Raw genomic sequence first — 57671 nt, 5'->3', positions numbered from 1 at the left:
ACATCGGACACGATATTGTGCTGACCACAGAAATCCAGCATCTCCTGCGTCTCTTTGATGCTGCCGATAGAGGTCCCGGAAATGCTCAGGCGTTTGAAAACGATAGGCGTAACGTCCGGCGACGTGTGCGGTGAGTCAGGAATACCGACCAGCACCAGATGACCATTGGTTTTCAGCGCGCTGAGGTACGGGTCAAGATCGTGCGGGGCGGCAACGCAGTCCAGGATCATATCCAGGCTGTTTTTCACCCCGGCCATTTGCTCCGCATCTTTCGAAACCACAACCTGGCTGGCGCCGAGGCGCAGTGCATCGGCCCCTTTGGCTGGGGAGGTGGTAAACAGCACCACTTCCGCGCCCAGCGCAGCAGCCAGTTTCACCGCCATATGGCCGAGGCCACCCAGGCCAATGACGCCGACGCGCTGGCCCGCCTGAATGTTCCAGTGCTTGAGCGGTGACCAGGTGGTGACGCCCGCGCACAGCAGGGGGGCCACGGCGCTGAGTTCCAGGTTTTCCGGCACGGCCACCACAAACTTGCTGTCGACCACGATGCTGTCGGAATAACCCCCAAAGGTTTTGCCGCCGATCACTTTCTCGTCGCTGTTGTAGGTCGCGGTGAAGCCTGCTTCACAGTACTGCTCTTCACCCTCGTGGCACTGGGCGCAGTGGCCGCAGGAGTCGACCATCACACCAACGCCGACCAGATCTCCGGCTTTAAAGGTGCTGACCGCGCTGCCGGTGCTGACCACGCGGCCAACGATTTCATGGCCTGGCACCAGCGGGAACTGGCTGACGCCCCATTCGTTACGCGCCATATGCAGGTCGGAATGGCAGACACCACAGTAGTGGATATCGATGTGGATATCGTTAGCCTGGAGTTCACGGCGGGTAAATTCGAAGGGTTCCAGCGGGGTGTTTGCTGCTTTGGCAGCGAATCCATAGGATTGCATGATGTCTCAACCTGGTTGGCGAAAACCGCACAGGGTAAGGAAATGGGGGGAGGAGGGCAAGGCGGAATTGTAAAGCGGGATGTCGACGAGCGAAAAATACGGCGGGTGCAAACTATCGGCACGGGGCGACCGGAAAAAATGGTCGCCCCTACGGTTCGGGGCAACCTGGATCCCGTAGGGGCGGACACCTGTTTCGGTCCGCCCGTAACAGCATCACATTACTGTAGCAGAGAGATATCCGCTACCTGCAGGAACAGCTCGCGCAGTTTCGCCAGCAGCGTCAGACGGTTGATACGCACTTCTTTCTCTTCGGCATTGACCATCACCTTGTCAAAGAAGTTGTCCACCGCTTCACGCAGCTGTGCCAGCTCAATCAGAGCATCCTGGTAGCGTCCTTCCGCGAAGAACGGCTGCAGTTTGCTGCTCAGCGCCGACACGTAGGTCGCCAGCTTGATCTCTTCATTCTCTTTCAGCAGTGACGCCTGCACGCTGTCGTTCAGCGGTTCAGTCGCTTTAGCGAGAATGTTGGAGACGCGCTTGTTGGCACCTGCCAGGCTGGCTGCCTGCTCCAGCGTACGGAAGTGCGATACTGCCTTCATACGCGCATCGAAGTCTGCAGGACGCGTTGGACGACGTGCCAGTACCGCCTGAATGGTATCGACGCTGTGGCCTTCTTCCTGGTACCAGGTACGGAAGCGACCCAGCATAAAGTCGATCACTTCATCCACTGCTTTAGCGTTAGACAGCTTGCTGCCATACAGGCGCACGGCTTCTTCTGTCAGGGTTTGCAGATCGAGCGGCAGGTTCTTCTCAACGATGATACGCAGCACGCCCAGCGCAGCACGACGCAGAGCAAACGGGTCTTTATCGCCTTTCGGATGCTGACCAATACCGAAGATACCCGCCAGGGTATCCATCTTGTCAGCGATAGCCAGCGCACAGGCAACCGGGTTGGACGGCAGCTGATCGCCGGCAAAGCGCGGCTGATACTGCTCGTTCAGCGCCACGGCCACGTCTTCGGCTTCGCCATCATGACGCGCGTAGTGCATCCCCATCACACCCTGGGTGTCGGTGAACTCAAACACCATATTGGTCATCAGGTCGCACTTGGACAGCAGGCCTGCACGGGTCGCGTGATTAACATCCGCACCGATCTGCGCAGCAATCCAGCCCGCCAGCGCCTGAATGCGGTCGGTTTTATCACGCAGCGATCCCAGCTCTTTCTGGAACAGCACGGTTTCCAGACGCGGCAGGTTATCTTCCAGGCGACGTTTACGGTCGCTGTTAAAGAAGAACTCGGCGTCAGCGAGACGTGGACGCACCACTTTCTCGTTACCGGAGATAATCTGCTGCGGATCTTTCGATTCGATATTGGTCACGAAGATAAAGTTCGGCAGCAGGTTGCCCGCGTTGTCGTAAACCGGGAAGTACTTCTGATCGCCCTTCATGGTGTAGACCAGCGCTTCGGCCGGTACCGCGAGGAACTTCTCTTCAAACTTCGCCGTCAACACCACCGGCCACTCGACCAGGGAGGTGACTTCTTCCAGCAGACTGTCGCTCAGATCGGCAACACCGCCAATTTTTGCCGCAGCGGCTTCAGCATCGGCTTTGATGGTGGCTTTACGTACAGCGTAATCCGCCTGCACCTTGCCGCGCTCCAGCAGGATCTGCGGATACTGGTCAGCGTTATCGATGGTGAATTCCGGCTCGCCCATAAAGCGGTGACCGCGAATGATACGTGCAGAGTCGATACCCAGAATTTTTGCCGGGATCAGCTCATCACCCAACAGCAGCGTGACGGTATGCACCGGGCGCACGAACTGCACCTCGGACGCGCCCCAGCGCATCAGTTTCGGGATCGGCAGCTTCGCCAGGGAGGTGGCGATCATCGCGGGCAGCAGGGCCTGGGCACTTTCGCCAGTGACCTGAGCGCGATACAGCAGCCATTCACCTTTATCGGTGCTCAGACGCTCGGCCTGATCAACGGTGATGCCGCAGCCCCGTGCCCAGCCCTCAGCGGCTTTGCTCGGGACGCCATTCGCATCAAAAGCGGCCTGAATGGCCGGGCCACGTTTTTCCACTTCGCGATCGGGCTGCGCAGCGGCCAGATTCGCCACTTTCAGTGCCAGACGGCGCGGCGCGGCAAACCAGCTGACTTCGCCGTGGGCCAGGCCAGCGGCATCCAGTTCAGCGGTAAAATTGGCGGCAAAGGATTCTGCCAGGCTGCGCAGTGCTTTTGGTGGCAGCTCTTCGGTGCCGATCTCCACCAGGAAGGTTTTATCAGTCATGGCTGCCTCTTAATCGTTGTTTAATTGTTCGGGCTTTTTGCACATCGGGAAGCCCAGTGCCTCGCGGGAGGCATAGTAAGCTTCAGCCACGGCTTTCGTCAGGGTGCGGATGCGCAGAATATAGCGTTGACGCTCGGTGACGGAGATCGCTTTACGCGCATCCAGCAGGTTAAAGCTGTGTGCGGCTTTCAGAATACGTTCGTAGGCAGGCAGCGGCAGGGGTTTTTCCAACGCCAGCAGGCTTTGCGCTTCCTTCTCGTACTGCTCGAAGCAGGTAAACAGGAAGTCGACGTCAGCGTATTCGAAGTTATAGGTGGACTGCTCCACTTCGTTCTGGTGGAACACATCGCCGTAGGTGGTTTTCCCCAACGGACCGTCGCTCCAGACCAGATCGTAAACGCTGTCCACGCCCTGGATGTACATCGCCAGGCGCTCAAGACCGTAGGTGATCTCACCGGTAACCGGTTTACATTCCAGACCGCCAACCTGCTGGAAGTAGGTGAACTGCGTCACTTCCATACCGTTCAGCCACACTTCCCAGCCCAGACCCCAGGCACCCAGCGTTGGGTTTTCCCAGTTATCTTCCACAAAGCGGATGTCGTGGATGGTCGGGTCCATGCCCAGCTCTTTCAGGGAGCCGAGGTACAGCTCCTGAATATTGTCGGGTGAAGGTTTGATGATCACCTGGAACTGGTAATAGTGCTGAAGTCGGTTCGGGTTCTCACCGTAGCGGCCATCGGTCGGGCGACGTGAAGGCTGCACATAGGCAACGGCCGTCGGCTCCGGACCCAGCGCACGCAGGCAGGTCATTGGGTGAGAAGTACCAGCGCCCACTTCCATATCCAGAGGTTGGATGATGGTGCAGCCCTGGCGTGCCCAGTAATCCTGTAAGGTCAGGATCAGCCCCTGAAAGGTCTTGGTATCAAACTTTTGCATTTGGATTCGCACGCGATACGAGTGGTGATAAAAAGTGGGCGTCAGTATACCCTTTGACCGTACCTATTACCAAAATGCCGTGAGGGGGGATTCAGGAATTTTTGTCGCCTCCACCACATAATCCCTTCATCCTGGTCCTATTTTTCCCCTCTCCGGTTGTTGAAGCGCAGCGACCTGGCTACCCTCTTTCTCGCATTAATGCAGATTTTGCCGGGAACAGAGGATGAAATGTCGCAAAAGATTGGATGGATAGAGAATTTACGCGCAGTTGCCTGCCTGATGGTGATTATGATCCACACCACCACCTGGTATGTGACCACCGGGATGTCGGTGGGTGAGCACAGCTGGGATCTCTCCAACCTGCTTAATTCGGCCTCACGCGTCTGCGTGCCGATCTTCTTTATGATTTCTGGTTACCTGTTCTTCGGAGAACGCAGCGCCCAGGGGCGGCATTTCCTGCGCATCGTGCTGTGCCTGCTGTTCTACAGCACGGTGGCGCTGATTTACATCACGCTGCTGACACCGATAAATGAAGCGATGTCGGTGAAGCATCTGCTGCAAAAGCCGGTGTTCTATCACCTCTGGTTCTTCTTCGCGATTATCGTCATTTATCTGCTGTCACCGTTGATCCAGGTGAAGCCGGTGCGGGCGGGTTACCTGGCCGTGGTGACGTTGGTAATCGCGCTGCTGGCTAACCCCAACACCGTCGACAGCTCTATTGCCCGCTTCCACTGGCTGCCGATCAATCTGTATATCAACGGTGATACTATTTATTACCTGCTGTACGCCCTGTTTGGCCGGGCGATTGGGATGATGGAAACGCAAAAACGCGGCGTCTCCTGGCTGGCGGGTGGGGTGTTTGTGGCCTGTGTGCTGATGATTGCCTTTGGCACCAAACGGCAGTTCGCGATCAATGGAGCTTTTGCCGATACCTGGTATCTTTACTGCGGCCCGGCGGTATTTTTCGCCGCCGTCAGCCTGTTGGTGCTGTTTAAAAACACCCTTAACGACCACGTTAACCCGTTCTTTGCCCTGATTTCCCGCTGTTCACTGCCGATTTACGGCTTCCATGCGCTGTTTATTCACTTTATGCGCACCCACGACCTGGATAACACCGACCATCCGCTGATCGATATCCCGCTGATATTCGGCATTACCCTGGCAGGCAGCCTGCTGCTGGCACTCGGCTTGCAGAAGCTGGATAAACGCCACCTGGTTAGCTGACGTTTTTCTCCTGCTCCGGGGCGTTTTTCAGCGGACGCAAACGGCGGATGCGTGGATTAAGGATCACTCCGGGCATGCGTACCAGCCTGCGGCGGTTAGGGTTAGGCAGCGGGCGCTCGTGCCACAGTTTGAGCAGAATCACCGTCAGCGCCAGCAGGGAGGTAATGCCGTTGGCGACCATCACCGGCACATCGTTCATCCGGTGGCCGTACCACGTCCAGCAGGAAACGCCAAAGAACAGCGCTGCCCACATCCCCAGTGACAGGCCGCTGGTATCCTTATTTTTCACGATATGCAGCACCTGCAGGCAGAACGAGCCGGTCGTCACCCAGGCCGCCAGCGTACCCAGCCAGACCGGCCACGGCGACAAAAAGTAAATCGACAGCAGTGCCAGCGCCACGGTAGCGGCAACAATTAACAGGTTCTTCATAATGATGTGCCTCGTATTTTGTTAAGCCGGAATCGCCTCTTATGGTAGCTAAATCGGTTTAGCTTTTAGGGCGAAAAAGGGCGAATGTTACGAGTAACACTAGCACAAACGTTGAGCGAATTGAAATCGGGTGGGGTGCTCACTGGTGAGAGTGAGCAGAACGGCCTTTTTTTTGACGACGATTATTTCAGGGTTTTATCACCCTCCTTTTTCACGCCTGCCAGCGCTGTAGCGCACGGCGCAGCTGGCGCGAGGAAGAGAACCCGGCCGACAGTGCTGCGCGTTCATTGCCTTCGCCCTGTTGCAGACGCTGTTGGGCAATCGTCAGCCGCAGCTGTTCGTGATAGTCACGTACGCTGATGCCCAGATGCTGGCGGAACAGACGCGTCAGATGGCGTGCGCTGACGTGCACTTTGGCGGCAATATCCTCCAACGGCCACTCCTGCTCCGGTTGCAGGGTCAGCAGATCCTGCGCACGGTGGATCGCCGGATGGATATGGTTGCGATAGCGCAGCCAGGGCGACAACTGCGGATCTTCCCCCGAACGCCGGAAATAGACCACCATTTCACGTGCCACATCCATCGCCGTCTGCGCGCCGCACAGGCGGTTAATCAGATGCAGTGACAGATCGATCCCGGCGGTAATCCCTGCGCTGGTCCAGATCCCGCGATCTTCAACGAAAATGCGGTTTTCTTTCACGATCGCTCCCGGTTCAGCCACTTTCAGTCGCTCGATCACCTCATGATGAGTCGTGCACTGCACGCCGTTCATCAGCCCGGCTTTTGCCGCCAGCAGTGACCCGGAACAGACGCAGACTAAGGTCACCTCGCGGGCATGAATGGCGGGCTGAATGCGCATCAGCCAGTTGCGGGCTGCCACCGCCTGCGGCGTGTCGAACCACACTTTTGAGTCACTGACGCCGGGGATCACCAGCAGGCTCCCGGCGGGCAATGCCTCCGGCAGCGGTTCAATGCGGCTGATAACCATCTCTGTGGAGGTGAGAACGCTCTCATCCGGGCCGATATAGCGCAGTGAAAACGCATTCCCCGCCAGCTTCAGCGTTTCCGCCGGACCTGTCAGGTCCAGCGTCATCACACCGGGCAGGGTTAAAAACCACACCGGGGTTGTCATGTTATGCAAGCTCCTTGAGGAGGCCCTCAACGGTACGGATATCGGCAAAACGATTGATCAGCACGCTTTCGGTACGGTGACGTAAATCGGCAATGCTCAGGGTAATCCCATCATGGGTGATTGGGAAGGTCAGCGTCGCTTCCGTCACATAGGTCACGTGGTAGCCGAAGTCCGACGCCACGCGGGCGGTGGTTTCACAGCACTGCTCAGAGCGCAGGCCGGTGATAATCACGTGCTTCACCGCGTTCTGCTCCAGCCACTGTTGCAGGCCCGATTCCGTCAGGGCGTTGTGCACTTTCTTACGGAAGCTGGCGACCGGTTCGTGATCCAGGAACGGCAGACGCACCACCAGACCGGATTCCGGCGCAAAGGCACCTTCACTTTCCACATGGAATACATCTACTACCGGAATGCCCTTCGCCTGGCAGCCCGCGACCAGCGTGCTTAACGCTTTTTCGAATGCCGGGGTTTCCGGGGCTTCATTGTAGCCACGCTCATAGAAGGATTGCTGCGCATCAATCACTAACAGTACGGTATCGGTCATTTCTGGACTCCTGCTGAATGGGATTAACGCTATGATGGACGGGATTAGGCAAGGAAAGAAGACCAAAAACGGACAGCTTGCTGTCGGTGGCGGACATCAGTGAAATAATGCTAAAAACCGGAGTTTATTTGTGGTCATTGGCGATGCTATACTCAGCGCCTCTGCAGTAAGGGAAGATCGTCGTCTCCGGTGAGGCGGCTGGACTTCAAATCCAGTTGGGGCCGCGAGCGGTCCCGGGCAGGTTCGACTCCTGTGATCTTCCGCCAAAATTCCTCCGCAGCTATCCGAGAACGTATAAAAATCCTTTATTTTCAATATATATATCAAATCACTCATCCGTAACCGTCCGACAAGTTCTCCCTGAATCCGTGAAAAATATGTATAGTGATGTGTATAGATCTCTTATACACATTTTTGACTTATACACATGCCACTCACAGACATTCAAATTAAACGAGCAAAGCCCCAAGACAAGCCCTACACATTGAACGATGGACAAGGCCTGTCATTACTCATCAATCCAGACGGCTCAAAGGGCTGGCGCTTCCGCTTTCGTTTTGCCGGTAAAGCACGGCTAATGTCATTTGGCAACTACGACCTTGTGAGTCTCGCAGAAGCACGTGAGAAACGCGATACAGCTCGTAAGCAGGTAGCAAATGGCACAGACCCAGTGGAAGAACGTAAAGCCCAAAAACTGGCACAGCAACTCTCAACAGAGAACTCATTCGAAGCCATATGTCGAGAATGGCACACTAACAAAGCAGGCCGCTGGACAGTGGCCTATCGCGAAGAAATTATTAAGACATTTGAGCAAGATGTGTTCCCGTTCATTGGTAAACGCCCTATCAGTGAAATCAAACCGTTAGAACTGCTTGAAGTATTGCGACGAATAGAGAAGCGTGGGGCACTAGAGAAAACCAGAAAAGTACGGCAAAGATGCGGTGAGGTCTATCGCTATGCGATCATAACTGGCCGCGCTGAATACAATCCAGCGCCTGATTTAGCTATCGCTCTGGCCGTTCCTAAGCAAAAGCACCATCCTTTTTTATCTGCTGAAGAGTTACCTCATTTTATTCGGGATTTGGAAGCGTATACCGGCAGCATCATCACTAAAAATGCGACTAAGATTGTTATGTTAACTGGTGTAAGAACGCAGGAAATGCGCTTTGCTACCTGGGATGAAGTTGATCTTGATAAAGGTATTTGGGAAATACCAGCACAGAGGATGAAAATGCGCAGGCCACATATTGTTCCTTTATCTACTCAAGTGGTCGATCTTTTCAAGCAGCTCAAACCAATTACCGGTCATTACCCATATATTTTTATTGGTCGGAATAACCGTAGCAAACCAATCTCGAAAGAAAGTGTGTCACAGGTAATTGAACTACTTGGTTATAAAGGGCGTGCTACCGGACATGGCTTCAGGCACACAATGTCGACAATTTTACACGAGCAGGGCTTTGTTAGTGCTTGGATAGAAATACAATTGGCGCATATTGATAAAAACACCATTCGAGGTACGTATAATCATGCTCAATATCTTGAAAAAAGAAGATCTATGATGCAATGGTACAGCGACAAAATCCTCGACATCTACAAAATATAGAATAGTTATAATTAATGTTATATACTGTATATTAAACCAATTAGTAAGAGGTAAGAATGAAAAAGACAGTACTAATAACCGATCTTGATAATACACTATTCGATTGGTTTAGTGTTTGGTATCATAGTTTTAACGCCATGTTAAATAAGGTTGTTGAAATTTCTGGATTCTCTAAAGAAGAACTTATTGAACAAATAAAACCGATTCACCAAAAATATGGCACTGCTGAATACTCTTTTATTTTAGAGAGCATTCCTTTGTTACAAGAAAAATATGGTGATAGAAATACCATTAATTCAGTGATGAATGATGCCATACATGCTTTTAGAAGTGAGCGAAAGAAATATCTTACACTTTACCCGACAGTTATGGACACTTTGAATATCCTTAAAAAGAAAGGTTGTTATGTTGTTGCATATACTGAATCTAAAGCATATTACTCCAACTTCCGCTTAACTCGCTTAGGATTAGATGGTGTAATAGATGTTCTTTTCTCACCAGAAGATCATGAAATTCCAGATGGTGAGGAAAAACAAAGCAAGTACGATTTAGTTCATACAAAACAAGAATATACACCTATTGATGAGATTAAGCCTAATCCACAACTTCTTCTGGATATTATAAAATTCATAGGGGCTCAACCTGAAGAGTGTGTATATATTGGTGATAGTGAGATGAAAGATATTGAAATGGCTCAAAAGGCGAATGTTTCAGATGTATTTGCCAGTTATGGAACCGGTCATTTTGAAGATAACAAGGAAGGATATGAATTACTCCGCGCTGTAACTCACTGGACTGATACCGACGTAGAGCGGGAGAGAAAAATTAAAGAAAACTCATTTGGTGCAAAACCAACTTATGTAGCCAAACAATTTTCAGACATTTTATCTTTCTTTAATTTCACCACATTCAAAGGTAAATGAAATGACTGATTTAGAATTAAAACGACATGAAGATGCTATGAAGCTAGAGCAACTAAAGTTAAAAATTGATGTTTGGAAAACGGTTATTGACGTCCAAAAACATTTTAATGACCTTGAGATGAAGGTCAGAAACTTTGGCATTCTAATATTATCGGCTTTTATTGGCGCCATTGGTGTAAGTTTTAATTCTGGCTCTGAATTTATAGCCTTTGGATATAATCACTCTGTTGCTGCCATTCTCGCTTTAGGTGCATCCATTGTTTGGTTATTGTTCTATTTTGTCGATGTATATTGGTACCACCCTTTGCTTCTTGGAGCTGTTAGAAAGGGACTAGCACTTGAACAAGAGATCGCATCTGACCTCCCAAATATAAACCTTACGGAAACTATAGGTAATAGCAGCCCAAAAAACATTTTGTTCTGGAAAAATATGCACAGTACTGGAAAGGCCAATTTATTCTATTTTGGGGTTTTAAGTGTTCTGCTAGCCATATGTATCGCGCTATTAATCTTTAAGGCCCCACAAAAAACAAACCAACTAAACAAAATAAATATCGAAGCAACTTGCACCAGGAATAGCAATTACAATGGAGTTAACTGCATTATCGCATCCCCGTCGAGCGACAATAAATAGAAAACAATATTTCAACCACTAATGCTAAATAATATCCCTATGCGCCTACTTCATGGGCGCATTTTTACGTCCTTACCCCCCTTTTGAATGCTCGTCACAACATATACAGCGATAACCCACCCAACGCTGTTACATAGCCAAAACAGTACAACGAGGTATAGGCCTTAGGTAATAGAAATAAATAATCCACCCAGCGCGCAATGCTACCCCCGCCTCGCCTGCCCGCTTTATCGGTCGTATTTAATGCAGCTGCATGAGGTGGCTCAGGCCGCGCCATGCCTGCCTTTAATGGGGATTATATGCCCTGCAATCTGCATGCAAATCCATGCACCTTATGCATGCACGGCTCTTTACAAAGCGGGCTGGCCAGAAAAAGGGCTTTCAAAGGACGAACGGCGGGCAAAAAAAAGCCGCTGTGGTGGCAGCGGCTGAAGGGGGATTAATGCGACCGGAAGGCTGAACCATAGCGCCCGATTGTTTGCGCCTTACTCTGCGACACTGGAGGCACTGGCTGCGTTTCCTGCTGAGGCGGGCAGGTGATGACCTTTGTAATGTTTTCGTGCGTCTTGAACGTGCATGAGCAGTCGAGGTTAGTGCACTGGTGATAGCGCTCCTTCACCTGCTCGGACATATACCGGCTTGATTTGGCATGTGCAGGGCTTTTGCAGAATGGGCAGTGCATCATAATGCTTTTCCTCCTTCAATCACTTCGCGCTGCGCTCTGATACGCTCTCCCAGTTTTGCGCGGGATTGCGGACTGCGATACAGGTCCATATCAACGCCAGTCAGGGGCGGTGTGTGCATGCCAATGTTCTTAAGTGCCGGTATCTCCTCCAGCATCTTCAGAGGCAGCGCCGATGCCGTTCTCGTCAGTCTGCTGCCAATCAGTCCCGCGACTGCGCCTGATGCGCTGCCACCTTCACCGTGCGTGGGCAGGATTTCCTCGCGCTGAAGCCGCAGGCGAATGGCCCACAGTAGCTCGGGGCTGATGGTTTTCATCGCGGCTTCCCAGTGCCGGTCGGTGATTTCCTCAAAGGCCGTCCGGTACGTCTCAACATACGCTTTGCCGCTGGAGCAGCAAGCGAGCATTGCACTCTGCTTATCCAGTTCAAGCACCGATATCAGGCCGGTAAACTCGTCGGCCAGCTCCCGGCTGGCAATACGCTGGCTGTGCTCTGCCTTTAGCTCATCGGTCAGTTGACCCCGCAGACTACGAAAACGGCTGCGCCAGTTGGTTTCGGCTTCCTTTCCCGCCTCAATTGCTGCCTTTCGCTCTTTATCACAGCGTAAAATATCAGCGCAGATAGTGTTATAGCGCTTCATGTTCTCCGTGTGTTTCGCCCTGGCGACTTCAAACTTCTCTGTTGCGGTCTGCGGCTCTGCGTTGCTCATGGTGGTATCTCGTCGTCTGTAAAGGGTGAGGCCATTCTGCTGCGTACCAACAAACAAATCATTTCATTGCCTCTTGCCTGTCAGTGAGCAAACAGACCCGCCTCAGCCCTGATATACCCCCTTTGAGATTTTAGTTTTACTAAAACTATTCACTACTGTTCACCTTAAGAAAAAAGATAATAAATACAGTAAGTAATGGGGTGAACACTCTGGTGATGAGTATTCACCGGGTGTTCACCACTGTTCACCTTTCCTTTGAAGAGCTTTTTCTCTGGTGAGCTTTTTTTAGAACTTTTAACTCCATTTTTCTTGTTTTCCCCTTATTTTGATTATGAATAAAGTACAGAAATTATTCAGCTCATCACTATTCAGTTCTATCCAGTTCTATTCAGTAACACGTTACTTTTTCTGGTGGACAAAGTGTGTTTTTTGACCGACCCCACCTTGTTGCATCCGGGGTAAATATGCTGAAAATAAGGGGTTACCGAAACAGTACCGCCGGAACCGGCCAGCGCCGCACGGATACAAAAACGAGGTAACACCATGATTTGCACTTCTCCTTCATCTACCCCTGCTATCCCGCCAGCGGGCCATCTGCACTACCCGCGTGATCGCTTTATGCGCCTGCCCGAAGTCATCAGCACCTGCGGCCTGTCACGCTCGACCATCTACGACTTAATCAGCCGGGAGCAGTTTCCGTCGCAGATTTCCCTCGGCGGCAAGAACGTCGCCTGGCTGGCGTCAGAGATTGACGACTGGATGCAGGCCCGTATCGCGCAGCGCGCAGGCGGTGCGGCATGATCGCCCTCAATATAGGCACCCGCAGCTTTCCCCTGACGCCTGACGAAGCGGCATACCTGGCTCAAAACCTGCTGGCCGCCGCTACCGGAAAGACCGGCGTTATCCCTGCCTTTAACAGCGGCGCGCACGGGCATATCTGCGTGCGAACAGAGCGGCAGAAGCCTGAAGCCGTAAACGGTGGAAAAGAAAAAGCGACGTTCCGATCAAATCCGCAGCAGTCCGATCACGTCCTGACCGATTGCTGAGGAAAACGGCCCGATGTGTGAAAAAAGCCTTTTCTCTGGCGAGCCGCCGGTCTATAGTTTTCCCGCTGCCGCAAAATCGGCAGCCGGGCGTAGGAACCCGAGCTTAATCTTGGCGACACAGCACGCGCCACGCGTGTTTTTTTGTGTCTTCGCCTCAGTGCACCCATTTTACGGGCAACGGTTCTCACGCCGTTATACCGTCTGCGTAATGGTGGCCCGGGCGGGGCAGCCTTCGGGCTGGCCGGTTTCCAAGGTTGCCGGTATTCCTACCCCCGTCCGGGCTACCACCCATGAGTGTAGGAACTCCGGTGGTAGCTTTAAACAGCTAACCTTGGAGACTGCCATCATGGCTACGGCTCATCATACCGCTCACCCCGAATTCACCTTTATCTTTGCCGCCGTCCGTCGCTCACGCGCTGACGCCCGTCCCTGCATGCTGCGCACCGTGGCCGCCGACGAGCGCACCGCCCGCCTGAGCCTGGTGCGTGACTACATGCTGTCGTTTGCCGGGCGCGTGCCCGTTAAGGCGGTGGCCGCATGAATACCCTGTCCGCACGCATGCACGGCGACGAAACCTACGCCATCCCTCACGCCGACTTCCTGCGCCTCCAGCACGCCCACGGCGTCGGCGTCACCGTTCTCGATATGTTCTCGCTGGTCATTGCCACCGGCGACAGGCGTCACGTCCCTGACGGCGAGGCGCTGGCCTCGGTGATTGCCCTGCTGACCGACCAGCTCGGCAAGGTAGTCGCCACCTGTGAGAACGGCTTTATGGAACAGGAGCTGCGCCATGACTGCTAACCACTCCTGCCTCCCGGTGGAGGTGCGCACCGCCGTTTACCGCCGCGCGCTGGCGCAAGGCTACCTCAACGCCTGCGGGCAACAGGGCATCCGCGTTGCGGCGACTCTCGACGAACTGCAGATGACCATCGCCCTCGAGCTGGAGGGCTTTTATGTGCGCCGCCACGGCCCGGAGGCGGGCATGGAGATGGCCTGCACCATGCTGGCCGATATGGTCGGGTCTGACCTGCTGACCGCACCGCCGCGACTGACCCCGCTCGGCGTCACCATGATGGACGAGCTGTTCTGCGGGCAGCTTTGCGCCGCCAGCCGCGCCACGCTGCACTGAGGGAGAAGCAGACCATGAAACAGATTGTCTCAGACACCGTAAAAAGCGCCGCCGGTCAGTGGCCGCTGCTGCTGCCCGCACTTGGCATCCCCGTTACCACGGGCGGCCATCACGGCCCCTGTCCGGCCTGCGGCGGCAAAGACCGCTTCCGCTTTGACGACCGCGACGGTCGCGGCACCTGGCTTTGCAACCAGTGCGGGGCCGGTGACGGTCTGAACCTGGTGGAAAAGGTGCTGGAAGTGGGCGCAAAGGAGGCCGCGCTAAAGGTGGCCGCCATGCTCGGCACGCTGCCCGCGTCCGGTCTGCCGGTGAAAGCGGAAAAGAGCGCGGAGGAGAAAGTCCGCGCCCAGGCTGAGTCGGCAGAGCGGGCCGCCGGGCTGATTGCCACCGCCGTGGCCCGTACCGACAACGCCTACCTGCTGGCGAAAGGGCTGGACGGTACGCGGGCGCTGACGCTGGCCGCCAGCGTGCGCTGCGGCGGCATCGCCTTTCAGGCCGGTGACCTGCTGGTGCCACTCACCGACGCGGAGGGCCGCGTGGTTAACGTGCAGCTCATTAACGCAGCGGGCGACAAGCGCACCCTGCCGGACGGGCGGGTAAAGGGCAGCTTCCACCTGTGCGGCGTCCCGGACGGTAAAACGCTCTGGCTGACCGAAGGGGTTGCCACCGGCCTGACCGTGCACCGCCTCACCGGCCAGGCGGTTTACGTAGCCCTGAGTGCGAACAACCTCCCGGAGCTGGCGCGCCAGCTTCGGGGGCAGTACCCGGACGCGCTGATGCTGCTGGCCGCTGACAATGACGACAACGGCGCGGGCCAGCGCAAGGCTGAAGAGGCCGCGAAAGCCTGCGACGGAAAGACGGCCCTGCCGCCGGTGGCGGGTGACTGGAACGACCTGTGGACGACGCAGGGCGATACCGCCGCCCGTGCGCTGCTGACCGCGTTCACGCAGCCGCCTGCGCCCGGCCCGTTTGAGTCGGTGAGCGAGGCCGACCTGAAAGGCATGAGCGCCAGTGAAAAGGCGGAACTGCTGGTTGTGCACTACGGCAACGCGCTGGCCGTGCCGCCGGTGGGGGAGGAAATCTGCCGCTACGAAAACGGCGCCTGGCTGGTCGTGCCCCAGCAGACGCTGCGCCGGGAGATTGCCGCGCTGTTCCAGACCGCCCGCGCCCCGTTCTCCGCCGCCGGGATTAACAGCATCCTGGACACCCTGAAGCTGATGGTGCCGCAGATGGGCGACCCGGCGCGCCGCCTGATTGGCTTTCGTAACGGGGTGTATGACACCGCCACCGGCACCTTCAGCCCGCACGACCGGGAGAACTGGCTGCGCTCGGTGAACAGCGTGAGCTACACCGCGCCGAAGCCGGGGGAAAGCCTCGCAGAGCATGCGCCGAACTTCTGGAAGTGGCTGACGCGGGCCGCCGGTTGCAATCATGACAAGCAGGAGCGTATTCTCGCGGCGCTCTTTATGGTGCTGGCGAACCGCTACGACTGGCAGATGTTTCTTGAAGTGACCGGCCCCGGCGGCAGCGGGAAAAGCATGATGGCGGAAATCGGCACCCTGCTGGCCGGGAAGGACAACACCACCTCCGCCAGCATTGAAACGCTGGAGTCGCCGCGCGAGCGTGCCAGCGTGGTTGGCTACTCGTTTATCACCCTGCCGGACCAGGAGAAGTGGAGCGGGGACGGCGCGGGCATCAAGGCGATTACCGGCGGCGACGCGGTGGCGATTGACCCGAAGTACCGCGACGCCTACTCGGCCTATATCCCGGCGGTGATACTGGCGGTGAACAACAACCCGATGCGTTTCAGCGACCGCAGCGGGGGCGTGTCGCGCCGCCGGGTTATCCTGCCGTTCCCGGAGGCGATACCGCCGGACGAGCGCGACCCTCAGCTGCTGGACAAAATCCGGCTGGAGCTGGCGGTCATCGTGCGCCACCTGATGCAGCGCTTTGCCAGGCCAGAGGAAGCCAGAAAGCTGCTCCAGGCACAGCAGACCTCGGGCGAGGCGCTGGAAATAAAACGCCACGCGGATCCGCTGGTCGACTTCTGCGGCTACCTGATGCCGCTGGCAACCCCGACCGGGCTGTTTATCGGCAATGCCAATATCCGGCCCCTGAACCCGAAGCGCTACCTGTACCACGCGTATCTGTCGTTTATGGAGTCCAGGGGGCATCAGCACCCCATGAGCCTGACGGCGTTCGGGCAGGCCATACCGCAGACGCTGAAGGAGTACGAAATAGAACTGCTGAAGCGCAAAACGAGGAACGGCATTCAAACCAGCCTGGAGCTGAGTGACGAATGCGAATCTGACTGGTTGCCGCGCTGTGATGGCTAATTACTCTCGATAAGATCAAACCGGCTTAGGCCGGTTTGTGCCAGATGCGGACGTTTCAGAAGCCAGCTCTTTTTATCAAAAACCTTTTGGGGTCAGTTTGGCGATCGGGCAATTTTGTACGTTAATCACATTATTTAACCAATCTCGATGCGTAAGGGATTGATTTTACGTCAGCAGTTATCGCTCTTAAATTGTCACTCTTGAAGTGTCGCATTTAGGTTACCCGATTAAGGACAAATCCCTGAAAACGCTGTTTGGCGCGGGAGTTACACCATATTGCTACAGCTAAGCCTATTTTTTGAACAGGCTTAGCGTACAAAAATTTCCGATCGCCAAACTTATCCCTAAAAATGAAATCCATAAAAAATCTCATAGTTTTGGTGGCTTTGAACGCTAGTTAATTATATATATACAGTACTTAATGGTGTTGGATGGTTCACAAGTTATAAAATCTCTAAAAGAGGATGGAACATTGACATGAGCATTATTTCAGAAAAAAATATCATCTAGGATAAAAACATTAAAACAAGAGTATGCTGTAAATAAAAATGTAGAACACCAGGGGGTAAAGGGGGGGGTTGAATGAAATAGAGTTGATAAAAATAATAAAAGACGTCATTCCAAGAAGGTATGAGATTTCAAGAGGTATAATGGAGAACTCACATGGTGACCAATCAAATGAAAGTGATATTATTGTTTATGATAACGAAATATTACCACCATATATAAATAATGATCTTGCTTTCGTTCCTATCGAAGCAGTTAGATATAACATTGAGATTAAATCAACTTTGACAGTTAAAGAGTTGAAAACAACAATTGGAAAGTTTAGAAGATTTCGATCAATTGGCGGAAAGTCTCCAACCGTTCTATTTGCATTTTCAAGTAATGCCAAGAAAAGTGAATTGAGCAGATATTATGATAACGATACCAATTTCTTGGCAAACCCAGCCATTGGCGTACTCTGCATTTCTGATAAGTGTTACTACTACAAACACACAGAGATTAAATATTTAAAAGACTACCTTAGCAATTCTGATATGCTTAAAGCCTTTATGAAAGATGATAATATGATGATATCAAACTTTACAGATGCCATTCAAGACACTTTAAAAAATGATGAACTTCTATCAAGTTTAACAAGATCTCAATTCGCCCTATTATTGCAATCTTCTATTATAGCCAAAGAAATAACTTCAGATCTTGACACAAAAAAAATAACAATAAACGGAATTAATTTTGATAAAATAACTTTTAAAATACATCAATGGATTGGAGTTGAGTGCAACGATAATGATGTTGAGTTATCATTTTTTTCTGGAATATCAAACACATTATCTAAAGAAACATTTGGTGATTATTTACTTAATGAAAGGAAAGCAGAACCCAAGGTTTTTTCGATATGCTGTGAGGATATGTGGGGTAATCTAAGTTGTCAGAAATTTGATAAAAACGGTCTAGGTGATGAATTTAAAAATTTAAATTTCAGTTTTCAAAGCTCAGCTGAAGAAAGTAAAATAACTTTTTCCTTTAAACAAAACCCACCACTTGAAGAATAAAACCCGCATAAAATGGGTTCTGTCGGCCACCTGATTGACTATACCTTTGCGACCTGTATGCCGCAGAGGACGTTTTTCAATGTTCTTTAGTTATTACTAGCAGTACCCTTCCTGATAAACTGGGGGCAGGAGGTAAGTTTTGCTCCGCCCAATCCTCGGTCCTTCTGTAAGCATCCCGGTAACCTTATCATTCACTTTTGAGATTATACAGTAACTCAAGGTCCGCTCCTCGCTCATAGCCGTCATACAACTTTTACGATGGCTTAACTCTCTGCTTGAATGTGACCAGCTCAGTCTGAGCACCTTAGCCACCCAAAACCATTGAACCGGCTCAGGCCAGATTTTTGGGCTTTGAGATAGGAGTGTTCACCCGGGGTGAAGAGTGGTGAAGAGTCACGGTATAACTGATCATCGATTAAACCATTGAAATTTATTACAAAAATAGCAAAGGTGAACAGGGTGAACAGTTTTCTAGAAAATCATTTTTCTTTGGCATTAGTTCAGTCCTTTACTCAGAAGAATGATCTCACCCAGATTGCTTGTGTATAAGATTGTGTATAGGAATAAATGTTTCTTTACGGAAAATTCAATAAAAACATGAAATTAAAGTGTTTTTATCACTCCTGTGATCTTCCGCCAAACATTGCCTCTCATACTCTCCTGAATTCAATAAATCCCCCTTCATTGCTGGTTATTTACATTGTTGGTGTCTTTGCAAGTCAACCAGTAAATATCATGCTTCCGCACGTACCAAGACACTATCTCGCCGGGCTGAGTTCATGGCTTATCTCTAATGGATACTACTGACTTTCCAGAACATGGTGAAAGCTGAAAGCAGGATTTATCAGTAACAGTCGATTTTTTGAGTAAAGAGATCCCGCCCCGATCTCTGGCATACTAAACAACTCAAACGCGCTAAATCAGACCAAGCGGAGGCAACATGACAAAGGAACACATTATTCAGTCCCCGGCAGGCGAGTTTGTCATGTTTGCCAGCAGTGATGGGAGTGTGCGCGTCGAATGTCGATTTGAACAAGAGACGCTGTGGCTTTCGCAAGCAGCTATCGCCGATCTGTACCAGGTTACACCTCAAGCCATTACTCAGCATATCAAAGCCATTTACGAAGAAGGCGAACTTGAACAAAACGCAACCTGTAAGTCTTACTTACAAGTTCAAAAAGAAGGCGCTCGTCAGGTAAGCCGCAATACGCTTCACTCTCTTTGTCGAATATCTGGCTGATGCTGCCGTTGGCGTTCTACGCGTCGCGGCTGAGGTTCGCCACGTCCTGAGCCTGTTTATCTTGGTCGCGGATGAGCAGGGTGCCGTCGCTGACGGCGGCCCTGGTGGTGCCGCTGTCGTGGCCGTCTTTATTGACGCCCGCCAGCAGGGTATTGGCCATTAAGGGCCGCTGGATGGAGACGTTTGAGTTTGATACCGGTAAGCTGGCGATTATCACCTTGGAGCTTGGGCGCATGGTGAATAACTGAATATTAATATCTGAACAGCAGGCAAAAATCCCAGCCAAACGGCTGGGATTTTCAGGGTTAATGAGAATCTGATGGCGGCTTTTTACGGGCTTTGCGTTCATCCAGTTTGGCGAAAAGCCATGAACGCGAACCTCCTGCAACCCCTGCAATAACGCTTACAACTATAATATCGATGATTACTTTTCTGGTTAAAATTACCTTGCCATCAAAAATTAAATCAATAGCAGCATTAGCTATAAAAAAGAAAATAAAACAACAAAAAGTAAGATAAAAAATACTTAAAAATAAAAGTGTTAAAGTTATCTTATGCCTTTTTTTATTTACTAGCATTATTAGTATCCTTTTCATTCAATTTATCTTTCACTTTATTACCAAGAAACTCTCCCCCAACAGAACCAATAGCATCACTTACAAAGCCAGAACCGGGGCCTCTGCGCGCCCGCTGGTGATGCTCAGGTTGTTGTAACGGTTAAACCTCCCTTAGGGGAGCCTGGGGTGATGAGGGCGCTATGCCAGGTGTGCGGTAAGCTGTACGCCCGTAAGCAGAGGCACATCACCGAGTTTATCCTGGTAATTGCGGACCGCAGAAGCGGGCGGCCAATGTGTAACTAAGTAGTTATAAAGTAAAAGTCCCAACAGTAAGGTTGGGACTTTTTAATTCATGAAATTTAATTAATTATGAATATAATCAACCATGTTATATATGCTAGTCTTGATAGCCAAAGAAAAATCGCACCAAAAGATAGATCTAGTTTTGTTAAAAAAATCCTAATAAAAAAAAGTGATTTTTTATCATCAACCAATCCTTGGTAAAAATATTTACCATATAATGCAAAGAGAAAAAATGATATACCTCCGGAAAGGTTAGATATCAATAGTAAATTATCAAAAACTCTGCGGTGTTCAGCGATTGCAGCTGCTATATAGGCAAGAACAAGCAACATCAGTGCACAATTTGATAGTGTGTCACGTTTAAAAAACATAAAATTAAAGTAAAGCAAGGAGTCCTTGCTTATCTTAGGCCCACCAAGTCTTCTATATACAAAAATAAAAAAACATACTCCCCACAGCAACAAAAAAAACAACATCATAAACGATGATGCATTAAGATAAATATCATTTGAAATCATGGCGGTATACCTCCTTAGTTGAATCACCGTTCCGGCCATTACCCTAAGGGCGGCTGGCTGAAGGAGGTGGGGTTTGATACCGGGGCACCGCTCAGCGTCTGGATACTGCCGGACTGTCTGATACTGACGTTGAGATCACCCTCAGCGGAGCCGGAGGTGATGAGGGGGCTGTGCCAGGTGTGCGGTACGCTGTACGCCCGCAAGCAGCGGTAGATCCCCCGAGTTTATCCTGGTGATTGCCGGACCGCAGAAGCGGGCGATTAAGGTGTAACTGACTGGTTATCAGGTAAAATCCCAACCGTAGAGGTTGGGATTACTATTTTATTACGGAGCTGAGGGGGGGGATGGCTTCTCTTTCGACATAAGGCACTGCCCTACACCGATAATAATTCCGCATCCAACTGATATTTCAGCTCCTCTGATTAGGTCATTTCGATCAAAATCAAAATCACCCACTAAAAAATAGGATGCTAGAGATATAAGCAACCGACCACCTACAAGAGTAATGAAAAGGCCAGCTGTCCATGAAGTGACCAATACTATTAAGAGTTTAATTTTCTTATTTTGCATCATTTTTTTTCTCCAATTTCTGCTGAACTTTTTCGGTCAGATTCTGTGCGGAACTTCCAAGGTATTCAGAACCAGCAGATTCAGCTACAGCTCCTGTGAGTTTAGGTATAGCAAACTGAGGTATTGTAGTTTGCAGTCGCTCCACACCTTTTCCTATAGTGGCACCGCCAAGGGTTCCCAAGCCTGCACCGATCATCGGGGCTGTAGCATCTTTCCCCTGTAACTTAGCACCTACATATGCACCGGTAATGCTTGCAGTTTCAGTTAACCAGAGCCCTTTACCTTGGGTTAATCCACTGATACCAGTGGCTATAAGCGCATCAGTAGCACTGAATGCCTCCCCGCTGTTCAGTTGATTAAACACGTTAGCCGATCCACCGATTGCGCCCGCACCGATAACACTTCCCACCGTTGCTGTAGCTGGCAACAGAACAGGTACCACAATCGTGGTTGCACCTGCACCCCACGCCGTTAATAACCCGGTAGCTGGGTTCTGTCCAGCAGGTAAATCACCCTGTGCCAGCTTATCCAGCCCGGCCTGTTTCTGCTCCAGCGTCAGATTGTTATCCTGGGCATACTGATCCCATGAGGCAACCGCCTGACCGTAGCTCATCAGACCGCCCGGCAGGCTCATGTCGTTATTCTCCGCCGTCGTCTTCCCTGCCTGCGCGGCATAAACCGCACTTCCTGTACTGTCCCCGGCCAGGCCACCGGCCAGCCCGGATGACAGGGTTGCCAGAGCGCTCAGCGTCTGTTTCTGCGTTTCGGTCAGGTCAGCAACCGGGGTATCACCGTACAGCTGGTCCTTCAGTATCCCTGCGGTTATCTCGCCGAGCGCCGCGCCGGTCGCGCCCGCTGCGGCATTCTGCCCCTGGGCGGCCGCCAGCGCGGCGCCGACGATGGCGTGGGCCACCGCTTTCGCTTCTGGGTTATTGTCGATACCCATTCTGTGACCAATCGCCTCGGCCAGATACGGTGCTGAACCGTTAGCAATGGCCGCAGCGATATCGCCGCCCGCCAGGCCCTGAACCACGGCGGTGGCGGCCTGGATACCCTGCTGGACGGCGCCGCCGGTGCCGAGCCCGGTGGCGTTAAAGGCCTGGTCGTAGAAGTTCTGATAAACCTGGCCGTTGATGGCGTTCTCATCCGGGGTCTGACCCGGATGGGCTTTCACCCAGTCTTTCTGCGCCTGGTCCCTGTCGGCATCGGTGATACTGCCCATCTTGTCTTTTGCATCTTTCGCCGCGCTGATGGCGCCCTGGGTACGCACGATATCCGACACCTGGGTGCTGATTTCACCAATCAGCTGCGCCTGCTGAATGCGCTTCTGCTCTTTCTCTTTGTCGAATATCTGGCTGATGCTGCCGTTGGCGTTCTCCGCGTCGCGGCTGAGGTTTGCCACGTCCTGGGCCTGTTTATCCTGGTCGCGGATGACCAGGGTGCCGTCGCTGACGGCGGCTTTCGTGGTGCCGATGTCGTGGCCGTCTTTATTGACGCCCGCCAGCAGGGTGTTGGCCATGTTGCCGATGGCCTGGCCGCCGATGCTGGGGTTATATTAAAAAACGATCTCATAAGGCACATAACAAAGATATGATTATTGTATATCTATTTTTTAAACATTTTTTTACTATCTAAGTAAAGAGCCCATTTTTCATATAGTCGCTGAGTGTTTTCCTCAGGAGTATGTTTGCTTGGATCATAATTTTCATTTACTGGCATATATCTAACAAAAGACTCAATGTCCTCTGGGTAATCAAAATCTTCATAAATTTTTTCAACTTCTCCTAAAGGGTCTTCAATACTCTCCTTTAAAGAAAATAGTTGCAATAAGCTAATGTATAACCATTTTTCGTTATTGTAATCATCAGGTGAAGTTACAATTTTTTCTAAAAGTTCGTCTAGTCTATAAGTACTATTTTTATCAATTAATGATATTTCATTGACAAATTCATTCGTATTCCCAAGTAAAATTTCCTTGTTAGCATAGTTGACGAGGTCTTTCCACCCAATGAGGTGTTTTTTATATCCCCAGGAAATATCATCCCAGTTGAGTTCTATATCATCAATTATTGAGTTGAAAATCATTTTTTTCACCATGTTAATTTATTTTTTTACTCGTTGGTTTGGCATTCCATTAATAACACCACCAGAAATAAATCGTTGGTGAGTTATGGATCCGGATGGATCTACGATATATTCAAAGATGCCATTTCCACCGTTAAATGACCCATTTGCTTGTAGTAATGTCCTTTTAATGCCATCTCCACCAACGATAGTAAACACTTTTCCAGCTTCTAACTGCTCTTTAGATAAGAAACTTGAACTTCTGTGGCTTGGATCAGCTTTCAAACCACTACCCGTTCGATTGTAAGTTAGAATCTTTTCCGCAGTCTGGGATAAAGTTTTCTTCTCTTGTTCTATCAATAAGGTATTCGGTTGTTTAGTACTCAGATCCTTCGTATTTTTAGCATTTTGCGCTATACGTTCAAGCGCTGCCTTTTCTGCATCAACCAGAGACGTCGTACTTTTGGATGCAGTGGCTGGCACTCCGGCACCTTTCAATCCATATATTGTGCCACCAATAGCAGCCGTCGTGTGTATACCTGCCATTGTGTCATATAGGATCTCAGCCATCTGCGGGCTGATCTCATGAATAGCTGCCAGTTTCTGAATGTCAGCGACACGCTGTGCCTTTGCATCTGCGTTGGCGTACTTCCATATCTGCCCATCGGCTTTCCCGGCATCATCCTTATAGACCGCACGCATTGTGGCAATATATTCGCCATCCAGACTTTTATCGTAACTTTTTCCCATTTCTGACAGGGTTTGACGCATCCCTCGGCATTGTTCTGAGGATAGATTCTGACAGGCTTTATCTATAGCTTCATCAAATGCCAGATCCTTGGCATTTAGGTTTGCAATCAACTTATCAGCCTGCTGTTTCTTCTCACCTTCCAGATGAGGAAGCAGCCACTTCGTATCTTGCCGTACCTTTGCATCGTCCGCATACAGCGTATTATTCTCCGCCGTCGTCTTCCCTGCCTGCGCCGCATAAACCGCACTTCCGGTACTGTCCCCGGCCAGGCCACCGGCCAGCCCGGAGGACAGGGTTGCCAGAGCGCTCAGCGTCTGTTTCTGCGTTTCGGTCAGGTCAGCAACCGGGGTATCACCGTACAGCTGGTCCTTTAGTATCCCCGCCGTTATCTCGCCGAGCGCCGCGCCGGTCGCGCCCGCCGCGGCATTCTGCCCCTGGGCGGCCGCCAGCGCTGCGCCGACGATGGCGTGGGCCACCGCTTTTGCTTCGGGGTTATTGTCGATACCCATTCTGTGACCAATCGCCTCGGCCAGATACGGGGCTGAACCGTTAGCAATGGCCGCAGCGATATCACCGCCCGCCAGGCCCTGAACCACTGCGGTGGCGGCCTGGATACCCTGCTGGACGGCGCCGCCGGTGCCGAGCCCGGTGGCATTAAACGCCTGGTCGTAGAAGTTCTGGTAAACCTGGCCGTTGATGGCGTTCTCATCCGGGGTCTGACCCGGATGGGCTTTCACCCAGTCTTTCTGCGCCTGGTCCCTGTCGGCATCGGTGATACTGCCCATCCTGTCTCTGGCGTCTTTCGCCGCGCTGATGGCGCCCTGGGTACGCACAATATCCGACACCTGGGTGCTGATTTCGCCAATCAGCTGCGCCTGTTGAATGCGCTTCTGCTCTTTCTCTTTGTCGAATATCTGGCTGATGCTGCCGTTGGCGTTCTCCGCGTCGCGGCTGAGGTTTGCCACGTCCTGGGCCTGTTTATCCTGGTCGCGGATGAGCAGGGTGCCCTCGCTGACGGCGGCTTTGGTGGTGCCGCTGTCGTGGCCGTCTTTATTGACGCCCGCCAGCAGGGTGTTGGCCATGTTGCCGATGGCCTGGCCGCCGATGCTGCCCCCGGTGCTGAGGCCGATACTCTGATGCTCAACCTTATAGTCGGCCCGGTTGTGGATATCGCTGAAGCCGAGGGTGCCGGTGTCGAGCCTGTTGTTGTCCGCGGTGGCGGTGGCGCCGATAACCGCGCCGTTAAGCTGGGTGTGTTCACCGACGGTGACGTCAAAGCCGCCTTTGCCCGCGAAGATGCCGGTCAGCTCAACCACGCTGTCGTAGTTGCTGTGCATTTTGTCACGGCTGAGGTTGACGCTGGCGGAGCCGGTCATGGAGCCGAAGGTAAAGCTGCCGCCGACGCTGGCGTTCTGCTGCTTCGAGTCGTAGCGGTCTCATAAAGTAGACAGAAGGAATTTGTATTCCGAAAACCTACCTATACCACCTCATCTATCGTTAATAAGTGTTTTAGCCTGTCATGAATTACCTATTCTTTTTATGTTGAAAATATTGAATAAGACAAGAAGCTGTGCTTAAAAAGCAACCCGAACATATCGCGATCACTGCATATTCAATGAGACTTTCATAACCGAAATAAAATATACCTTTAGTTACATAGAAAAATATGGCCGCCAATAGTTTAATTATAATAAATATGAAGATCATCATTGATGATAAAATAAATGAAAGGTAGGTGAAGTAATGTATTTTTTTTCATTTCCCCACTCTTTTTTTGTTTCTTCGACGGTGTCATTTAATACTTTGTTTGCACTTTCGGTACTTGATTCTCCCGTTGGATTACTAATATTACTTACCAGGGTTTTCTATTTTTTTTGAAAAACTGTAACCCAATGAACCATATGATTCCTAAGGTAGATCCAATCATGATGCCTGAATGAGTATCATTCCATAAATCAACCATGCCGTACTGTTTCCACTGACTATCCTGTAAAAATAACAAAATCCTATCAGAAAAAGAAACAAAAATATTCCCAATGGTAAACGTTAGCGTGAATGCAGCCATAAAGAAGAATAGAAATAATAGCTCTCTAAATAATTTCATTTTATGGCACTCTCTGTTTTTTCTTCAAAGTGCTTACCCGCTCTTTCTGAGAAATAGGAACCAACTGCAGCACCACCCTGCGATGGTATAGGGCTTATTTTTGGTGGGTTTGTGATCCAAGGAAAAATCGAGTTTTTCGAGTCTTTGAAACCATTTTTCCAAGGATTTAGATATGCGTTTGTAATTTTTTCAACACCTAGCCCACTGTAATATCCTAAGAATGCTCCTCCTGCTGCACCCACCATTTTGGGGATTGGATTTTTATCATCAATCATACCATCTATGCCAGCCCCCACGGTGCTGACGATAACAGTTCCCGGCATTTTCATGCCAGTACTTACTCCCGCAGAAATCGTTGCAATAAACAAGCTTGCAGGATTAAATTGTTCTTTCGGGTCGTTGAGCATGTTCTGTATTTGTGAGGTTGTATTGGCTGCACCTGCAATACCTGCACCAACAAGCCTCTGAGCAACCGCCTGGCTTCCTACCCATTCACCAATTGCAGGTGCAACCGCTTTACTCAGCACGGGTATCGCCAAAGAAATAGTCGCAATTGCTGCTTTAGGTATATTGTTACTCCATTGCAGTTTCTCATAGTTATCAATCACTGGGTTAAGTTGATTAATACTATATTATGTCAGTTTCTTGCAATCTGTGTTGCAGCCTGGGGATTGAATTTATCTGAATAATTAATCTTTTTGTTGAGTCAGTTATTCTTTTGAAATCTCCCCCATCGTTCTGCTGCTGAGTAGCTTCAGCTTTGGATACAGGCTCTATTAGTCGATTTCGTTCTTCATTTGTGGAGGAAGGTTTTTATTTTTCTAGCTAGGGCGTGGTCTGTTCCGCACTCAGATAATTACTCTCCACTGTCTGGTTGTAAAAAAATCCCGTCAGCTAAGTGCGGGATTTTTATTAATTATTAATAAGGTAAACAATATGCCCCGTCTAAAGATTCATACTGTGTGATAGCATCTCTACCTTCTGCAAGATACTCAACATCGATTGGTTCTGGCGGGAAGTCTTTTGTATAAGATCCTTCCAGGAATAAACGATACTGCTCCAGCACATATAATGTTTGCTCTATGGTTAAAAGCACCTGTTGCTCTTCCACATACTCACACCCAATAAATACTTTATCATGCGTAACCATCACCCAATGGGCATTACCTATTCCGAAGTTGCCTTCAGTTGTTTTTCCTGATGCAAGCTCAGTGAGGTTTTTTATCCAGATGTCAACAGAATGAATACCATATTGAATGTCATTGGATAACCATCCTGAAATCTCACGTGCTCCATACCCCAATACCCCTCCATCAAAGGAGTTACGTATTTTCCCACCTACAGGAACAAATAAATTACTATTTTCATCCCACCAGAAAATGATTTTATCATTCAACATTACTTATTCCTCCCTGTATAAACAGGCCATGCAGTCGCACCTGTTCCATCGGGTTTGCCATAATAGCCTTGAATCTTCACACCGCTAGATGATTTCCCGCTCCACATTTCTGTATTAGGTTATTCTTTCAGAATTTTTGAACGCACTCTCAATCTCCTGAGCCGTCTGTCTTTTTGACCACTGCTCAGGGAAGAATGTAGTTTCAGCTTTCTTATTTATCCATTGTCCCGTTGCTGGATCTCTCACTGATATATATCCTGTCGAAACGCCATTGGAATCAGGTGTACCCGTGACCTTATCTACTTTAATATTTGAATCACGAATATAGTGGCCACCAGATCCAGCTTTTGTCCCATCCTTGAGGGTTTTCACTTCCCCGTTAAGGATATGATCCATCCTGATATATGCAGTTTGTGAACCTTTGCCAGCCTGCTCTTTAACCAGTTCCAGAGGTGTGGGGGAAGGTTTAAAGTCATCAAGATAGTCACCTGCTCTTTACTAGTATAAACACCACCGGTTCCGGTCTGCGCGAACCACTTAGTATTAGGGGAAGTGGCTATATCTCCGACCTCATTAATGATCTTCTCTGCCGACCAGTTATTCGGGAAAGTAGTTTTCCTGGGTGTCCTGGGAAAATATGACCACAACTCCCCGGCTTATCACCATACAAGATATGCTGTTTCATCTCTGGAGATAGAATATCGACATATTCTTGCTTAAGAATTGGTTTATCATAAGGAATATTATTGCCGTTGAATTTACCACCTGAGTGTTCAACATTAGGAACCGCCCCATTCGGCTTTTGACTAAATTCACCTTCACCGGCCTTCCATGTCGGTAACGATGGCTTAGGTACAACCTTCTATTGATAACTCACTGATGTATAGAGTAAAGACCCAACCGTAAGGGTTGGGGTTTTCAAATCATGAGGGAAATTTAGCCAGTAATTCGTTAACTTTTTCCGTATCTTCGGGGTGAAGCTTGAGATATTTTTCACAGGCTATACGGGTATACTGATAACAAGTTTCTTCACTGACAATGAATGTATCTGCTTCAGAAGGTGGATAGCCCGATGAAAACTCAACACCTTCAAAATGCTCACTTTCATCATAACTTTCCATATCTGGAAAATTACAATATGAACCATCAGTATTATATCCATGCCCATTGGCAAGACATTCAATTACTTCCATAAATTTTCGATCATTATACATGCGATTAAAATAAGACTTAACAATCCAATCATTGTTGGAATAATCGTATGGTAGCTCAAATAAAAATTCATTAAGCTTTGAAAACTCATCCTGATTAGAACTGATGATATTAGTCAAAATTTTACTCCCTTTTAAAATTCTACTTGGGGTGAAAGTTAGTAACTCGCCCAGTTTTCTGATCAAGATAAATCCTGAATATTACCCCACCTGCACTGGCATCATATTGATTCACTCCCTTCGATACAGCTTCTTTATATCCATTTGTAGCAGCTTGCTGACCTAAGTCTAAAATTTTATTATCAGTAAATATTTTAGGATCATAAATCGTCTTTGTCTCGAGATTTTTTTTATAGTTTCCAGTCAATTCCCCGGTACGATCTTTAGTAGGTATCAGATATTTTACTTCTGATATTCCCTTCACAGCCGTAGGTGTTTCACTCACAATTTTCACATTGTATTCCTCAGCCGCAGTGTAAAACGCATTGGAGTTATGTCCTCCCGAGATCCCATTTTTCTGTGTGAATCCATCGACTGTTGCCAGATGCTTCGGCTGATCAATTCTGAAACTCATCCCATCAGGGTAAGTAATAGTGGTGGTGCCTTTATCTATACTGGTTTTGTAATTCAATGAATTAAAGTCATATTTACCAATGGGATGCTCAACGTTCGTCACCGTCTTATCCGGTTTGGGACTAAATTCACCCTCTCCAGATTTCCAGGCTGATGGCGGTATATCAGGTATGGCTTTTTCAGCTTTCGATACTACTTTTGCTACAACCTTCTCCGTCAGTACCGCGCCACCTTTAACAACCCCTGCACCGCCAGCCAGCAGCCCGGCGATATCCGTAACCAGCTTACCGCCTTCAACACCCGCATTAAATGAACCGCTGGCTCCGGCTCGCTGGTATTCCGCTTCCATCCGATCGATACGGTCAATATAGGACTGTTTTACCGCGTCCGACACGTTGCCCAGTACATCTCCACTGTTAAACAGCGATTTCAGGGCGTCATAGGTTTCCTGCGGATTGCTGGCCGTTTTCACGATGCTGTCTATCGTGTCGTACAGCCCTGCCGGAACTCCGGCAATCATCCCCGCTGCATAGCTGCCATCCTGTCCCAAGTCTATCGCAGTCCATTTCGCCTGCGCTCCGGCTTTGCAGGCCAGGGTCTGACATGCTGCGATTTCTTTATCTTTCTGAGCCTGCTGTTTCTCGCTCAGATAGTTATTCTCCGCCGTCGTCTTCCCTGCCTGCGCCGCATAAACGGCACTTTCGGTACTGTCTCCGGCCAGGCCACCGGCCAGCCCGGAGGACAGGGTTGCCAGAGCGCTCAGGGTCTGCTTCTGCGTTTCGGTCAGGTCAGCAGCCGGGGTATCACCGTACAGCTGGTCCTTTAGTATCCCTGCGGTTATCTCACCGAGCGCCGCGCCGGTCGCGCCCGCCGCCGCATTCTGCCCCTGGGCGGCCGCCAGCGCTGCGCCGACGATGGCGTGGGCCACCGCTTTTGCTTCTGGGTTATTGTCGATACCCATTCTGTGACCAATCGCTTCGGCCAGATACGGCGCTGAACCGTTAGCGATGGCCGCAGCGATATCGCCGCCCGCCAGGCCCTGAACCACGGCGGTGGCGGCCTGGATACCCTGCTGGACGGCGCCGCCGGTGCCGAGCCCGGTGGCGTTAAACGCCTGGTCGTAGAAGTTCTGGTAAACCTGGCCGTTGATGGCGTTCTCATCCGGGGTCTGACCCGGATGGGCCTTCACCCAGTCTTTCTGCGCCTGGTCCCTGTCGGCATCGGTGATACTGCCCATCTTGTCTTTTGCATCTTTCGCCGCGCTGATGGCGCCCTGGGTACGCACGATATCGGACACCTGGGTGCTAATCTCACCAATCAGCTGCGCCTGCTGAATGCGCTTCTGCTCTTTCTCTTTGTCGAATATCTGGCTGATGCTGCCGTTGGCGTTCTCCGCGTCGCGGCTGAGGTTCGCCACGTCCTGGGCCTGTTTATCCTGGTCGCGGATGACCAGGGTGCCGTCGCTGACGGCGGCTTTCGTGGTGCCGCTGTCGTGGCCGTCTTTGTTGACGCCCGCCAGCAGGGTGTTGGCCATGTTGCCGATGGCCTGGCCGCCGATGCTGCCCCCGGTGCTGAGGCCGATACTCTGGTGCTCGACCTTATAGTCGGCCTGGTTGTGGATATCGCTGAAGCCGAGGGTGCCGGTGTCGAGCTTATTGTTGTCCGCGGTGGCGGTGGAGCCGATGACCGCGCCGTTAAGCTGGGTGTGTTCACCGACGGTGACGTCAAAGCCGCCTTTGCCCGCGAAGATGCCGGTCTGCTCAACCACGCTGTCGTAGTTGCTGTGCATTTTGTCACGGCTGAGGTTGACGCTGGCGGAGCCGGTCATGGAGCCGAAGGTAAAGCTGCCGCCGACGCTGGCGTTCTGCTGCTTCGAGTCGTAGCGGTCGCTGTCCTGCTCGCTGGTCATCGTCAGGTTGCGGGCGACGTCGGCCCTGACCGTCTCGCCGCTGACCTGCGCGCCCTTCAGGGTGGTGTCGCGGCCGCTGACCAGGTTCACCGCCTGCCCGGCGTTAAGCAGCGTCTCCGTATGGGTGGTGCCATTGCCGCTTTCGTGGCCTTTGCCCTTGTTGAGGCTGGCGGAGACGCTGATGCCGAACCCGCCGGAGCCAACGCCGATGCCGACCCCGACGCTGCCGCCGCTGCTCCTGTTGCTGCCGGTCAGCAGGGAGGTGTTCTGCGCGGACGTCAGGGTGATATCGCGGTTAGCCGTCAGGTCGATGTTTTTTCCGGCCTGAACGGTGGTGCCCTGGAGCAGGATATCGCCGTCGGTGCCGCCGCCGTTAGCGGTGATTTTTACGTTATCCCCGGCGGTCAGGCTGCCGCCGCGGGCGGTAACCTGCTCGCTGTGCTGGGTGGACGTAGACGACTGAGAACCGTAAGAGAGGCTGATACCGACCGTATTGTCTGACGCGCCCGGCGTCCCGGACTGGGCGCTGGCCAGGCTCGCGGCCTGAGCGGCCTGCACCCCGGAGAGTGCCGCTTTGGTCTGCTGCAGGGCGGCGATGCGGCTGTCCTCGGTTTCCTGCGCCTGGTTAGCGGTCTCGACGGCGGTATTGAGCGCGCTGCCGACGGCGCCGGAGAGGGCGAGGGTTAAGCCGCTCTGTTTCTGCTCGACCCTGTGAGTCTGTGCGCTGCTGTCGCTGGCGGCGGTAATGGCAACGTTTTTGCCCGCCAGGCTCATCTCTTTCGCGGCAATCAGCTCAGCGCTGCGGGCGGAGAGGTCGTTGCCTGCTTCAAGGCTGAGGCTGCCCGCGCTGCTGCCGACGGTGCTGATGGCGTGGGCGGTGCTGTTGCCGTCGTCGGTGGTTTTGACGCTCTGACGGCCGTAAGAGAAGCCGATACCGCCGGTCCCCATCAGGCCGGATTTGCTCTCTTTGATAAGATGGTTTTCCTGACGCTGCTCTTCGGCGGTGTCGAGGGTCAGGTTATTGCCCGCCGCCAGCCGGACGTCGTTTTCGCCCGCCACGTTGCTGCCGCGTACCGTCAGATTGTTACCTGCCAGCAGGGTCACGCTGTCGCCGGTCACGTTGCTGGCGGTTGCCTGGGTGGCCTCGATCTCATCGTGGGTCTCCAGCGAGCGGCCGGAGAGGAAGCCCTTGCTGGTCTGCCTGCTGTGTTCGGTCAGATGATACGCGGACTCCCCGGCCACGATATTCATATCGTTCCCGGCCACCGCGCTCAGGGCGTCGGTGGCATTGATCGAGGCCGCAAGGGCGTTCAGGTCATTGCCTGCCGACAGCTGCACGCTGCCGTTGCCGGCGATCTGGCTGCCGACGTCGCTGCGCTGGGTGAGGTCGCGATAATTATCGCCGCCCCAGTCGCCGCGTTCGCTGTGGGTGGTGGCGATCGTGCCGAGGTTAAGGTTGTGCCCGGCGCTCAGCACGGTGGTGCTCTCTTTGCCGTTATTACCCACCAGAGTGGCGTTAAGGTTGATGTCGTTCACGCCCTGCAGGACCAGTTTGCCGCTGTCATTCTGGACGTAAATCCCGGCGGTGCGATCCAGGCTGCGGTTGCTGTCATCGCCGCTCAGGGTGCTGGTACTGTTCAGGTTGCGTCCGGCAGTGACCTGCAGGGCATCGTCCGCCAGCAGTGTGCCGCCCACGTTGTTGAAATCGGTGAGGGTGGCGATATCGATCGTGCCGCCGCGGATCAGACCGCTGTTAGTGACGTTGTTCGCCGCGATGGCAGTGATCTCGCGCCCGGCGAGGGTGCCGCTGTTGTTGAGGTCGTCTGCGGCCTGCAATGCCACGCGGTTGCCCGCCATCAGGGATCCATTGCCATCCACGTCGCCCTCTTTCACCCGCACATACACCTGCGGGACCAGCACGCGCTGGCTGCTGCCGTCCGGGAGCTGAACGGTCTGCTCTACCATCCACACCATATCTGATGTCAGCAGGGCCATCTGTTCCGCGCTGAGCGCCACGCCCGTGGTGAGGTTGTGCTCACGGGTAAAGGCGACACCGGCATCCATCAGGGCCTTGTACTGGGCATTATCATCGTCGAAGCCGCTGAGATAGCGCTGGCCGGTCAGGCTGGTGACCTGGTTGCGGATCAGCTGCTGTTCATAGAAGCCGTCGCCGAGGCGTTTAAGGATCGTATCCCCGTTCGGTGACAGGGCGTTCTGCATATAGTCGGAGCCCAGCCAGGTGCGCTCTTGGGTAAAGCGCGGATCGGTCTCCACCAGGTAGTGGCTGGTCGTGGAGGCGTGAACCGTATAGAGGCTGCCTGAGGGAACGCGGGTGTCCCCGACGCCGGTGCGCACGACTTCGCCGCTGCTGTTTTTCGCGCTTTCCCACGTCTGGCCTGCAGGCAGCGCCACCGGGCGATCGCTGCCGCCCTGGGCCGGGTTATTGTCTTCCCATGCCATCGTACTGAGGGAGATAGTCTGGGTCACCGGAGAGGGGCGGTAGCTGTTGGACTCTTTCCCCTGCGAGGTTTTGGTACCGCCCAGTTTCTTTTTCTTTTTCTTCGCATACCAGCGGGTCTGGCTGCCAATGTCGGTGATGATTTTCACCCCACTGGTGGCATCATTATTGAGCAGGCTAATCACCCCACCCAGCACCTTCGCGGCGATGACCTGGCTGTCCAGGTTATTCATCTGGTCGCTGTTAATGGTGAGGTTGCCGCCGGAGAGAATTTTCCCCGGATCGCTCTCAATAACACGCGTTTCCTGGACGGTGCGGGTGTAGTTGTATTCGTAGAATTTATCGCTGCTGCTGCCGTCCGGCATTTTCGCCGAGTGGACGCCGTACTTATTTTTCTGACTGGTGTTAACCTGGCTCCAGTCGTAGCGCTGAGTCTTGCCGCTCAGCACGGCTTCATGGTGGCGGCTGGTCCCCGTCACCACCACGTCCGTCACCAGATGGTTATTCAGGTTATGGATAGTCTCCATATCAAGGCGCATATCGCCGCCCGACTCAATGGTGGCACCGCGATTGGTCAGCACTCCGCCGCGCCCGGTGGCGTTCAGATTCGTGTCCAGGCTGCCGCCTATGCCCATCGCACCCGCGCTGTAGATCAGCCCATGGCCGGTGTTGTTCAGCGCCCCGGCGGCGATATCCAGCCGATCGCGGGCCGCCACGGTCGCGGCCACGCCGTTTTCTGCCCCGTTATCCAGGGTGTTCGCCTTAATAGCGATATGGTCGCCGTAAATACGCCCGGCGCCGAGGTTGGTGAGGGTGCCGGTGTCAATATGGGTCAGGGTGCCGTCGATCAGGCCCCGGTTGACCAAAGAATCGCTCAGTAAGAGATGGGATTCACCGCCCCCCAGCTCCGCGTCCCGCGCATTGGTGGCGCTGGCGGCCTGCAGCGTCAGCGTCTTACCCGCCAGCAGTTTGCCCTGGTTGTTCACGGTGCCGCCGCTGGTCAGCGTCAGGTCGCCATTTGCCAGCAGCAGGCTCTGGTTGGTCATGCCCTGCTGCAGGCTGAGGTTCAGATCGCCTTCGGAGAGGATTTTTCCGTCGCCGCTGACCGTATCCGCCGTGATGTCCATGCGCTGCCCGGCGACAAGGTTGCCCTCGCGGTTAGTGATGCTGCGGGCGTTGAGGTCCACATTTTTGCCGCTCAGGGTGCCGCCGTCATTCAGCAGGCGGCCTGTGCTGCGGGCCTCAAGCTTGCCGGTGGCGTCCACGCTGGCCAGGCTGAGATCCAGATCGCCATGACCGGCGTCCAGGGCGGTATTGCCTGTTGCCGTCCGGCTGCCGCTGGCATCAATCCCCTGAGCGTTGGCGGTGAGGGTGCCGCCGGCAATATTTTGTCCCTGCAGGGTCAGGCGACCGTGGCTGGAAAGGGTGACGTTGCCATGCTCGCCTGCCTGCCCGTCTTTATCGATACCGGCGGCAACGGTGCTTTGTGCGGTCGCGGTGATGCGGTTTCCGCGCAGGGTCAGATTATCGGCGGTGGCGAGGGTGCCGCTGTGTTCGATTTCGCCCCGGCTGTTCACCTCCGCACTCCCGCCAGCGTAGATTTTTCCACTATTTCTGACGCTGCCTGCGGTCAGCCTCATATCACCCGCGCTGTTCAGGTTGCCGCTGTTATCAATCTGGCCATCGGCGGTGACCACCACCGTTCCGGCCTGGGCCCCGATATTCCCGGCGTTGCGCACGCCGACACCCGCTTCGCTCCCGGTGAGGCGGATTTTTCCTGCATACATCCCGCCCAGGCTGGCAACATCCACGGCAAGCTGAGGACGCGTCGCCGCATCACCGTTTTTGGCCACGATTTTTTCATGGGCGGCATCAACGGTGCTGGCCCCGGCGGTGACCTTCAGGTCATTGGCCCAGAGTCCGGCGTTCACTTTTACCGAACGGGCGATAATGTCGGTGTAATCCTGGCGGGAGGTATCCATCCCTTTGCCCTGAATAACGATATCGCCCTTGCTGACGTCGTAGCCGGTCAGGTTGCCGTTGTTCAGCTGCGCCTGCCCGGTAGTCAGGGTGGCGCGGTTGGCGTTGATAAAGCCGCAGCCGTCGCAGGTAATGCCCGACGGGTTGGCGATCACCACCTGGGCCTTTTTGCCCGCCACTTCGATGTAGCCGTTAAGCTGACTCGGATTGCGTGAGTTCACTTCGTTAAGGATGATTTTGGCTTCACCGCGCGACAGCCACGGGTTGCTGGCCACCATACCGCCGATCTGGGTGGAGGCATGAGTACGGCTGTTGTTGAGGATGACGCCTTTGTTGTTCACGTCGAACTGGCTGTAAACGTTGCGGGAGACCCCGCCCTGGCTCGGTGTCTGGATATTGACCTGGGGTGTACCGTTGGCGCTGCTGATAATAGTCGGCTGCTGCGAACCCGGCGCGCTCTTATCGGCCACGACATTGGCCGTTGCCGGTTGCACTGCGCCCAGTGCCAGCAGCAGGCCGAAGGCGAGGGCATTCAGGCGAGTGATGCACTGACGCTGCACGCTGGCGGTGCCAGACGCCGGGCAGGCTACCGCACGACAGCTTCGGGTGATTTCTGCCACCACGACCAACATACCGCGTGCTTTATTGAACACGATACGATACAGATTTTTATTCATCCTTAAATCCCACTCATCAATGGAAACCCGTTATGTCGTGAGGTGACGACTCAGTAACTCCAGTTCAGGCTAAAACCCAGGGTGTACGGGCTGGTTTTAAAGCCGTCAGGTCTCGAGAAGGGCACGCCCGCAAAGGCGTCGTACCCGGTATTAAAAACAGTGCCGCGCAGGCCGGCAACGCCGCCTGCCAGATGTTGACCAATCAGCATGCCTGCGCTGCTGGTGCCGCCGACTTCGCCGTAATCCGCGCCCAGATAGAACTCCTGTTGCGGCAACGGCGTTTGCCAGGCGAGGTCATTGCGCACGAACCAGCCACGGCTGGCGCTCAGGTTGCGTTCGCCATCGAAGCCGCGCACCGTCCAGCGTCCGCCGATGGAGAATTCATCCTGCGGCGTCAGGGGCATTGAACTCATCTGGCGCAGATACTGCACGTTGTAGCGGAACGACTCGCCGACGATCTCAAAGGGGATATCCAGACCGGCGCTGAGGGTGACGATTTTGCTCTTCGCCGTGGCGTCGCCGTTGTACTCCTCCGGGGCCGGGATGGCCCCAAACCAGCGGGTACCGCGCTGATAGCTGATGCCCGCATCCAGCGTGCTTTGCCCGATATAGTGACGATGGGACAGCCCCAGCCGCCAGGCGGCGGTCTTGCGATGCTGCACCTCGACCTCGGTATCGGCGATGTAGTTGCGCGATTCACTGGTCAGCACGTCCCAGCTGACGGACGTCTTCTGCGTGCCGCTGCGGTGCAGTACCCGGCTGAGCTGGACGTCGAGGTTTTTGCGTTTGCCGCTGTAGAGATAGTCCTGATTCAGGCCCGCCACCGTCTGGTGATAGTCATAATCGCTGGCCGTGGCGCTGGCCATCCAGTAGCCAAAAGGCACCGAATAATGGGCGGTGATGTTTTTACTGCCTTTATCGTCGCCGGTTTTGAGGCTGCGGGTGCCGGAAAGATAAAAGAGATCGCTTAGGGAGAAGGGGTTATCCAGCGACAGGGTCGCACCACCCTGATAACGCCCGGTGGCGACGGAACCTGAGTCATCCAGCGAGGCCCCCAGGCGCCACATCTTGCGCTGTTGCCACTGCACCACGATATCGCTCTCGCCCGGCAGCTCGCCGGGTGCCACTTCCATATTGGCCTCCACCGTCGGCAGACGCTGCAGGTTTTCCAGCCCCTGTTCGATATCACGCAGGTCGAGCAGGTTTCCGGCATGAGCAGGGAAAGCGGTCCAGAGGGTCAGCCAGCGATCGCTGTCGGGGCTCCGTTTCACCTCGTGAACGTAGCCGGGCATGATCACCAGCGACAAGGTTCCACGGGTCAGATCCTGATTCGGGGCCAGTACACGGGAAGTTACATAGCCGTGGTCAATCAGGCGATTTTGCAGGGTGCTCATCAGCTGATTAATGCCCTTCCCGCCGAGGCAGTGGCCTTCACCCTGACGGGCGAGGCGCTGCAGCGGCAACCAGTGCGGCAGGGCCTCCTGGCCGCTCAGTTTCACCCGGTCTATCTGAAAGCAGGGGGTTTCTGGCGCAAAGTGAATGCGGCCAAACGAGGAGGAAGGCGGCGAAAGGCGCACGTCCGGGGTGGGCGGTGTCAGGGTTTCTTCCAGCGCTCTTTGCCGCTGCTGCTGGGACTGAAGCGTCCGGTCGATCATGTTCTTTTCAGCCGCAGGACGCTCAGGTGGAGGGACCGGGGCGGCAGACGGGGAAGAGGGGATCATCAGCGCGATAAGCGTGAAAGCTGAAAAAATGAACGGCGTTGTGCCGCGGGCCGTCCCTGTCGGTGTGTTGCGCATCATCCCTGTGACTTCTCTTGATTTTTTTATGAAAGTGCTTAATAAACAAACTGCGCGGATGATAAAAGAATTGTTAAGAGCTGTAAATATAAGTGTGAGTGTTAACAGGGCAGTTTCCGATAATTCTTAGAATAAAGTTTTCAAAAATGTCTGGGACTGAGGGTGGCGTTTACAGCCCGGTTTTATCCGGTGCTACGGATGGTTTTTTCGTGTTTATTCCGCAATTTCAGGCGCTTTTAGGGGAGGGCTGTCTGGAGAACTCGGTGTTGTCCAACGAAGCAGGGCCAGTTGTTTCATGAATTATTCAGCAATCCCTCGTCCCAATCGCAAGCCTATCGGGGTTGGCGAGAGACGGATACCCGCAAAAGGGAAAGAGGAACGTTCAATATCGTTAATGGAACGCCTGGTCGACATTTTTATCAGAAATGAACGGCTGGCCCGCGGTGTGCTCACTCTTTCCCCGGCGCATCCCGACCAACAACAGGCCCCGGATAGACGATGCATGGTCACCCCTTGCATCTTCCCCTCACTCCCTTAAAATTTCCCCCTCTCTGGCGTAAGGAACATCGGATGTCACAGTACTGGTGGAAGGACCTGCACGACCGCAATCATGCCTGGCTGGGGCTGGAATTACAGAGCCCGAAACCCACCATGCAGCCCATTCTGGAGATGCACAGCGGGCATCATGGCCGCATGGCGCTATCACTGCGCGGTGCGCCGCTGTTCTGGGCTTCGATGCTAAAAGACCATTCCGGCCTGTGGCGGGTGTTTAACGCTGAGCATCCTGATCCATATGCGTTATTACCGCCCATTACTTCGCTGGCGCTGGAGTCGATTCGTCGCTCCGGGCCAGAGGCGTGGATGGGCGAATGGTGCCGCTATTTTGCCCGCCATTTGCTGACGCCTGACGTTCCGCTGTTATCCGCCGGCCGCTGGCTGCTGCGCCCGATGCTACCCACCGCACCCGTTGCACCTTATTCCCTTCAGCAAACGTCTCCGGTGGAAAGCTGGCGTTTTCACGCCCCTGCCCGCAGCGGGAATATCGGTTTTAGCTGGTCACTCTTCGCGGAAGATATGCCGAACCTGATGGCCCCGACGCGCGTCTCGCAGGTTGACTGGTGGTGGAATGGCACCCCGCTGCTGGCCCGTTACGCCCTTCAACCGCACGCAGGGCGCCTGAAATGGTGGCGCAAGAAGAGCCGGGAAGGGGCGCTGCCGCCAGTACTGGTGCGCTTCATTGCCGGGCTGGGTTCATTCGTTATTCTTGATGGTCACTACCGTTTACAGGCCGCCATCGAAGAGGGCATGCCGCCGCCGTTTCTGGTGCTCAGTGAACTGGGGGAAAGAACCTTCCCGACGGACCCGGCGCATCAGGAAAAGATCGTGCGTGCGCTGGCTGCCCAGCAGCAAAAGAACCCCGCTGTGAATCTTGATGGCGTGAATCAAACGCTGATTAATCTGTATGACAGCCACGATCTCTATGCCCCTGCGTACAGTCGTGCCGTGCTCGGTGATGGCGAAGGCTGGGCGCGGGAGGTCACGGAGTATTTGTGCAGAGATGATGAGCAAGCGGTATTAGAGAAAATCCTGAAGCGTATCGTCTGACCGAGTGCTTGCGCCCCTCAGGCGGTCCCGCCCCCCTAAAAGCCCCTCTCCTCCATTCGTAGAAGAAAGCCTGAACGGTCAGGTTCAAATTTGATTACATTTATTCATGAAACAATGTATAAAAACATAAAAAAATTTACGAATAATCTTATGTACAAAAAATAACCAGAATCAGGATGTCGAGCACTTGCGCCCCCCGATGAGATTATTTAATCCTCTCTGCTGGCCGCCAGATGTTATCCCGCGATAACACCTCTTCCGTTGCGCGATAATCCTGAAAGAATATCTCTTCTTAAGACAAATTTTCACAAAAATGAAATTAACGGGTCACACACACAGCCCGTCCATTATTTAAGGATGAAACACTGATGAAGATTTTTAGCCGTAGCGCAACCTGTTTACTTGTTTCTGCCACTCTGCTTCTGAGCGGCTGTGCCAATACCGGCAGTTCTCTGTTGTCCGGTACAAAAGCCGACCCGCGACTGACCAGCGGTGAGCAGGCTAAGTTCTTTAGTGCATCGGGCGCACAGGGTTGTGGAGTGGGGGCCTTAACGGGTGCTCTGGCGGGCGCGGGTATTGGCGCGCTGGCCGGTAACGGTAAAAAAGCGCTGGTCGGTGCTGCCATTGGGGGCGCCGCGGGTTGTGCGGTGGGGATGACGGCTAACTACTACCTGGATAGCCTGAAAAAAGATTACGCCACCACTGCTGCTCGCCTGCAGGCAATGGGCACTGACATCCGCAAAGATACAACGGCGGTAGAGAAAACCTCTACGGCGATGAAACAGGTCATCAGTGACAACCAGGCAACTCTGACCCAAATCAGCATCCAGAAAGATAAAGCCGGTTTTGATAAAGCCAGCGCCAATAAGCAGCTGGATCAGATTGATGCCAATATCAAAGAAATGAAAAGCCAGATTAAAGTCATGAAAGACAAAGATGCTGCTTATAAAGTCGCCCTGCAGGGACAATCAACGACGAATAAAACAGATAAAACCAATCTGGCCGCATTAAATAAAGAATATACCCAGCTGAATAGTAAAATCGCCGCTCTGGAATCAGAAGCGAACGGTCTTTACAGTCAGCGCCAGGCTATTTCACTGGGTTAATGCAGAGGGGCTGACAGAACTGTCAGCCCCTTTTCACACCTGTTACTGGCCTTAAAACCTTATTTGTTTTCCTCATTTCATGGAACATTTCATGAGAAAATATGTATTACTCGCTTCAGTATTGCTTACCGGTTGTGCCACCTCTCCTCAGGACTGCGACCTGCAGGCGCAAGATCCCAGCTTCCTGACGAAATTGAGCTGCACCACCTCCGGTGGCTATCGGCAGAAAGTCAGTGAAGAAGAGCAGAAGGTCCAGCTCAGTCAGTGGGAAAATCAGCGCGCCAAACAGGATCTGGCCAATACCCAGAACCGGCAGCAGGTCACGGATCAACAGCTGAGCAATGAACAGGTGCGACTGCAGGCAGCGCGTACCGATCTGGCGCAGACAATGAAACGCCTTAAATCCGACAACGTCAAAAGCAAAGCCAGCCAGAAAGAGATTAAACAGTTGCAGGCACTGCAACAGCAAGCGCAGCAGGCCACCAGCGCCAGCGACGTTGCCGCTATTGAGAAAAAAGTGGCCGACGCCAGGAAAAGGGTGGAAGCACTGGAGCAGGCGAACACGCTGCAGTAACGCGCCCTTTGATGTGACGATATGCTGATCCGCCGCGAACCGGCGGCGGATGCCAACGATAACCACAAGACGACCCTGTGTAATGCAACGATTAACACGTGCAGCGCCGATTAATGATTCTACTCTGGCCACCTATGAGGAGACGGTTGCGATTATCCAGCGCTATCTCCCTCCGTCTCTTGCGCTGGTGTTTGCCACCGCCCGGCGCGATCCTGCCGGGCATCTGGAGTGGTGGACCGACCGCCAGGGCGTTGCCCGGCCATTGTCGGCACTGAATGAAGCGGAACAGCAGGCGCTCCACAGCAAGCTCCAGAATTACCGTGGAATACTGGCCGGGCTGATTGAGCAGCTGACCGCCCGTGGCGAGGAGCAACCCGCTCAGGCGTTGCAGCAGTTACTCGTCCATTCACAGCAGCTGGACTGCTATGCGGTCGGCGATGAACCGGTTCTGGTGAACTGGGTCATTGTGGCACCGGAGGCCCCGCCCCCGGTGGTGGTGGTGCCGTGGTGGCGACGCGCGCTGCCCTGGCTATTGCTGTTGTTGCTTTTACTGTTACTGCTCGCCCTCGCCTGGTGGTGGTATCACCATCGTTCTCACCCCGAGCCCGTGGTGCCGGCACCGCGTGAAACCCCCGCTGCCGTTGCCCCCACGCCACCCGCCAGTACTGAACTGACGCAGGATAACCCCAGTATTAACCTTGCGAAACGCAAGGATTTCGGGCGCATCAAAATCAACCTGACCTGGAAACAGGGCCAGCAGCAGCAGCCTATCGACCTGGATATCGCCGCGTTTGTCCGCTTTAAAAATGGCGACATCAGCGGGGTGGAAGCCCTCAGCCACGCCGCGGGCGACTATGAAAAACCGCCTTACATCCAGCTGAAAGAAGATTTGCGTAACGGTAACAACCAGGACGGTGAGTGGCTCTTCATCAACGGCAGCCGCTGGGCGGAGATTGATGAGGTACTGATTTACAGCTTCATTTTTGGCGGAGCCAGTAACTGGCAGGGCACCGATGCGACGATCACGGTGCATGTACCGGGCCAGGCGCCGATCAGCACCACCCTGAAGGAGGGCAGTCAGCGCAATAATGTTGCGGCGATCGCCCGATTAAAAAACGTCGATGGCGAGATAAAAGTGGAACGCCTTAACCGCTTCTTCCGCGATCGGGAGCCGATGGATAAGTATTACGGCTGGGGATTTAAATGGAAGCCGGGTGCGAGCAAAAACTAGCCACATTCATTATAACGTTCGTTCATTCACAGCGTGACAAGGTTTAGACAATGCGAAATGCGATTCAGGGACCACTGCTACGTACCGGACATAACTCCTCATTTAAGGCGCTGGGTGAAACGGGCTACCCCGTGTTCAAGATGGCATTTCAGCTACGCGAAGCGATCTACCGTCTTGATGCCGGACGTGACCTGGCCCGTCACCTTGCCGTCCCGCATAACGATCAGGGGGGCGATCGCACCGACTGGTACAGCAGCTTTCCTGGCGACATTATTCCGTGGAGCAGCGCCAGTGAAACGGAGCGCGCCTCCGCGCGTCAGCAGTTCAGCGAATTCCAGATCGCGGTACAGGCACTCAGTGAACAGTTGCTTAACGCTGAGAACAGCGGTGCCGGTGGCGATCGCCGGGTCTTTGCTCAGCTGCTGAAATCAGTCAGCCATTTCCCCGATTATGATTTTGTCTATCTGGTCAACGGCGTGCTGGTGATCACCTTCTGGGGCTTTGTTCATCCCGGTGGTGAAACGCGCAGCCCCCTGCACTGGCTGGAACCTGCATCGGTGCCTGCGCCGTCGGCGGCGATGATCCCTGGCACCACGCCGCCGCGCGCGGCTGCTACCGTGGCCAGCCCGCCAGTGGTGGAGACGGTCACACGTGGCCGCCGCTGGAACTGGCGCTGGTTACTCTGGGCGCTGCTGGGGCTGCTGTTACTGGCCCTGCTGTTTGGCCTGCTGCGTGGTTGCGTTCCTACGCTGTCATTGCCGGGCCTGCCGGGTTTCCCGGGGAATAAACCCCCCGCGCTGTCGGTCAACAATGAGGGCCATCCTCAGGTGCCCGACGTGAAGCTGCCGGAAATGCCGGCCATGCCGGACCTGAAACTGCCGAATGTCGCAGGGCAAAACGGTGCCGCCGCAGGCGCGCCTGGAGCCAGCCTGCCGGGCAGCGCTCAGGACGTGGGGGGCGTTCCGTCAGCGACGGAAGCACCACAACCCCTCGCCAGCGACACGCCACCCGCGGCAGACAATGCGCAGGCTACGGAGCCCGCAGCCACGACGGATCCGGTTCAGCCCGCACTGACGCCGGAAGCTGCAGCGAATCCAGAGGCCGCGCCCACCACGCCGCCAGAGCCGGGTGCTGAAACGCCCGCAGTGGCACCCAATACCGTCCCGCCGGTGATCCCGCCTGCGGGCAAACCGCTGGCAATCCCGCCGACCCTGCCTAATGGTCCGGCACAGTTTCTCAACGGCCAGTGGCGGGTAAACGGCGGTATCCAGGACAAACTCACGGGCCGCCCGCTGCAGTTGCAATACAACTTTAAGCAAGGTGAGGGCACCGTCAGCGTGCGCCAGTCGAGCGGTGTCACCTGCCAGGGCCCCGCCAGGGGCGACGTGCAGCAGGGGGCGCTCAGCATTACTAACCCAGAGCAGATGAAATGTAGCGACGGTTCAGACTTTATTGCGCCCGTCATCGCCTGCAAATCGCCTGCCGCCGATCACGCCGAGTGTGTCGGCAGCAACGACGGGGAAAAAACCTTCCCTATTCGTATGCTTCAACCCAATACCTGAACAGGGACGGATTAAATTATGTTGCCTGAGATTGTTTCTTTTGATCGTCAAATCACCCTGGTCGGCGACTCCGGTATCCAGTTTATGGATTTCGGCCTGACGCCAAAACGTCTGCCTGCGGGGGAGTTTGTTAAATTAGCCAATGGCGTGCTCACGCGTCTGATTTACAACGAGCAGCGCGATTACTATTTCTATCAACCGACGCCTGACGCGATTGAGAAGGCCAAAAGCCAGTACGATATTCCGGTGGATGCCAGCCTGGCGCTACTGGACAGCGTCTGGTTACCGCTGCCCCTGTTCCGTTTCAGCCCGCCGAATGTCTATCAGGAAGGGCCGCTGAACTGGGCGCGTTTTCGTCTGGTCAAACTGCCGGAACCGGACATGGATGGCCACACTCACCGCATGACGCTGGCGATGGATACCCGCATCATGGCCCGGCAGCAGTCGGCAGCCGACCTCAGTCCTAATCAGGAAGACGTCAACGCCGGTGCGACCTTTGCCGTGGCAACCGCCACCTATGCGCTCAACTGGTATCTGACGCAGGACTGGGTCAAAGACTGGCTGAAAGAGGTGTTCAAAGAGAGCAGCAAAGGCCGTGACCTGGATGAACAGGAGCAGGAGCTGGCGCAGCACTATCCTCTGGCGCACTACCTTAACCTGCTGTCACTGATGGCCATTCCGGTGGAAGGGCTGCAAACCCAGACCGCGCCTGCCATCGAACTGCCGCAGTTCCGCATGATCGCCAATCGCGAAACCAATGCCATTAAACCGATCCCGGTGGATCTGATCCTCGACGTCGGTAACTCACGCACCTGCGGGATCCTGATTGAAGATCATGGCCAGTCAGGTTCCGGTCTGATGCACAACTATGTGCTGAAACTGCGCGATCTCAGCAATCCTGAGCACATCTACACCGATCCCTTTGAAAGCCGGGTGGAGTTCTCTCAGGCCTTTTTCGGCAAAGACCATTGCTCTGTGCGCAGCGGCCGACATGACGCGTTCCAGTGGCCGACCATCGCCCGCATCGGCGGGGAAGCCACACGTTTAGCGGCACGCCGCCGCGGCAGTGAAGGCTCCACCGGTCTGTCCAGCCCTAAGCGCTACCTGTGGGATGAGAAGTTTTATGGCCAGGGCTGGCGTTTCAACGGCAGCTACGTGCAGGACACCAACCCGCTGGCGACCGCGGCCCCCTTTGCCAACCTCATCGACGAAAAAGGCGAGGCGCTGCACACCATTGAAGACGAGATGGATCGCATTCCGGTCTTCACACCGCGCTATTCACGCAGCTCGCTGATGACCTTTATGCTGTCGGAAGTGCTGACCCAGGCCATCAGCCAGATTAACAGCGTGGAACAGCGTACCCGTCAGGGCCACGCCGGTATTCCTCGCCAGCTCCGTCATATCATTCTGACGGTGCCGCCAGGCCTGCCGATGGCTGAACGCTGTATCCTGGATGACCGCATGCGTCAGGCGGTGGGGTTAGTGTGGAAATCGCTGCGCTGGCACAACGGCGAGAATGACCCGTATCTGGATGAACAGGAGTTATCCACCCAGGGGAATATCCGTATCCCCTTACCAAAAATTCGCGTGGAATGGGACGAGGCCTCCTGTGCGCAGCTGGTGTATCTGTACACCGAGATCAATCAGAACTTTGCCGGCCACCCGGAGGTGTTCTTCAATACCCTTGGCCGCCCGGACCGCAAAGATCGTGAAACCATCACGCTGGCATCCCTCGATATCGGAGGTGGAACCACGGACCTGGTGATCACCGACTACCGTCTGGATCGCAATGGCCTGGAAGGCAGCGGCGCTAACGCACATATCATTCCCCATCAGCGTTTTCGTGACAGCTTCAAAACCGCCGGTGACGACATTCTGCTGGATGTGATCCAGGCCTATGTGTTGCCCGCCTTCGAGCTGGCGCTGCGTGATGCCGGAGTAGTCACGGTTGAAACGCTGATGTCGCAGCTGTGCGGATCACAAAATATCAGTGCTGCTGAAGCCGTACTGCGTCAGCAACTCAGCCTGCAGCTGTTTGTGCCACTGGCGCTGCATATTCTGAGCAGCTACGAGCACTTTGATCCGCTGGATGAGCAAACCCACCTGCTGATCAACCGCAAGGTGAGTGAGTTACTGCCTGCTGGCAGTATTCGTGACGAAGTCGATGGCTTTGTGCGTCGCGAAGTGCAAAAAGCGGGTGGCCCGAATGATTTCAGGCTGGTGGATATCACCCTCAACCTGTCGCTGGTGAAGGTGCATAACGATCTGTGCTCGGGCAAGTTCAACATTGATAAGGTGCTCACTGCCCTGTGCGAAGTGTTGTCCTGCTATCACTGCGACATGCTGCTGCTGACGGGGCGGCCTTCACAGCTACCGGGCATCCAGGCGATCATTCGTCGCAATCTGCCGTTACCGCCGGGACGCATTCTGCCACTGCATGGCTACCAGACCGGCACCTGGTATCCGTTCCACAAAAATGGCTATATCGACGATCCGAAGAGCACCGCCTCGGTCGGCGCCATGCTGGCACAGCTGTGCGCCAATCACAGTATTCCTAACTTCCATTTCCGTGTCTCGGCGCTGAAGCCTTACTCGACCATTCGCCATATTGGCATTATCGATATGGATAACCTGCTGCGTGATGCCGATGTGGTCTACCGCCATATCCAGTCAGAGAATGGCCAGATCACCCTGCCGGGCGAACGCAGCGAAGAGGGCGAGGGCGCAATGCAAAGCATCGTGATGCGTGGCGATCTGCGGCTGGGATATCGCCAGCTGGATGCCGAACGCTGGTCTGCCGCTCCGCTCTACACCCTGCGTTTCAACGAAAAGGGCCGTCAAAAATTCTCCACGGCGCAGTCGAGTGACAGCGGCTCCCCTTATCTCAGGGTGCGGCTGACCGTGGATAAAGGCAAACGCGCGCGCCAGTTAGGGCTGATCAGCGATCGCCTGACCATCGCAGATGTCAGCAGCAACACCGATAAATCCTTTAGCAAAGGGGATTTAGAACTGGAACTGAATACCATGCCCGATACCGGGCTCATTGACAGCCGGCACTGGCTCGATAGCGGGAGTGTGAAAAAATAATGAACAGCGAACCAGAATCTCTTACCCAAGGTTGGGCAGCGATCGCCCGGAGCTGTCAGGATGCACGCGGCTGGGTAGAAACCGTGCGTGTCGGCTCGCGCCGCCTGGATAACGAGGCGGACAAACTCAACCTCAGTTTGCTGCGTACCCGCAATCTGGCCAACAATCTGCAACATGTCGCCTCGACGCCGATGACGGTGGGTTTTTTCGGCATTTCTCAGGCGGGCAAGTCCTACCTGATCTCAGCGCTGGCAGCGGGCAGCCACGGCAGCCTGAAAGCGGCCTATGGCGACCGACGAGTCGACTTTATTAAAGAGGTCAACCCGGTTGGGGGGGGTAAGGAGGCCACGGGCCTGGTCACGCGCTTTACCAGACAGGCACCAGAAGCACCTGCGGGTTACCCTGTCCCGCTGCGTCTGTTTAGCGAAATCGATATTGCCAAAATCCTGACGAACACCTGGTTTAACGACTTTAATCAGGAGCAACTGGGCGATGAACTCGATGAAAGCCACATTGAAGAACACCTGCGTCCCTTCCTGCTTCGTGCCGAACAGCGTGAAATCTGCGCCGGCGTCAGCAGCGAAGATGTGGTGTCTTTATGGGACTACCTTGATACATCGTTCAAAAGATCCGTGGGAAAACTCAGATCGGTTTACTGGCCGCAGGTACTGAAAATAGCCCCTGGGCTGCGTCCGGAAGAACGTGCAGAATTGTTCTCTCTGCTGTGGGGTAAACAGAGCGCACTGACGGAAACCTATCGTTCACTGGCCAGGGTGCTGGTGAAAATAAACCATGCCAGAATGGTGTTTGCGCCGCTGGAGACGCTGACCGATCACAGTAGCGGCAGCATCATGAACGTCGATAGCCTGAATCGCCTCGGTTCCCATCAGGATCGCAATGTTGATATCCGTTACTGGAACGACGATCAACAATCCGTCAGCGCCTCTTTGTCACAAGCCGAACTGACCGCGCTCACCGCGGAGCTGATTTTCCCGCTGGCGGAAGTCCCGCAGGACAGCATTGTGGAGCAGGTCGATTTGCTTGATTTCCCGGGTTACCGCGGACGCCTCAAAATTGACAAGCTGGAAGATGCCGGTCAGGGCGGGCTCAACCCCATCTCGCAGTTACTGCTGCGCGGTAAAGTGGCCTATCTTTTCGAGCGCTACACCGATAACCAGGAGATGAATGCGCTGGTGGTGTGCGCCAGTGCCGCCAAGCAGAGCGACGTGGCCGATGTCGGCCCGGTGTTAAACCGGTGGGTTGAAAAAACTCAGGGTAAGGCGGGTGAACGCAGCGGCGCCCCGGGTCTGTTCTGGGCCATCACGATGTGTGACAAACGCATCAGCGACAGCCTGGAACATACTGACACTCAGCTAAAAATGGGCTGGGAAGATATGTTGCATATCACCCTGCGCGAGCGTTTTGCTCATTACGAATGGCTCCAGGAGTGGATGCCAGGGAAACCGTTCCAGAATGTCTTCCTGGTGCGTAAACCGGGGATTGATAATCCCTTCCTGGACCTGGTGCGTGAACCCGGTCAGGAGGTACTTAAAGAAGTGTCCCTGGCTGAACGCTATCACGAGGTGCTCGACAGAATGGGCAATACCTTTATCGATGGCGAGCTGGTGCGGAAATATCTGGCCGAACCGCAGGATGCATGGAAGGCGATGCTGACGCTGAACGATGGCGGGATGCGTCGCCTCACCGAAGCCCTGCGCCGCGTTGCTCATCTGGATTTCAAACTGAAGCGCCTGCATCAGCAGTTAGTGCAGTGCCGCCATGAAACCGGCGATCAACAGCTTGGCCGCTGGTATGAACAGGGTGGCGAAGATCAGCGGGCGAAGAAACAGGCGATTGCCAAAGATCTGTGGCAGGGGTTATCCGCCAGTGCGCACAGCATCGGTGAAATGATCAGTCGCCTGGAACTTCCCACGCCTGAACTCAACAACATCTATCTGAGTATTCGCCATGAGGATCAGGCATCCGCGGCGGCCGGTGACCCGCGCCCCGTTCAGGTGCTGGCGAGCAATCCGTTTGGCGATAATCCGTTTGGCAGCAATCCGTTTGCCAGCGATCCCTTCTCCGGTTCAGTGACGGCGGAGGTGGCCGCCGTTGCCGACACCGCGCCTGCGTCTGTAAGGGTGAGCCAGGAGGACGAGTTCGCCCATCAGGCCTTCAAAGCCTGGGTGGCTCATCTGAGGGAGTTACCGCAGCAAACGGCCCACTGGTCCGCCCTCGGCCTGAACAGCGAGCTGATGAATCTGCTCACTGAAGAGTTGATTGCGGCCGCCACTCGCCTCGATCTGGAGGGCACCCTGAAACAGGCGCTGGCGGGTCAGGAGCAGGCAGATACCCATCATGACCAGCTGAGGGCGCGTCAGGTGCTGCGTACCCAGCTGGCGATGCGTGATTTTATTGCCTGGTTCGGCTATCTCTCTCTGCCGGAAGAGCAGGTGCCCAACAGCTATGTGGGTGAGAAAAAGAAAGTGTTTGCGCGTCAGACACCGCTGACCGGCGATGCGTTACCTCAGTTGGCAGCCGTGGCACCGCAGCCCGGTGTGGCCTGGATGGGTGACTGGTTATCGGCCTTGATGACCGTCATTCTGGACAACGCCGGCCACAGCGCCACGCGCGATATCTCCTTCGAACATAACCAGCAGCTGGGTCAGATTATCCGCCAGTTGAAACAAGAGAACACCCCATGCTAGCTAAAATCTTCGCCTGCCAACCGGCAGCGCCGGGTACGGCACAACTGATGGTGCGCCTGCGCGGCGAGCAGGCCATCCTGTCTGACCTGACCTTTATTCTTTGCAACAACGAGCAGGATTACCTGCAACCTGATGGCAGATGGGGGGCGGCACAACACTGGTTTACCGTCGCTGGCGGCTATGCGCTGGCAGGCGGCAGTGGTTTTCGTCTTGGCCCAACGATCCTTGACCCACTGCTGGCCAATGCCAGCCAGGTGCAAATCCAGGTCAAACTGGCCTCAGGTGAAGTGCGTAACACCACGCTCCAGCTGGCGCGCGATGAGCTGTTCTCGTCGGAGGCGCGTGGCCAGACCGGCAACTACAGCAGCAGCAGCGTGCTGCCCACGCCGGAACCGGTGTCCCCGCCGGTAGCCGCCCCGGTTGCCCCGCCCGTTGTCCAGCCTGCGCCCACGGTTGCCGTGTCTGCCGCGGATAAACCCAAAGGGAAAAGCACGCCATCCCGTGTACCGCTGATCGCCATTATCGCCGGTGCCGTGCTGGCCCTGCTGCTGATCGCCGCCGGGCTCTGGTGGTTCCTGGGGCGCGATACTGCCACCCCTGCTGCTGCTGATGCGCAACAGGAAGCCACGTCCGCCGCCGCGGTGCCGCCAGCGTCGGCCACGACGGAACCCTCTTCGGCACCTGCGGCAGGCGCAGAAAAAACGGCAGAGACCACCGCTGCCAGCACCTGTACCGTTGCTAACCTGAATAGCCAGAAAGAGCTCGATTTCGTGCAGGGCTGTGTTGAGCAGAAGCTCGACAGCGAGGCGTTACTGACCATTATTCAGGCCGCCAAAGAGGCGAAGAAATGCGGCGTGGCACAGCGTTTGTATGCCAACCGCGCACAGGGGGGTGACAGTAAGATCGCCATCGCTTACGCCCGTGAATACGATCCTGAATCCCATCAGCCGGGCGAGTGCTTCAAAACGGCGGATAAAGACACGGCAGCCTACTGGTACGAGACCGCACTGCAGGCTGAACCGGATAATAAACAGGTCAAACAACGCCTTGAGGAGCTGGAAAAATGATCCCTTCCCCGATGTTGCGTCTGGCGCTGCCGCTTTGTGCCCTGCTGCTGTCCAGCCATGCGCTGGCCGCTGATGGCGATAAACCGCTGCTGCAGGAAGGGAAAAAAACCTTATTTCAGCGAGTACTCACCACGCCGGGTTGCACTCTGAGCAACGCTGCTGGCGAAGCGAAAGGCACGATACAGCCCGCCTTCAGCAGTCTGTACGTTTACCAAAAAACAGAGGTGAAGGGCGCAAGCTGGATCGAAGTCGGGCCCGACAGCTACGGCAAAAAAATCGGCTGGTTACCCCAGGCCTGCACCGTTGACTGGAAAATGCAGCTGACCCTGGCCTTCACCAATCCGGCCAACCGCGACCGCCTGCTGTTTTTCAAAGAGCGAAAAAGTCTGGACGATATTCTCTCCGCAGCAGACCCGGTTTCTCTGGTTGCACCGCTGCGTGCCAAACTGAAGCGTGACGGCCATGCAGACGGGGTACAGGCCCAGGAACCGGCGTTATTTGTCGATCTGCAAAAGCAGTTTTACCTGCTGCCGATCCTCAGCGGTGAAGAGGTGATGACAGAAGAGGGCTTCTATACCCGCCTGCTGAACGTTGCTTCGGTGAGTAAAGCCGACGCCACCGCCGCCGCCGCCGCCGCCAAAGAAGAAGAGAGCGTTAACAAAATCAAAGGGTTCAACGCCTCGGTGGTGTTTGTTATCGACTCCACCATTTCAATGGGACCGTATATCGATCGCACCAGGGAAGCGGTGAATAAGATCTACGATAAAATCAAACAGGAGAATCTGGGGGAGCAGGTGAAATTTGGTCTGGTGTCCTATCGCTCAAACACCAAAGCGGTGCCGGGCCTGGAATTCAGCACCAAAATCTTCGCCGATCCCAATCAGGTGAAAGATGGCCCGGACTTCCTGAAAAAGGTCGCCGACCTGAAAGAAGCCAAAGTCTCCAGTTCGCTGTATGACGAAGATGCCTATGCCGGTGTGATGTCGGCTATCGACGACATCGACTGGAGCCCGTTTGGCGCCCGCTACGTGGTATTAATCACCGATGCCGGTGCCATTGAGGGCAGCAATAAACTGTCAGGTACCGGTCTGGATGCCAGCCAGCTGCGCCTGGAGGCGGGCAATCGTGGCATCGCCATCTATACCCTGCACCTGAAAACCGCCAGCGGCAAAGATGACCACGCTAAAGCAGAAAGCCAGTATCGCGATCTCTCTAACTTTGACAGCACGCAGTCCAACCTGTACCAGACGGTGGATGCCGGCGATCTGTCCGTCTTTGGTCAGCAGATTGATGCCCTGGCCTCTGCCATTACCGCGCAGGTGAAGTCCGCCTATATGGGGGATGCAGCCATCGGCAGTGCGATCTATGCCAAAGATGATGGTAAGAAGCTGACGCCCGAGCAGAAATTACTGCAGGATACGGCGCTGATTGGTCATGCAATGCAGCTGGCCTATCTCGGCAAAAAGAACGGCACCCAGGCACCGTTGGTGTTTAAAGCCTGGATCAGCGACCGTGACCTGATTAAGCAGAATATCCCCACCACGGATGTGCGGGTGCTGCTGACTAAGGGACAGCTAAGTGATTTAAGCGATGTGGTCAGTCAGATCCTGCAAGCCGCGAACGAGGGCATGATCTCTCCGGCAAAAATGTTTGAGCGTTTACGTACTGTCGCCGCCACTATGGGCGCCGATCCTAACCAGCTTAAGCAGCAGGAAAATACCAAAATCAACGATCTCGGGGTGCTGGGCGAATATCTCGCCGACTTACCTTATCGCAGCGACGTGTTGAATCTGGACGAAGAGACATGGAAAAGCTGGGATGGGCTGTCGCAGGAGAAATTTATTCGCACGCTGTCGGCCAAGCTGCGCCACTACCAGAAATATAACGCCGATGTTGATCGCTGGGTTGAGCTTGCCGCTGGCAGCGATCCGCGCGATCGCGTCTACCCGGTGCCGCTGGAAATGATGCCCTGATGCTGCACATTGAGGACCTGTGTATTGTCCGGGGGCAGGGAAGCCAGGCCCACCGTGTCTCGCTGCCGCAGCTGGCACTGCGGCCGGGCGAGGTGATGGCTGTCACCGGCGAAAGCGGCTGTGGTAAAAGTACGCTGCTGGAAGCCATCGGCTTATTGCTGCGCCCCAGCCACATCGGGCGTTTTATGTTGAGCCAGGCGAGCGGGCAACGGGATGTTGCCGCCTTGCTCAATGGCGATCGTCAGGCGGAGCTGGCCGATATGCGTGCACGCCAGTTAGGGTTCGTCTTGCAAAATGGCGGCCTGCTTCCCTATCTGAACGTGCGCGACAATATCCGCCTGCCCTGCCAGCTGCTGGGCAAAACGCCCGACAAAACCCTGCTGAACCGGATTATCGACACCCTGAAACTGGGCCCTTTACTGGCCCGCTATCCGGCGCAGTTATCCTTTGGTGAAAGACAGCGAACCGCCTTTGCCCGGGCCATTGTCCATCGTCCCGCGCTGGTGCTGGCGGATGAACCCACCGCCGCGCTGGATCCTCACAATGCGCAGCAGCTGTTTAATCTGTTTATTGAGCTGGTGCGTCAGGAAGGGATGATGGCGCTGGTGGTGTGTCACGACTGGCCACTGGTCGAACGTTTCGGCTTACCTTGCCTGATCGCCCGCACCGATGCCCCAGCCGTGAATCCGGCCGATTCATCAGAGCCTGTCCAGGGGGAAACCCGCTTTGTCCTTTAACCGAACTCCGCTGCTTGCCCGGCTCGCTTTGCAGGACCTGTGGCACGACCGCACCATCTCCTTTTGCATCATTTCTTCGCTGGTGGCGGTGATAGCCCCTCTGCTGCTGCTGTTCGGCCTGCGTTTTGGCATTGTCAGCCAGTTACAGGACGACCTGGCGAAAGACCCGCGTAATCTTGAGATCCGCATGTTGAGCAGCAACAGCTATGACCAGGCCTGGATCGAACAGTTGCAACAGCGGCCCGACGTGGGCTTTGCTATCGGGCAGACGCGTTCGCTGAACACGCTGGCCGATCTGCAAACCGACAGCACCCATTTTATCGAAAGCGCCGAAGTGATCCCCACTGCGTCAGGCGACCCGTTACTGGGCAGCCTTATCCTGCGTCATGACAATGAGGTGGTGTTAACCCAGGAAGCCGCACGCAAGCTGGCCGTCAGCGTCGGGGAGACGATCGATCTCCGGGTGAACCGCCTGTTTGAAGAGCGCCGCGAGTGGGGGCGTCAGCGTCTGACCGTGGTGGGTATTTTACCGGCTACCTACTTCAATCGCCCGGCCATCTTTACTCGCCCGACCCTGTTACTGATGCTGGAACATTTCCGCGATGGCTTCGCTACCCCGGCCCTCGGCGTCAGCAGCGGCAACCCCCTCAGCGACATGTCACCGCGCTATGCCCGCGCCCGACTGTACGCCAAAGATATTGATCAGGTGGCCGGTCTTGAGCGCGATCTCCGGGCGCAGCGCATCGAAACCGCCAGCCGCCTGGCAGATATTGAAAATGTGAAAAGCATTAACCGGGTGCTGGGGGTGATTTTTAATACCATCGCCGCGACGGCCCTGATCGGCTGCATCGCCTCGCTGGTGGGCTCTTTTATCGCCAACGTCGATCGCAAACGTAAGCATATCGCTGTCCTGCGCCTGCTCGGCTTCACCGGCCCGGCCGTCGGCCTCTACGTGATGATACAGGGCTGTCTGCTCAGTTTGCTGGCGTATGTCGGTGGCTACAGCATCTATCTGATTGCCAGCCAGGTCTTTAACCGGGCGCTGGCGGGTAGCCAGGCCACGGGGCAGATGCTGTGCAAAATCACGCCGATGCATAGCCTGCTGGCCATGGCCCTGACGGCGGTGGTAGCGCTGCTGGTCGCCAGTATTGGCGCTTACCGTGCCATCCATATTGAACCCGCGCAGAGTCTGCGCGAGGTGTGATGCTGCCACCCTTATTTTCTTATTACTGATTAGCGGAGACTGTTCGTGACCTTTACGCCTTCCTCATTGTCATCCTGGCTGTTTCTGGCTTTGCTCGCCAGTGCCGCACCTGCCCTGGCCGAGCCCTGGACAGGCGATAGCTACAATCCTAAACCTGATGATGACGATATCATTCTGCCGATGCCCTGCGAGGGATCGATGGCTTTTCGCCGGGTCGAGATTCCTCTGGCTGGCCCCCTTGATGACCTGCCGATCACGCTGGGGCAGGATGGCGGAGAATGGGGCTTTGTTGAACACAGCTATCCGGCTTTTATCGCCGGGAGCTTCTCCGATGCCGGTAAGAGCAAAGGCCGTTATTACCTGATGGCAAAATATGAGCTTACCGCATTGCAATATCAGGCACTGACGCAGGGAACCTGCCCCACGCCGTCGCGTAAACTCAGCGTGCCGGAGACCGGTATCAGCTGGTTTGATGCGGTCAGCGTGGCGAATAAATACAATGAATGGCTACGCAGTAATGCGGCCGATAAACTGCCGAAAGAAGACGGTACCGCTGGCTTTTTACGCCTGCCTACGGAGGTGGAGTGGGAGTTTGCTGCCCGTGGCGGACTGAAGGTCAACAGCGCGGAGTTTCGTGATGTCCATTATCCAATGGATGACATGAAAAACTTTGAGTGGTATTCCGGTGCGCAATCGTCCAATGGCAAGGTGCAGCTGATCGGGCGTCTCAGCCCGAATCCTCTTGGCCTGCATGATATGTTGGGCAATGTCTCGGAGATGATGTTTACCCCGTTCTATCTCAATAAACTCAATCGCCTGCACGGTCAGGCTGGGGGCTTTGTGGTGCGCGGGGGCAACTTCCAGACCAGTGCAGCGGAGATCCGCAGTTCGGCGCGCAAAGAGGTGAACTATTACGACAGTACCAGCCCTGCGACCAGTAAAACCACCGGGCTGCGTCTGGTGCTGGTAGCCCCCGCGATGACCTCAACGGGCCGGGTTAAGCAGCTGGAAAAAAGCTGGGCTGCGCTCGGGGCAGACAGTAGCGGTGCAGATAAGAAAAAAGATGAAGCGAAAGACACCGTCAAAGCACTGGGAACGCTGGCCTCAGGGGTAGATGATGCCGCACTGAAGAAAAAGCTCAATGACCTGGAAAGTCAGCTGCGGGCCAGCAATCAGCAGCAGCAGGAAGAGCGCGCGCAATCGATCCGCGCCAGCCTTAACCTGGGATCGTTCCTCTGCACCAAGCTGCAGGATGATGGTCGCTTCCTCGATTTCCTCACACATAACTATGAGGCGCTGTGTAAGGATAAAGACAGCAGCGATCAGAACTGTGCTATCCGTAAAACCAAACTGGGTGAGCAAACAAAAAGTTTACAGCAGGTGACCAGTTACTACGCCAGTAGCCTGGTAGATTCGGCGACCTTATATGGGCAGGAAGGGCTGAAACATGAGGTTGGCGTCTTTGATCAGATGCTGACCCTGAACAAGCGTCTGTCCGGGCTCAAACCTTTCCTGGCCGCACACTGGCAGAACCAGCAGAAATATCTGGAGAACGGCAAGATTGATACCGCCGGCTGGCTGGAAAGCTGCAAGAAAATTTAACGCCTTTACTTGAGGCCTCGCCAGGGCTGTGTTAATCGCACAGCGGATAGCAGGCCTCATCTCTTCAGCAACAATTAGAAAATCATTTTTTTACTATTTATAACCCTCCTCAATTAGCCGTACCTTCCCTTGTTTATAAATATTCAGCTTATTAATTATTCCACTAATAAGCTCAGGCTAAACCAATAGCCATGAGTTTTATCGTTTTACTCATATACAAGGAGGACGTATGGCTCAGGATATTTTCATTACATTTAAGGGGATTGAGGGTGAATCTCTGGATTTTTCACATAAAGGTGAGATTGAGGTTATACGCTGGAAATGGGCCGTCAGTCAGCCTGCCAACATGCACTCAGGCAGCGGCGGGGGGGCCGGAAAGTCGACCGTCGGCGATCTGTACTTCGATCACCGCCTCGATAAAGCCAGCCCCAATCTTCTTCAATACTGTCTGACTGGCAAGCACATACCGGAAGTCGTGCTGGCCGTTCGCAAAGCCGGCGGTTCTCCGCTGGAGTATCTGCGTGTGACCTTAGAGGAGGTGATCATTACCCGGGTTGAGTCTTTCGGTTATGACACCATGCGCAGTCCGCGAGAAAAGGTCGGATTATCGTTCTCACGGGTGAAGATGGATTATGTTTTGCAAAATGCAGAGGGCGGAATGGCAGGCACGGTTTCCATGGGGTATGACATTAAAGCCAACGCCATTATTTGATTTTTGTAACCTAAGGAAGGGACTTATGCTTTATATCGACGAGGGTGGTTATATTGATGCAGAACGCATCATCCTGAAAATATTCAATAATATTGAGCGTGGAAAGATGGATGCGGTTAATGGCATCGTTGTGCATCAGACCAATGCGCCGACAGCCAGCAGTACCTTTCACAGTTATCAAACGAAAGGCGCCACCGGCGCTCACTTCCTGATTGACAGAGATGGCACCATCTATCAGACCGCTTCGTTATTCCAGATCACCTGGCA

44 protein-coding genes, 1 tRNA gene and 2 pseudogenes (1 of these 47 running past the window's edge) are annotated in these 57671 nt (G+C 54.2%); 27 read left to right on the top strand and 20 right to left on the bottom strand.

Annotated elements, in window-relative coordinates; genetic code table 11:
- From HHI26_RS19015 to glyQ, 3 genes are all read right to left on the bottom strand, one after another.
- Nucleotides 1–947, bottom strand: partial view of an NAD(P)-dependent alcohol dehydrogenase gene (locus HHI26_RS19015; protein ID WP_171149530.1) — the 5' portion only. The gene continues 100 nt to the left of window position 1, outside the view; the window shows 947 of its 1047 coding nt (coding positions 1–947); its start codon is at nt 945–947; its stop codon lies off the left edge, out of view.
- A 218-nt stretch (nt 948–1165) separates the two neighbouring features.
- Complete coding sequence (glyS, locus tag HHI26_RS19010) at nt 1166–3235, bottom strand: glycine--tRNA ligase subunit beta (protein ID WP_171149529.1); 2070 nt, start codon at nt 3233–3235, stop codon at nt 1166–1168.
- A gap of 9 nt (nt 3236–3244) precedes the next feature.
- On the bottom strand, nt 3245–4171 hold the full coding sequence (gene glyQ, locus HHI26_RS19005; RefSeq protein ID WP_171149528.1) for a glycine--tRNA ligase subunit alpha: 927 nt from the start codon (nt 4169–4171) through the stop codon (nt 3245–3247).
- Between the two features lie 228 nt (nt 4172–4399).
- On the opposite strand from glyQ, the gene HHI26_RS19000 reads away from it, so the two are divergent.
- Entirely contained in the window at nt 4400–5395 is a 996-nt protein-coding gene (locus tag HHI26_RS19000; protein WP_133844713.1) for an acyltransferase, read from the top strand.
- Here HHI26_RS19000 and HHI26_RS18995 read toward each other — a convergent pair.
- From HHI26_RS18995 to HHI26_RS18985, 3 genes are all read right to left on the bottom strand, one after another.
- Nucleotides 5388–5825 carry a SemiSWEET family transporter gene (locus HHI26_RS18995; protein ID WP_171149527.1) on the bottom strand — a complete coding sequence of 146 codons (438 nt, stop codon included), beginning with the start codon at nt 5823–5825 and terminating at the stop codon, nt 5388–5390. The genes HHI26_RS19000 and HHI26_RS18995 overlap by 8 nt on opposite strands.
- Nucleotides 5826–6036: 211 nt before the next feature.
- Complete coding sequence (locus HHI26_RS18990) at nt 6037–6957, bottom strand: helix-turn-helix domain-containing protein (RefSeq protein WP_167863219.1); 921 nt, start codon at nt 6955–6957, stop codon at nt 6037–6039.
- Nucleotide 6958: 1 nt separating this feature from the next.
- Nucleotides 6959–7501: an isochorismatase family protein gene (locus HHI26_RS18985; protein ID WP_133844707.1), complete on the bottom strand. Its 543-nt coding sequence runs from the start codon at nt 7499–7501 to the stop codon at nt 6959–6961.
- A gap of 171 nt (nt 7502–7672) precedes the next feature.
- Here HHI26_RS18985 and HHI26_RS18980 point away from each other — a divergent pair.
- From HHI26_RS18980 to HHI26_RS18965, 4 genes are all read left to right on the top strand, one after another.
- Nucleotides 7673–7767 (top strand) — tRNA-Sec (locus HHI26_RS18980).
- Between the two features lie 161 nt (nt 7768–7928).
- On the top strand, nt 7929–9107 hold the full coding sequence (locus tag HHI26_RS18975; RefSeq protein ID WP_171149526.1) for an integrase arm-type DNA-binding domain-containing protein: 1179 nt from the start codon (nt 7929–7931) through the stop codon (nt 9105–9107).
- A 56-nt stretch (nt 9108–9163) separates the two neighbouring features.
- A complete protein-coding gene (locus HHI26_RS18970; protein WP_171149525.1) occupies nt 9164–10030 on the top strand; it encodes an HAD hydrolase-like protein in 867 nt (288 codons plus the stop codon).
- Nucleotide 10031: 1 nt separating this feature from the next.
- Nucleotides 10032–10664 (top strand): hypothetical protein, encoded by a 633-nt coding sequence (locus HHI26_RS18965; protein ID WP_171149524.1) that lies wholly within the window; start codon nt 10032–10034, stop codon nt 10662–10664.
- A 439-nt stretch (nt 10665–11103) separates the two neighbouring features.
- Here HHI26_RS18965 and HHI26_RS18960 read toward each other — a convergent pair whose 3' ends face one another.
- Together HHI26_RS18960 and HHI26_RS18955 are read right to left on the bottom strand one after the other, a co-directional pair.
- Nucleotides 11104–11349 (bottom strand): ogr/Delta-like zinc finger family protein, encoded by a 246-nt coding sequence (locus tag HHI26_RS18960; RefSeq protein WP_171149523.1) that lies wholly within the window; start codon nt 11347–11349, stop codon nt 11104–11106.
- Complete coding sequence (locus tag HHI26_RS18955) at nt 11346–12056, bottom strand: hypothetical protein (protein WP_171149522.1); 711 nt, start codon at nt 12054–12056, stop codon at nt 11346–11348. Before HHI26_RS18955 ends, HHI26_RS18960 begins: the two co-directional genes overlap by 4 nt.
- 543 nt (nt 12057–12599) lie before the next feature.
- Here HHI26_RS18955 and HHI26_RS18950 point away from each other — a divergent pair.
- The 8 genes and pseudogenes from HHI26_RS18950 to HHI26_RS18915 all read left to right on the top strand — a co-directional run.
- Nucleotides 12600–12857 (top strand): AlpA family transcriptional regulator, encoded by a 258-nt coding sequence (locus HHI26_RS18950; protein WP_171149521.1) that lies wholly within the window; start codon nt 12600–12602, stop codon nt 12855–12857.
- Nucleotides 12854–13102, top strand: coding sequence for a hypothetical protein (locus HHI26_RS18945; protein WP_171149520.1), 249 nt, complete (start codon nt 12854–12856; stop codon nt 13100–13102). The genes HHI26_RS18950 and HHI26_RS18945 overlap by 4 nt, the downstream gene beginning before the upstream one ends.
- A gap of 13 nt (nt 13103–13115) precedes the next feature.
- Nucleotides 13116–13643, top strand: coding sequence for a host cell division inhibitor Icd-like protein (locus HHI26_RS18940; RefSeq protein ID WP_171149519.1), 528 nt, complete (start codon nt 13116–13118; stop codon nt 13641–13643).
- Nucleotides 13640–13903: a hypothetical protein gene (locus HHI26_RS18935; RefSeq protein WP_171149518.1), complete on the top strand. Its 264-nt coding sequence runs from the start codon at nt 13640–13642 to the stop codon at nt 13901–13903. Before HHI26_RS18940 ends, HHI26_RS18935 begins: the two co-directional genes overlap by 4 nt.
- A complete protein-coding gene (locus HHI26_RS18930) occupies nt 13893–14231 on the top strand; it encodes a DUF5375 family protein (protein ID WP_171149517.1) in 339 nt (112 codons plus the stop codon). Before HHI26_RS18935 ends, HHI26_RS18930 begins: the two co-directional genes overlap by 11 nt.
- A 14-nt stretch (nt 14232–14245) precedes the next feature.
- Nucleotides 14246–16567 (top strand): primase-helicase zinc-binding domain-containing protein, encoded by a 2322-nt coding sequence (locus HHI26_RS18925; protein WP_171149516.1) that lies wholly within the window; start codon nt 14246–14248, stop codon nt 16565–16567.
- A 578-nt stretch (nt 16568–17145) separates the two neighbouring features.
- Nucleotides 17146–18126 carry a DUF6602 domain-containing protein gene (locus HHI26_RS18920; RefSeq protein WP_346775694.1) on the top strand — a complete coding sequence of 327 codons (981 nt, stop codon included), beginning with the start codon at nt 17146–17148 and terminating at the stop codon, nt 18124–18126.
- A gap of 940 nt (nt 18127–19066) precedes the next feature.
- Nucleotides 19067–19342, top strand: a pseudogene (locus HHI26_RS18915) (DNA-binding protein); the annotation flags it as partial.
- Nucleotides 19343–19382: 40 nt separating this feature from the next.
- Here HHI26_RS18915 and HHI26_RS18910 read toward each other — a convergent pair.
- The 12 genes and pseudogenes from HHI26_RS18910 to HHI26_RS18850 form a co-directional block, all read right to left on the bottom strand.
- The gene (locus HHI26_RS18910) at nt 19383–19715 is read right to left on the bottom strand and encodes a hypothetical protein (RefSeq protein ID WP_171149514.1); all 333 of its coding nucleotides are present in this window, start codon (nt 19713–19715) and stop codon (nt 19383–19385) included.
- On the bottom strand, nt 19672–19944 hold the full coding sequence (locus HHI26_RS18905; protein WP_171149513.1) for a hypothetical protein: 273 nt from the start codon (nt 19942–19944) through the stop codon (nt 19672–19674). Before HHI26_RS18905 ends, HHI26_RS18910 begins: the two co-directional genes overlap by 44 nt.
- Nucleotides 19945–20282: 338 nt before the next feature.
- On the bottom strand, nt 20283–20744 hold the full coding sequence (locus HHI26_RS18900) for a hypothetical protein (RefSeq protein WP_171149512.1): 462 nt from the start codon (nt 20742–20744) through the stop codon (nt 20283–20285).
- 559 nt (nt 20745–21303) lie between these two features.
- Nucleotides 21304–22833: a VENN motif pre-toxin domain-containing protein gene (locus HHI26_RS18895; protein WP_171149511.1), complete on the bottom strand. Its 1530-nt coding sequence runs from the start codon at nt 22831–22833 to the stop codon at nt 21304–21306.
- Nucleotides 22834–22919: 86 nt separating this feature from the next.
- Nucleotides 22920–23399 carry a DUF2247 family protein gene (locus tag HHI26_RS18890; protein WP_159338605.1) on the bottom strand — a complete coding sequence of 160 codons (480 nt, stop codon included), beginning with the start codon at nt 23397–23399 and terminating at the stop codon, nt 22920–22922.
- A gap of 18 nt (nt 23400–23417) precedes the next feature.
- Nucleotides 23418–25565 (bottom strand): annotated as a pseudogene (locus HHI26_RS25695) (VENN motif pre-toxin domain-containing protein); the annotation flags it as partial.
- Between the two features lie 664 nt (nt 25566–26229).
- Complete coding sequence (locus tag HHI26_RS18880) at nt 26230–26841, bottom strand: hypothetical protein (RefSeq protein WP_171149509.1); 612 nt, start codon at nt 26839–26841, stop codon at nt 26230–26232.
- 311 nt (nt 26842–27152) lie between these two features.
- Nucleotides 27153–27632 carry a hypothetical protein gene (locus HHI26_RS18875; protein WP_205945576.1) on the bottom strand — a complete coding sequence of 160 codons (480 nt, stop codon included), beginning with the start codon at nt 27630–27632 and terminating at the stop codon, nt 27153–27155.
- A gap of 114 nt (nt 27633–27746) precedes the next feature.
- Nucleotides 27747–28004, bottom strand: a complete 258-nt coding sequence (locus HHI26_RS18870) for an EndoU domain-containing protein (RefSeq protein ID WP_171149508.1) — start codon at nt 28002–28004, stop codon at nt 27747–27749.
- Nucleotides 28005–28555: 551 nt separating this feature from the next.
- Nucleotides 28556–29029 (bottom strand): ribonuclease toxin immunity protein CdiI, encoded by a 474-nt coding sequence (gene cdiI, locus HHI26_RS18860; protein ID WP_346775693.1) that lies wholly within the window; start codon nt 29027–29029, stop codon nt 28556–28558.
- Nucleotides 28986–36440 carry a hemagglutinin repeat-containing protein gene (locus HHI26_RS18855; protein ID WP_171149507.1) on the bottom strand — a complete coding sequence of 2485 codons (7455 nt, stop codon included), beginning with the start codon at nt 36438–36440 and terminating at the stop codon, nt 28986–28988. Before HHI26_RS18855 ends, cdiI begins: the two co-directional genes overlap by 44 nt.
- A 50-nt stretch (nt 36441–36490) precedes the next feature.
- A complete protein-coding gene (locus tag HHI26_RS18850) occupies nt 36491–38095 on the bottom strand; it encodes a ShlB/FhaC/HecB family hemolysin secretion/activation protein (RefSeq protein WP_241008320.1) in 1605 nt (534 codons plus the stop codon).
- A gap of 711 nt (nt 38096–38806) precedes the next feature.
- Here HHI26_RS18850 and HHI26_RS18845 point away from each other — a divergent pair.
- The 14 genes from HHI26_RS18845 to HHI26_RS18780 form a co-directional block, all read left to right on the top strand.
- A complete protein-coding gene (locus tag HHI26_RS18845) occupies nt 38807–39841 on the top strand; it encodes a hypothetical protein (protein WP_133844695.1) in 1035 nt (344 codons plus the stop codon).
- 368 nt (nt 39842–40209) lie between these two features.
- Nucleotides 40210–40947, top strand: a complete 738-nt coding sequence (locus HHI26_RS18840; protein ID WP_171149506.1) for a hypothetical protein — start codon at nt 40210–40212, stop codon at nt 40945–40947.
- A gap of 91 nt (nt 40948–41038) precedes the next feature.
- A complete protein-coding gene (locus tag HHI26_RS18835; RefSeq protein WP_133844691.1) occupies nt 41039–41521 on the top strand; it encodes a hypothetical protein in 483 nt (160 codons plus the stop codon).
- Between the two features lie 82 nt (nt 41522–41603).
- On the top strand, nt 41604–42752 hold the full coding sequence (locus HHI26_RS18830; RefSeq protein WP_171149505.1) for a tellurite resistance domain protein: 1149 nt from the start codon (nt 41604–41606) through the stop codon (nt 42750–42752).
- A 50-nt stretch (nt 42753–42802) separates the two neighbouring features.
- A complete protein-coding gene (locus HHI26_RS18825) occupies nt 42803–44314 on the top strand; it encodes an SrfA family protein (RefSeq protein WP_171149504.1) in 1512 nt (503 codons plus the stop codon).
- Between the two features lie 18 nt (nt 44315–44332).
- Nucleotides 44333–47401 carry a virulence factor SrfB gene (locus tag HHI26_RS18820; protein ID WP_133844685.1) on the top strand — a complete coding sequence of 1023 codons (3069 nt, stop codon included), beginning with the start codon at nt 44333–44335 and terminating at the stop codon, nt 47399–47401.
- Nucleotides 47401–50109 (top strand): virulence factor SrfC family protein, encoded by a 2709-nt coding sequence (locus HHI26_RS18815; protein WP_133844683.1) that lies wholly within the window; start codon nt 47401–47403, stop codon nt 50107–50109. The genes HHI26_RS18820 and HHI26_RS18815 overlap by 1 nt, the downstream gene beginning before the upstream one ends.
- Nucleotides 50103–51176 carry a hypothetical protein gene (locus tag HHI26_RS18810; protein ID WP_133844681.1) on the top strand — a complete coding sequence of 358 codons (1074 nt, stop codon included), beginning with the start codon at nt 50103–50105 and terminating at the stop codon, nt 51174–51176. Before HHI26_RS18815 ends, HHI26_RS18810 begins: the two co-directional genes overlap by 7 nt.
- On the top strand, nt 51173–53149 hold the full coding sequence (locus tag HHI26_RS18805) for a vWA domain-containing protein (RefSeq protein ID WP_171149503.1): 1977 nt from the start codon (nt 51173–51175) through the stop codon (nt 53147–53149). The genes HHI26_RS18810 and HHI26_RS18805 overlap by 4 nt, the downstream gene beginning before the upstream one ends.
- Complete coding sequence (locus HHI26_RS18800) at nt 53149–53886, top strand: ABC transporter ATP-binding protein (RefSeq protein WP_159338593.1); 738 nt, start codon at nt 53149–53151, stop codon at nt 53884–53886. Before HHI26_RS18805 ends, HHI26_RS18800 begins: the two co-directional genes overlap by 1 nt.
- Entirely contained in the window at nt 53876–55090 is a 1215-nt protein-coding gene (locus tag HHI26_RS18795; protein WP_159338592.1) for an FtsX-like permease family protein, read from the top strand. Before HHI26_RS18800 ends, HHI26_RS18795 begins: the two co-directional genes overlap by 11 nt.
- A gap of 45 nt (nt 55091–55135) precedes the next feature.
- Nucleotides 55136–56692, top strand: a complete 1557-nt coding sequence (locus HHI26_RS18790) for an SUMF1/EgtB/PvdO family nonheme iron enzyme (protein WP_133844673.1) — start codon at nt 55136–55138, stop codon at nt 56690–56692.
- Between the two features lie 229 nt (nt 56693–56921).
- A complete protein-coding gene (locus HHI26_RS18785; protein ID WP_171149502.1) occupies nt 56922–57404 on the top strand; it encodes a type VI secretion system tube protein Hcp in 483 nt (160 codons plus the stop codon).
- Nucleotides 57405–57429: 25 nt separating this feature from the next.
- Nucleotides 57430–57671 (top strand): N-acetylmuramoyl-L-alanine amidase (locus HHI26_RS18780; RefSeq protein WP_171149501.1); only part of this gene is annotated, 242 nt, incomplete at its 3' end.

Source organism: Erwinia sp. JH02, assembly GCF_013074405.1.
GTDB lineage: Bacteria > Pseudomonadota > Gammaproteobacteria > Enterobacterales > Enterobacteriaceae > Erwinia > Erwinia rhapontici.
Note: the sequence above shows the minus strand (reverse complement) of the source record. Positions and strands in the feature narration are given on the sequence as shown.

Bases quoted from the DNA above. Each gene is read 5' to 3' on its own strand.
- glyQ (WP_171149528.1), bottom strand. From the start codon at position 4,171: ATGCAAAAGTTTGATACCAAGACCTTTCAGGGGCTGATCCTGACCTTA.
- HHI26_RS18840 (WP_171149506.1), top strand. From the start codon at position 40,210: ATGAAGATTTTTAGCCGTAGCGCAACCTGTTTACTTGTTTCTGCCACT.
- HHI26_RS18875 (WP_205945576.1), bottom strand. From the start codon at position 27,632: ATGTTGAATGATAAAATCATTTTCTGGTGGGATGAAAATAGTAATTTA.
- HHI26_RS18990 (WP_167863219.1), bottom strand. From the start codon at position 6,957: ATGACAACCCCGGTGTGGTTTTTAACCCTGCCCGGTGTGATGACGCTG.
- HHI26_RS18965 (WP_171149524.1), top strand. From the start codon at position 10,032: ATGACTGATTTAGAATTAAAACGACATGAAGATGCTATGAAGCTAGAG.
- glyS (WP_171149529.1), bottom strand. From the start codon at position 3,235: ATGACTGATAAAACCTTCCTGGTGGAGATCGGCACCGAAGAGCTGCCA.
- HHI26_RS18830 (WP_171149505.1), top strand. From the start codon at position 41,604: ATGCAACGATTAACACGTGCAGCGCCGATTAATGATTCTACTCTGGCC.
- HHI26_RS18935 (WP_171149518.1), top strand. From the start codon at position 13,640: ATGAATACCCTGTCCGCACGCATGCACGGCGACGAAACCTACGCCATC.
- HHI26_RS18975 (WP_171149526.1), top strand. From the start codon at position 7,929: ATGCCACTCACAGACATTCAAATTAAACGAGCAAAGCCCCAAGACAAG.
- HHI26_RS18950 (WP_171149521.1), top strand. From the start codon at position 12,600: ATGATTTGCACTTCTCCTTCATCTACCCCTGCTATCCCGCCAGCGGGC.
- HHI26_RS18895 (WP_171149511.1), bottom strand. From the start codon at position 22,833: ATGGCCAACACCCTGCTGGCGGGCGTCAATAAAGACGGCCACGACATC.
- HHI26_RS18800 (WP_159338593.1), top strand. From the start codon at position 53,149: ATGCTGCACATTGAGGACCTGTGTATTGTCCGGGGGCAGGGAAGCCAG.
- HHI26_RS18810 (WP_133844681.1), top strand. From the start codon at position 50,103: ATGCTAGCTAAAATCTTCGCCTGCCAACCGGCAGCGCCGGGTACGGCA.
- HHI26_RS18930 (WP_171149517.1), top strand. From the start codon at position 13,893: ATGACTGCTAACCACTCCTGCCTCCCGGTGGAGGTGCGCACCGCCGTT.
- HHI26_RS18785 (WP_171149502.1), top strand. From the start codon at position 56,922: ATGGCTCAGGATATTTTCATTACATTTAAGGGGATTGAGGGTGAATCT.
- HHI26_RS18925 (WP_171149516.1), top strand. From the start codon at position 14,246: ATGAAACAGATTGTCTCAGACACCGTAAAAAGCGCCGCCGGTCAGTGG.
- HHI26_RS18905 (WP_171149513.1), bottom strand. From the start codon at position 19,944: ATGCTAGTAAATAAAAAAAGGCATAAGATAACTTTAACACTTTTATTT.
- HHI26_RS18910 (WP_171149514.1), bottom strand. From the start codon at position 19,715: ATGAACGCAAAGCCCGTAAAAAGCCGCCATCAGATTCTCATTAACCCT.
- HHI26_RS18945 (WP_171149520.1), top strand. From the start codon at position 12,854: ATGATCGCCCTCAATATAGGCACCCGCAGCTTTCCCCTGACGCCTGAC.
- HHI26_RS18960 (WP_171149523.1), bottom strand. From the start codon at position 11,349: ATGATGCACTGCCCATTCTGCAAAAGCCCTGCACATGCCAAATCAAGC.
- HHI26_RS18815 (WP_133844683.1), top strand. From the start codon at position 47,401: ATGAACAGCGAACCAGAATCTCTTACCCAAGGTTGGGCAGCGATCGCC.
- HHI26_RS18820 (WP_133844685.1), top strand. From the start codon at position 44,333: ATGTTGCCTGAGATTGTTTCTTTTGATCGTCAAATCACCCTGGTCGGC.
- HHI26_RS18835 (WP_133844691.1), top strand. From the start codon at position 41,039: ATGAGAAAATATGTATTACTCGCTTCAGTATTGCTTACCGGTTGTGCC.
- HHI26_RS18955 (WP_171149522.1), bottom strand. From the start codon at position 12,056: ATGAGCAACGCAGAGCCGCAGACCGCAACAGAGAAGTTTGAAGTCGCC.
- HHI26_RS18825 (WP_171149504.1), top strand. From the start codon at position 42,803: ATGCGAAATGCGATTCAGGGACCACTGCTACGTACCGGACATAACTCC.
- HHI26_RS18985 (WP_133844707.1), bottom strand. From the start codon at position 7,501: ATGACCGATACCGTACTGTTAGTGATTGATGCGCAGCAATCCTTCTAT.
- HHI26_RS18805 (WP_171149503.1), top strand. From the start codon at position 51,173: ATGATCCCTTCCCCGATGTTGCGTCTGGCGCTGCCGCTTTGTGCCCTG.
- HHI26_RS18970 (WP_171149525.1), top strand. From the start codon at position 9,164: ATGAAAAAGACAGTACTAATAACCGATCTTGATAATACACTATTCGAT.
- HHI26_RS19000 (WP_133844713.1), top strand. From the start codon at position 4,400: ATGTCGCAAAAGATTGGATGGATAGAGAATTTACGCGCAGTTGCCTGC.
- HHI26_RS18995 (WP_171149527.1), bottom strand. From the start codon at position 5,825: ATGAAGAACCTGTTAATTGTTGCCGCTACCGTGGCGCTGGCACTGCTG.
- HHI26_RS18845 (WP_133844695.1), top strand. From the start codon at position 38,807: ATGTCACAGTACTGGTGGAAGGACCTGCACGACCGCAATCATGCCTGG.
- HHI26_RS18850 (WP_241008320.1), bottom strand. From the start codon at position 38,095: ATGATCGACCGGACGCTTCAGTCCCAGCAGCAGCGGCAAAGAGCGCTG.
- HHI26_RS18890 (WP_159338605.1), bottom strand. From the start codon at position 23,399: ATGATTTTCAACTCAATAATTGATGATATAGAACTCAACTGGGATGAT.
- HHI26_RS18940 (WP_171149519.1), top strand. From the start codon at position 13,116: ATGTGTGAAAAAAGCCTTTTCTCTGGCGAGCCGCCGGTCTATAGTTTT.
- HHI26_RS18855 (WP_171149507.1), bottom strand. From the start codon at position 36,440: ATGAATAAAAATCTGTATCGTATCGTGTTCAATAAAGCACGCGGTATG.
- HHI26_RS18900 (WP_171149512.1), bottom strand. From the start codon at position 20,744: ATGATTTCAAATGATATTTATCTTAATGCATCATCGTTTATGATGTTG.